The following is a 57,486-nucleotide window of genomic DNA, read 5'->3' as shown; positions in this document are numbered from 1 at the left end:
CAATGCTCAGCCAAGCCTATACGTCTGGAATGCAAAAGGTGAAGACATCTTGCGCAAGATCCAGCGTGCGCGAGAGGCGATGGCATCACAGTCCAAAGAGAACGTTTTTTCTGAGACAGCACACTAGACCGGGCCTCTCTCCTTTTCGCTGTATGCCCCCTTTGGGCGTGTCTTGTGCAACGGCGTTTCACTTCCCTTCCAAACACTTCACAAAATGAAAAACGCACCACCCCGCCAAGGCCCGCAACCAGCTTGGGCGGGAACCCTGTTTTCATCACAAAAAAAGTTCATTAAGGAGACCACGATTAATTTGGCACCTGCTTAATCATTCAATCCAGAATTCGTGATCTGTCTCCGAATTACCCACAGACGGTTATCGTGAACTCTAACAGATCGCCCTCGACTCGAAGTGTAGCGAGCACTTGGCGGATAACGGCGTTTGTTTCCATCACCGGCACTACCACTCCTTGCCCCTCTATCTGGGGCAAGGAAAAAATACACAACGGGACCTTATTTAACTGACTCAACGCTCAAACTGAGTGTCAGCGTGAACGCTATTTTTTTCTTGGATCGTCTGCAGGGTTGACGTAGTCAATCCCGTTTGGGCCGGGGCCCTCCACCTGAAGGATTACCTCTGCGCCTTTGCTTGCCCCAAAGTGCCTCACGTGACCCTCGCCATAAATGCTTCCGGCCGGAAATTCATGCAATTTTGTCGCATCGAATTTATCCCCATCGCCGTGATACCACGTACCGGAGATCACGGTGACTGTGCGCTCGTCGGGATGAGTATGGGCGGGTAAAATATAGTTCGGTGGGAGTTTTACTCGCACGATATATGGCCCAACTTTTGGGTCACCCTGGAGGACGGCGGTTTTTGCCCCCTTTGGCAAAGCAGGGTTATCGGCCCACTGGATGTCGTTTGGGGTAAACATAATGTAAGCGCTAGTCTCAGCCCAACCCGCTGATGACCCAAGGCAAGCAATCGTAAAGACAACAGATAACGCCGCGAGTTTGTTGTTCATCGTATTCTCCTCAGCGCGGTTTGAACGAGGCCAGGGATATTGAGCACGCAGGCATTGGCCTCCTAAGACTGCCTGCCTAACCGATAATAATAGTCCGAGAAAATGGAGGCAGACCACCATTTCCAGTCGCAGCCTATCCCCTACCCAGTCAATCGTTCTCCAATCCTGATAAACTCCCTTCTTTGCCTAACCTGCGAATTCTCCCTAGCCAAGCCCAGCCCACTCTTCACTTCTGTGCCCAGCTAAAACCGCAATCCAACAGACGCCCCAATGCCCCTAGATCTCGCCCCAACCACACCCCAATCCCTCTCCCGCCGCTTTTCCGTGGCGCCGATGATGGATTGGACTGATCGCCATTGCCGGTTCTTCCTGCGCCTGCTCTCCAGGCACGCCCTCCTCTACACAGAGATGGTCACCACTGGCGCGCTGCTCAACGGCGATCACGACCGTTTCCTGCGTCACAACGAGGCTGAACACCCGCTCGCCCTGCAATTAGGCGGTAGTGTCCCGGCGGATTTAGCGGCGTGCGCCCGTATGGCTCAGGAACACGGTTACGACGAGGTCAATCTCAACGTCGGCTGTCCGAGTGATCGGGTGCAGAACAATATGATTGGCGCGTGTTTGATGGCGCACCCGGCTCTGGTGGCGGATTGTGTGAAGGCGATGCGTGATGCGGTGTCGATTCCGGTGACGGTGAAGCATCGGATCGGGATTAATGGTCGCGACAGTTATGCCGAGTTGTGTGATTTCGTCGGTCAGGTGCGGGATGCCGGTTGCACGAGTTTTACTGTGCATGCGCGGATTGCGATTCTGGAGGGGTTGTCGCCGAAGGAGAACCGCGATATTCCGCCTTTGCGCTATGACGTGGCGGCGCAGTTGAAGGCGGATTTTCCGGAGCTGGAGATTATTCTCAACGGCGGGATCAAGACGCTGGCGGAGTGTCACGAGCATTTGCAGCGGTTCGACGGGGTGATGCTGGGGCGCGAGGCGTATCACAATCCTTATGTGATGGCTGAGGTGGATCAGCAGTTGTTCGGCAGTACGGCGCCGGTGATTACGCGGGCTGAGGCCTTGGCGCGGTTGCGGCCTTATATAGCCGAGCATCTGGCGACTGGCGGGTCGATGCACCATATCACTCGGCACGTGCTGGGGCTGGGCACTGGCTTTCCGGGGGCACGGCGGTTTCGGCAGTTGCTCTCGGTGGATATCCATAAGGCCAAGGAGCCTTTGGCGTTGCTGGATCAGGCGGCGCAGTTGCTCGAAGGTCGATAGATCCCAGCCGTGTTGAACCTGCTGGCTGATTTGGCATCGAATTTATCTGGATGACGCCCCGCTATTCAAACACCTGTTTTCAGGTTGTTGCGGCTTGGGGCCGTCGTTAAGCATAAGCACCCTTGAGTGGCTGTCAGCGCTCGGGTAATGTCATTAGACCCATAGGACAGAGCACGCCCATGACTTCCAAGCTGGATCAACTCAAGCAATTCACCACCGTTGTTGCCGATACTGGCGATTTTGAAGCTATCGCTCGCGTCAAACCGGTGGATGCCACCACTAACCCTTCACTGCTGCTCAAAGCTGCGGCCATTCCAGGTTATGCCGAGTTGCTGAACGCCTGTGTCAGCGACTGTAAAGGCGATGTCGGTTTGGCCAGTGATCGCTTTGGCGTGGCGGTTGGGCAAGAAATTCTGAAAGTGATTCCAGGGCGTATTTCCACTGAAGTGGATGCGCGTCTGTCGTTCGACACTGACGCCGTATTGAAGCGCGCGCACCGTCTGATCGAGCTGTATGACAAGGCGGGCATTGGCCGTGAACGCGTTCTGATCAAGGTTGCTTCTACTTGGGAAGGCATCCGCGCCGCCGAGCAACTGGAGCGCGAAGGCATCCAGACCAACCTGACCCTACTGTTCTCCTTCGCCCAAGCGGTTGCCTGTGCCGATGCCGGGGTGTTCTTGATCTCGCCGTTCGTAGGCCGGATTTACGACTGGTACAAAAAAGCCAACGGTAACGACTACACCGGCGCCGATGATCCGGGCGTGCAGTCGGTCACCCGCATCTACAACTACTACAAGGCCAATGACTACAAGACCGTGGTGATGGGCGCCAGCTTCCGCAACCTGAGCCAGATCGAGCAATTGGCCGGTTGTGATCGCCTGACCATCAGCCCTGACCTGTTGGAAAAACTGGCTGCAGACACTGGCAAACTCGAGCGCAAACTGGCGCCAGGCCATGCCGGCGAAGCCCGTCAGAGCCTGACCGAGAGCCAGTTCCGCTGGGCCTCGAACGAGGACGCGATGGCCACCGAGAAACTCGCGGAAGGTATTCGTCAGTTTGCCCGTGACCAGGAAAAACTCGAAGCGCTGCTGACTGCCAAGCTCTGATCGCCAAGCTCTAATCAGAATCGGGCACATGCAAAAAGGGCGGACCCTCGCGGGTTCGCCCTTTTTTATGCGCTAAAGCGTGATGCTATCAGTGACGCTCCAGGGCGTTCACCAAGTCGTGGAAAGCTTCGCGATTGGAGTCGTTCAGGCCCATGAGAATCTTGTGCGCTTCAAGCACTTTGATCCGCACCACTTCTTCCGACTGATCCTGGGATGGCAGGTCGGTCAGGCATTCCGGGCACGGGATCGGACGATCAACGATGTTGAACACCTGATCGAAGCCCATCGACTGCAAAAGCCGGGTGATGTCTTCGTGGGTGGTGACGACAGTCGGCAAGAGGCCGACCTTTTGCCGCGAGAGGATCGACAGTTTGGCCAGCAGGCCAAGTGTCGTGCTGTCGATGCTGCGGGTTTCGGTCAGATCGATCACGATCGCTGAAAAATTCAGCGCAGTGAAGATCCTCTCAATAGTCGCATCCAACGCCGAACAAAGGGTCAGGCGAACTTCACCGACGAACTTCAGGACGAAGGTGCCGTCCTGCTCGGCGAACTGGATTCTACCGGTACTCATTAAAGATTCCTGCTCAACACCAACAGGGCGATATCATCCGGCATCTCCCCTAGCGTGGCCAATCCAAAAACCTGCCGCAGACCATCCAGGCTGCCGCCCGCCGTTCTCACCCGTTCAGGTAAGGCGGCCTCTTTCTCTTTGAGTGTCTGTTCGGGCAAAAGGTCCAGAATGCCATCGGACATCAGCGTCAGGCTGAATACCGGCGGCAACTCCATTACGCGATCTTCGTAGGTGGCTTCATTGAACAAGCCCACCGGCAGACCACGCCCTTCCAGATAGCAAACACTGTTTGGGGTGTACAACACAGGCAATGGCAGGTGACCGCCAATGCTATAGGTCAACAAACCCGTCTCCTCGTCGATGACTCCACCGACCATCGTGACATGTTTGCCCAGCTTACAGCTGATCAGGCCACGGTTGATATGGCCAAGGACTTCCGAAGGCTTAAACTCCGGCAAAGTGCCATTGCGCTTGGACTCGAACAACAACCGCGTGGTCATGAATTTCAACAGCACCGTGACGAATGCCGAAGACGCGCCATGACCGGAAACGTCTGCCAGATAAAACGCTACCCGACGCTCGTCGACCCGAAAGTAGTCAACGAAATCACCGGAAAGGTACAAAGACGGAATGATTTGGTGCGCGAACTTAAACTCATCGATCGTCCAGGGACTGACCGGCAGCATGTTCATCTGCACCTGACGCCCAGCGTTCTGGTCTTCCTGGAGCAGGTTCAGGCTGGCTTCGAGCTCGCGGTTAGCGGTTTCCAGCTTCTCGCGGTAGCGCTGGTTTTCCAGCAGCAGACGCGCACGATCCAGGGCCCGGCGCACAGAGTGCTCGAGCACAGCCAGATCTTCCAGGGGTTTGATAAGGTAGTCCGCCGCACCGAGGCGCAAGGCCTCGACAGCGTCGTTCATGACGCCCGCGCCAGAGACAACGATCACTGGCGTTTGCGGAGCAAGGTCAGTCACCTGACGAATCAACTCGAGTCCGCCCATCTGCGGCATGCGCAGATCGCAGATCACCAAGTCGGGCTTTGCTTGCTCGAATACCTTAAGACCTTGCTGGCCATTGCTGGCCTGAAGGACGCTGAATCCACTGTCTTCCAAATAGGCCGCGAGGCTCGCGCGCACTACTTCGTCGTCATCGATTATCAGCAGCGTGGCACTGGTTTTTTGCATGTGGGCAAACGGCGCCAGAATTAGGTTGGCGTAGGTGAGCTGGGTGTTGACCGGGCTCACTCTACTGGATTCGCTTTCTAGCCTCTCTGAGTCGCAGCCTTTGGAGCTATTGCCCTACTCGCGCGTTAATCAGAGGTGCCCTTCTAAGGCGCAGACGGTACTCCCATCCGCGGGGCGTTTCAAGCTCATGCCGATGGTCGCTTGACGTCTTTTCTCCGCAAATCACCGGGAGTTATAAGAACAAGCAAAACCGGAACGGAATTGAAGGATAGAGCCCATGAATCAAAATGATCGTGACTATAGTGAAAAACGCGATTACATCCGCATGCGGGTGAATGCAGAGGTCACCCTGATCCACGCCGGCCAAGTGATTCCAGCCGTCTGCGTGGACCTTTCCAGCAGTGGCATGCAAGTCCAGGCTCAGCGTTCATTCAACGTGGGCGACAGGCTGAGCATACGGATTGACTCTGAACATACCGCCCTCAAAGGTCTGGAAGCCGACACCGAGGTAGTCTGGATTAAAGAACAGGACGGCGGCAGTCAGAAACTTGGGCTTACAATCCTGAACATGAATTAATCCGGGACAGAAACGCAGAAGGCGGCCAATTGGCCGCCTTCCTGGTTTGCAGAGTCAGGCTTAAAAGTCGTCTTCAACCTTGCCATCCTTGACTTTGAACTCGCGGTTCTGCAGATAGGCGTTGCGGATGAACACGTATTTGTCGCCACTGATCAGCTTCTCGGCCGACAGCAGGCTGGCGCGGGTATCGATCACATGCAGGCCGTATGCCATATTGCGCGCCGGAATGTCATTCATATAACGGTAGGGTTCGGTGTAGCTGTCCACGTACTTGGAGGGTGCATCACGCAGAGTACTCGGACCAAAGAACGGCAGCATCACGTATGGACCGCTGCCCACGCCCCAGTGGCCGAGGGTCTGACCGAAGTCTTCATCGTTGCGCTGCAGGCCCATTTTGGTGCCCAGATCGAAGAACCCGGCCACGCCGAGCGTGGTGTTCATCAACAAGCGCGCGGTGTCGACGCCAGCGGCGCGAGGCTTGGCCTGCAAGACGTCGTTGGCCAGGTTGCCAACGTCACCGATGTTGCGGAACATGTTGTGGATGCCGTCTTCGAGGAACTGCGGGGTGATTGCCTGATAGCCCTGCGCCAAGGGTTTCAAGGCATAGGTATCAAGCAGATCGTTGAACCGGAAAATCGGCCGATTGATGCTTTCCCAAGGGTCTTCTTCCCCGGCCTGAGCCACAAACGGAACCAACATGATGCTGGTACACACACACAATTGAACTAAACGACTGCTCCAGCGCATAGCAGAAACTCCTTGGTTTGTTCTGTCGCGGGCGCTATGCCCTGGCGGTAAGCGAGCTAGTATAAAGCGGAACCGCTCGATTAGGCAGCATCCCCCCAGAGGAGTCTTACAACAGACTCGGCTTTGTACTATTCCATTTACACAGTCGTCACTCAATTGTCATCGGCAACGATTAGCCTGCGATGCTATTTCAGGGACGTTGATATGCCGCACGCTGAAGCCTTACCCGTAGCTGCTCCTGCCCTGACCGCCGTGCTTTTCGGCCTCAGTGGCTGCCTGGTCGATTTCGGCGCCCGGACGCGCCAACACGGTGCCAATCAGCCCCCCCACGAACCCGCCAACGCCACTCCTGGCGCGCTGGATATTCTGCACAGCTTGCAACGCCAGGGTGTCCCCTGCGCTTGGCTGGATGAGCTGCCGCATGGGGTCAGCCATGCCCTCGCGGTATCGTTGCCGGATTGGATCAAACCCACCCACAATGCCGGAGCCGCTAGCCAATGGCCGGCCCCAAACGCCTGCTGGCAGGCACTGATGGCGCTGAATGTCAGTCGCCTGGATGGCTGCGTACTGGTCAGCGGTGAACCGCGCTTGCTGCAGTCCGGCCTCAACGCCGGGCTTTGGACTATCGGCTTGGCATCATGCGGCTCACTGTGCGGACTTGCGCCCAGCGAATGGCAGGCTTTGAGCCAGCAAGAGCGCGAGCACAAACGCGGCAAGGCAACGCTGCAACTGTTTGGCCTCGGTGTGCATTCGGTGATCGATCATTTGGGCGAACTCACGACCTGCCTCGCGGACATCGGCCTGCGGCGACTTAAGGGTGAAAAACCCTGATCGACCGATCTTGATCGAGATCATGCACGCGGCGATGGAGTGGATTACTCTAAGGTCTGGGTATGGACCTTTAGGCAACTGCCGCGGTCCATGCCTGTGCCTATCAATAGAGGGAGAACGCCATGCCTGCCCGCGAACTGCAAGAACAACTCAATACCCTGCGCGAGCAATTGGAGCAAAACCCACCGCTTTCGGAAGCAGAACGCGCCGATCTGCAATTGCTGATGCAACAGATCGAGCTTGAGCTCGAACTTGAGAAAAAAACTCAGGGCACCAACCTGGCCGATGGCGTAAACCTCGCCGTAGAACGCTTCGAAGTTGATCATCCCGCGATCGCCGGCACCTTGCGCAATATCGTGCTCGCGCTAGGCAACATGGGAATCTAGGCCCCCCAACATACAAAAGCCCCGCTCTTTAAAGCGGGGCTTTTTCATTTTTGCGGCAATGAACGCAGTCTAGCGAACACCGGCGAGTGGTTCCGTACACCCGCAAATTATCAGGTGTACGCAATACTCGTAGGAGCTGCCGAAGGTTCGGGCCGCGTACGGACGATCTTTTAGGGGCGCCGCATTTTTCAGGTCTTACTGGCGAACCAATCGGTGGTTGGGCAATACCACCGCCTCAGTGCTGCGGTACGGATTGATATCCAGACCGCCACGGCGCACATAACGGGCATAGACCGTGAGTTTCTCCGGCTTCAGCAGCCGTTGCAGGTCGAGAAAGATCCGTTCCACGCATTGTTCGTGAAAGTCCGCGTGCTGACGGAAGCTCACCAGATAGGCCAACAGGCTCGCGTGATCCAGCGCTGCACCGCGATACTCCACCGCAACGCTGCCCCAGTCTGGCTGACCGGTCACCGGGCAATTGGATTTGAGCAGATGGCTGTGCACGCTCTCCTCGATCACCTGCGAGTCGTCGCAACGCAGCAGTTCTGGGCGCGGCTGTTCGTAGTCGCTGACGCTGATATCCAGCTCGTCAATGCACACACCCGGTAATGCCACGACACCTTCGGCCTGAACTTCATTCAAGCTACGAATACGCACGCCCACCGGTTTGCCCGCAGCGGCCGAGAGATCAGCCTGCAAGGTCGCCTCGAGGCTTTGCATGTCAGCAAATGGCGTCTGATTCAGCGAGTTGAGGTACAACTTGAAGGACTTCGACTCGATGATGTTCGGTGAGTCTGCCGGAATGCTGAACTCGCCAATGGCCACTACGGGCTTGCCAGACGGCAGCAACCAGGACAGCTCGAAGCAATTCCAGAAGTCCACACCCTTATACGGCAGGGTGTCGGCGCTCAAGCCCAGCTCGGCCCATTTCGCCGCGCGCGGGATTGGAAACAGCAAAGACGGGGTGTAGGTAGAGATGTATTCACTGGACTTGCCCAGCGGCGAGTGTTCGGCTGCGGGATGCATGGCGGAAACCTGACTAAATTAACCCGACAAGTCTATCAGCCTTTGCTCCCGCCTTTGAGTGCGAAGCGCTTATTGGGTGACCGTAATCTTGCCGACCATCCCTGCCTGATAATGACCGGGTATGTTGCAGGCAAACTCAAGATTGCTCGCCTTGCTGAAGGTCCAGGTCAATTCGGCGGTTTTGCCCGGTTCTACCAATACACTGTTCGGGTCGTCATGCTTCATGCCCGATCCATGATCCATGCCGGCCATCGAACCGTGGCCCATCGCCGCGTGATCCATGGAGCCCGACGGCATTGACGTACTGTTCATCCCGGTCGGAGTCAGCATGCCGTTCTGCTGCATCTGAAGCATTTCCTGCTGGTGCTTGGCATGCATCGCTGCGTCGCCCAGGTTGAACTCGTGCAACAGTTGTCCTTTGTTGATCAGCACAAAGCGCACCGTCTCACCAGCCTTGATCTTCAGCGACGTGGGACTGAAAGACATATCGCCCATCACCACTTCGACAGTCCGCGTGGCTTTCGCCGCTGGCGCAGGTGCGCCGAAGGCATAGGTCTGTGCAGGCGCGGCCCAGACGGGGAAGCTCAGCACCAGCAGACAACCCGCCAGCACCAGTCGATTTCGCAAAAACCGATTTCCCAAAAACATAGTCACGCTCCAATAAGATGAGGTTCAGCCTGTGGGAAACTCTAACGCTGCACCGCTGCCAGCCAGCTGACTGCTAGATTACAACTTTGTCAGGTTGCGCCGCATCGCGGCCACCCACGGTATAAAGCTCCCGTCCGTTTGCCATGAGTCGCCCATGAAACTGCTAATTGTCGAAGACCAACCGAAAACCGGGCAGTATCTGCGCCAAGGGCTGAGTGAAGCCGGCTTTAACGCCGAATTAGTGGCTGACGGCACTACCGGCCAGCACCTCGCGCTGACCGGCGATTACGCGCTGTTGATCCTGGATGTGATGCTGCCCGGTCGCGACGGCTGGCAAATTCTGCAAGCGGTGCGCAGTGCCGGCCTGGACATGCCGGTGCTGTTTCTGACCGCCCGTGACGCCGTAGAAGACCGCGTGCATGGCCTTGAACTCGGCGCCGACGACTACCTGGTCAAACCCTTCGCCTTCTCCGAACTCCTCGCCCGCGTACGGAGTCTGTTACGCCGAGGTAGCGCCACGCCTCAAGAAACCAGCCTGCAACTGGCCGACTTACGCCTGGACTTGATCCGTCGTCGGGTCGAACGTAGCGGGCAGCGCATTGACCTCACCGCCAAGGAGTTCGCCCTGCTGGAGATGCTGTTGCGCCGCCAGGGCGAAGTACTGCCCAAATCGCTGATCGCCTCACAGGTGTGGGACATGAATTTCGACAGCGACACCAATGTCATTGAAGTGGCGATTCGCCGCTTGCGCCTGAAGATCGACGATGACTATCCGAACAAGTTGATTCATACCGTGCGCGGCATGGGTTACGTCCTTGAAGAGCGCCCGGCCTGATGCGCCGTCTTTCCCTGAGCAGCCGCCTGGCGTTACTGTTCGCCGCCTGCACCGCAGTGGTGTCGTTGCTGGCTGGCGTGCTCTTCAGTCGCGCCAGTGAAGGGCATTTCATCGAACTCGATCAGCAACAGCTCGACGGCAAACTGATTGCCCTGCGCAGTGCCTTGCAAGGTGCCGATGACGCGATCCGCTTTGCTGATCGCAAAGCCTCGTTGCAAGATGAACTCAGCCATCAACCGGACCTGGCGCTGCGAATCAGCGCAGCAGATGGCAGCGTCTGGTTCGACAGTTCACCTACCCTGCCCGCTGACCTGCCGACCGAGCCCGGCTTGCACAGTCTGCAAAGCGACGGTACCGCTTACCGGGTCTATGGCGCTGCGCTGGAGCCGGGCAAGCAGAACTCCCCACAGTTGACGTTGATGCTCGACATCACGCACCACCAACACTTCCTGCAACGCATGCAGCACTTGATCTGGCTGACGGTTGGCCTGTCGGCGCTCGCCACCGCGTTATTGGGTGCCTGGGCCGCTCGCAGCGGTTTGCGCCCGCTGCGGCGCATGAGTGAAGTCGCCGCCAGTGTTTCCGCCAGTTCGCTGACCAAGCGCCTGCCCCACGATCAGATGCCGGCCGAACTCGCCGAACTTGCCCATACTTTTAACGCCATGCTCGGGCGCCTGGACGATTCATTCCAGCGGCTTTCAGCGTTTTCTGCCGACATCGCCCATGAGCTGCGCACACCGCTGTCGAATTTACTGACCCACACTCAGGTCACCCTCACCCGCCCACGGGCGCTGGAGGACTATCGCGAGGCGTTGCACAGCAACCTGGAAGAACTGCAATGGATGGCGCAGCTGGTCAACGACATGCTGTATCTGGCCAAAGCCGATCATGGCTTGCTCATCCCGAAACGTGAGCCTTTGGAGCTAGGAGATGAGGCGGACCTGTTGCTGGAGTTTTTCGCGCCACTGGCGGAAGAAACGCAGGTCAGCATGACTCGTGAAGGCCATGGGAGTTTTTCCGGGGACCGCAGCATGCTGCGTCGCGCCCTCTCCAATTTGCTGGACAATGCGTTGCGTTTTACCCCGGCAGAGGGTGAAGTGAGGGTGCAGATTGTCGATACCGCAAAAGGCCTGAGCCTGAGTATCGAGAACAGCGGAAGCGGAATTGACCAGGCATTATTGCCACGTTTGTTCGATCGATTTTACCGGGCGGACCCGGCGCGCCGCGATGGCAGCAGTGAACATGCAGGATTGGGATTGGCGATCACCCATTCGATCATCCGCGCTCATAGCGGGCAGATTCGTTGCGAATCAGATAAGGGATGGACGCGGTTTGTGATTGAGTTACCAAAGGCAGATTGATACCGGCAGGACCGGCCTTATCGCGAGCAAGCTCGCTCCTACAGTGGTTCTGTGTCGTTCACATCATGGTGGCTCGACGCAGGTCTAATGTAGGAGCGAGCTTGCTCGCGATGACGGTTTAACTGCCTACGAATACCGCAACGCATCCGCCGGCTGGATCTTCGATGCGCGCCAGGCTGGATACACAGTCGCCAGAAAGCTCAGAACAAAACCTGCGCTGCAGATCAGTGCGACATCGAAGCCTTGCAGTTCGGACGGCAGGTTGCTGACGAAATACACATCGGAACTGAAAATGTGCTGGCCAGTGACCCGCTCCAGCCAACCCACCAACTCGCTCACATTCAGCGCCGCGATTACACCAAGAATGCCGCCGATCACGGTGCCGACGATCCCGATCACCGTGCCCTGAACCATGAAAATCGCCATGATCTGCCGAGGTGTCGCGCCGATGGTGCGCAGGATTGCAATGTCCGCGCCTTTGTCATTCACCACCATGATCAAGGTCGCAATGATGTTGAACGCAGCCACGGCGACGATCATCAACAACAGCAGACCGATCATGGTTTTTTCCATCTTCATCGCGCTGAACAGGCTGCCCTGGGTGTGGGTCCAGTCATCGGCCTTGAAGTTGGCGCCCAAGCCCGCAGCGATATCAGCCGACACCTGCGGTGCGGCATACAGATCTTTCACCGCCAAACGCACGCTTTGCACCTGATTCGGCTCCCAATGCTGTATTTGAGCGGCATCGGCGACATGAATCAATGCCATGGAACCATCCAGCTCGGCGCCGACCTTGAACACACCGACCACATTCAGACGCTGCATGCGCGGGGTAATGCCCCCCGGTGCGGAACTGATTTCCGGGACAATCAGAGTCAGTTTGTCGCCAACGTTCAAACGAAAGCGGCGTGCGGTGATTTCACCGAGCACCACCCCAAACTCACCCGGCTTGAGGGCATCCAGACGGCCCTGCACGATGTGCTGGGCGACGATAGAGACCTTGCCTTCCTGAGCCGGGTCGACGCCGCTGATCTGGATCGGCTGCATCAAACCCTTGTAGGACAGCATGCCTTCCATCTCGGTGAACGGCACCGCAGCCGTCACTTCAGGATTTTTCATGGCAGCAGCCGCTACCGGCTGCCAATCATCGATCGGGTTGACACCGACGATGGTCGCGTGGGGCACCATGCCGAGGATGCGCGAGCTCATTTCGCGCTGAAAACCGTTCATCACCGACAGCACTACGATCATCGCCAACACACCGAGGGCGAGGCCGATCATCGAGGTCATCGAGATAAACGAAACGAAGCGATTGCGGCGCTTGGCGCGGGTATAGCGCGTGCCGATAAAGATCGATAACGGTCTGAACATTCGCGGGGCACCGTAGAAAAAATAAAGGACCCGGCACCCGGCTAATCATCGCCGGGCACCGTGCTCTGCCGAATCAAATGGCGGACAGATTGCCTTCTTGCAAATGCAATACACGATCCATCTGCCGGGCCAGGTTCATGTCGTGGGTCACCACCAGGAACGCCGTACGCATCGAGGTGCTGAGCTCCAGCATCAAGTCCTGAATGCCTTGTGCAGTGTGCGAATCGAGGTTACCGGTCGGCTCGTCGAGCATCACCAGGCCTGGGTTGTTGACCAGCGCACGAGCGATGGCGACACGCTGGCGCTCGCCACCGGACAACTCCGCCGGTTTGTGCTCCAGGCGATGGCCCAACCCGACGCGCTCCAGCAAGGCCGTGGCACGCTGACGGGCCTCCGGGATCGCCGTGCGGCCGATCAACAGCGGCATGCAGACGTTTTCCAGCGCGGTGAATTCGGGCAGCAAATGGTGGAACTGATAAACGAAACCCAGCGAACGGTTGCGCAGCAGACCGCGGGCCTTTTCGTTGAGGGCCGAAAGCTCTTCACCGGCCAGCCAGACGCTACCTTCAGTCGGCGTATCGAGGCCACCCAGCAGGTTGAGCAAGGTACTTTTGCCCGAACCGGAAGTCCCGACAATCGCCACGCGCTCACCCGGATGCAACTCCAGTTGCAAGCCGGACAACACCACCACCGACTCCGGGCCTTCCTCGTAGGACTTGCCCAGGTTGCGGCAGCTCAAGATTGCTTTTTCACTCATGCCCAACTCACTCATAACGTAGCGCCTCCGCAGGCTGGGTGCGCGCGGCACGCCAGGCTGGATACAGGGTGGCGAGGAAACTCAGAACCAACGCGGCGGCGCAGACCATCAACACGTCTTCGGCCATCAGTTGCGACGGCAGGTAGTCGATGAAGTAAACGTCGGCGTTAAGGAATTTATGCCCGATCAGCCCTTCCAGACCGGAGATCGCGGCACTGACATTCAACGCGGCGAACATTCCGACCACGGCACCGATCAGCGTACCGACCACACCGATCACCGTGCCCTGGACCATGAAGATCGCCATGATCTGCCCCGGAGTGGAGCCGAGGGTGCGCAGAATCGCAATGTCGCCTTTCTTGTCATTCACCACCATCACCAGCGTGGAAATGATGTTGAAGGCAGCAACGGCGACGATCAGCAGCAACAGCAGGCCGATCATGGCTTTTTCCATGCGGATGGCCTGATACAGGTTGCCGTGGGTGCGGGTCCAGTCACGGGCGTAGTAATGGTTCTCGCCGAGCTGCTGGGCAATGTCCCACGCGGTGCGCGGCGCCTGGAACAGGTCGTCGAACTTCAAGCGCAGGCCCTGTACCTGATCCGGCTTCCAGCGATGCAGGCGCGCCAGATCGTCGAGGTTGGTAACGCCCAGGTAGCCGTCCAGCTCACCGGCGCCGACATGGAAGATGCCGACCACCGTGAAGCGTTTCATGCGCGGGAACATCCCGGCTGGCGTGACGGTCACTTCCGGGGCAACGAAGGTCAGCTTGTCGCCGATACCCGCGCCGAGCTTGGCTGCCGCCTTGTCACCGATGACGATGCCGAAGCTGCCAGGCGACAGGTCGTCCAGCTTGCCCTGCTGCATGAAGTTATCGATGATCGAGACTTGCCGCTCTTGGGCCGGGTCGATGCCATTGAGCAATACTTTCTGCACCTTGCCGTTGTTGGTCAGCAACCCCTGCATCTGGGTGAACGGCGCAACCGCCAGCACCTGCGGGTTCTGCTTGACCTTGGCGGCCAGGCTTTGCCAGTCGCTGATGGGCTCACCGGATTCGATGGTCGCGTGGGGCACCATGCCCAACACGCGGGTGCGCATCTCATGATCGAAGCCGTTCATCACCGATAACACGACGATCATCACGACTACGCCGAGGGCGAGTCCGATCATCGAGGTCAGGGAAATGAATGACACAAAATGATTGCGGCGTTTTGCACGGGTATAACGCGTGCCAATAAATACGAAGAGAGGTCTGAACATGTCGGGGCTTGTTCGGAGGAAAGAGGAACGTCCTTGTGGCGGGGGTCGATAACCAGCTTTACACTCAGACCACCGCCGCTACCATGGGTTCGCCATGTCGACATTAGATGAAGAAGATCGCCGCGAATACTACCGTATCGAGGACACGATCGCACTGGAAATTCGGCCCCTGTCTGCCTCCGAAGCCGCAGGCCAGGAAGTGTTGCAGGATGCGTCACCATTATTCAATTTGCTCAGCGAGCTGCACCTGAGCGAATTCGAGTCGCAACACCTGCTCAGGCAGATCAGCGAACGCGATCGAACCATGGCCAGCTACCTGAAGGTGCTGAACAAGCGTGTCGACCTGCTCGGCCAAGTCGTGGCGCAAACCGTGGTCGGCCATTTCGAGGAGCCACGGCGTGTGGTGCTGTCGGAAGGCGGCATCGAGTTCGAGCACCACCTCGCCTACCCGGCCGGCAGCCATCTGGCAATCAAACTCTTGCTGATGCCGCAAGCCTTGGGCCTGCTGTTGCGGGCCAAGGTCACTCACTGTGAGCCGGAAAGCTTTGGCACTTTCGAAATCGGCACCGAATTCGAATCCCTGACCGATGCACAACGCCAATTGCTGGCCCGCTATATCTTGCAGAAACAGGCGCAAGAACGACGCCTGGCACGCGAACAGAATGAATCGTCAGGCAATTAATTAAGGAAGAACCGTGACCCTTATCTACGGCCACCGCGGCGCCAAAGGCGAAGCACCGGAAAACACCCTGACCAGCTTTCAGCAATGCCTCAAGCACGGGGTTCGTCGCTGCGAGCTGGACCTGCATTTGTCCATGGACGGCGAGTTGATGGTGATTCACGACCCGACACTCAAGCGCACCACCGACCGACGCGGCAAAGTGGTCGAGCATTCGGCCGCCAACCTGGTGACCTACGACGCGCGCAAGGGCGGCCCGGGGTGGATCAAACCGTGCCCGATCCCGCGCCTGGAAGAGCTGTTCGAGAAATGCGACTTCGAGCATTGGCAGCTGGAAGTCAAAAGCGCTTCGCGAACCCGTGCAGTAACCACCGTGCTAGCCATTCGCGAGATGGCTCAGCGTTTCGGACTACTGGACAAGGTCACCATCACTTCGAGCTCGAGGGAAGTACTGAAAGCCGCGCTGGAACTGACACCCGACGTGTCACGTGGGCTGGTAGCCGAATATGCCTGGCTCGACCCACTGAAGGTCGCACAGAGTTATGGCTGTGAGATTCTGGCGTTGAACTGGACGCTGTGCACGCCCGAGCGTCTGGAGAAAGCCCAGCGCCAAGGTCTGCATGTGTCGGTATGGACAGTCAACGAACCCGCGCTGATGCGCAGGCTCGCCGACTTCGGCGTAGATAGCCTGATTACAGACTTTCCCGGTTTGGCCAGCGCCACTCTCGAGAATTGCTGAAATCGGTCTCCCCGGCCGGCTCAGGCCACCGGCCGGAGCCGCTTAAAAAAGCCGGTTGAGGCCGTCGTAAGCCGCGACCCGATAGGCTTCGGCCATGGTCGGGTAGTTGAACGTGGTGTTGACGAAGTACTTGAGACTGTTGGCCTCACCCTTCTGGTTCATGATCGCCTGTCCGATGTGGACGATCTCGGAAGCTTGATAGCCGAAACAGTGAACCCCGAGGATCTCCAGGGTTTCGCGGTGGAACAGGATCTTGAGCATGCCCTGGGGCTCACCGGCGATCTGCGCACGTGCCATGCTCTTGAAGAACGCCTTGCCGACTTCATAAGGCACTTTGGCCTGGGTCAACTCTTGCTCGTTCTTGCCAATCGAGCTGATCTCCGGAATGGTGTAGATACCGGTCGGCACGTCGTTGACGAAGCGCCAGCTGCCATTATCGACAATGCTGCCGGCTGCCGAACGCCCCTGGTCATGGGCGGCACTGGCCAGGCTCGGCCAGCCGATCACGTCGCCAGCAGCGTAGATGTTCGACACACCGGTGCGATAACTCTCGTTGACTTCGATCTGGCCACGGTTGTTGACCTTGACCCCGATGTTTTCCAGACCCAGCTGATCGGTGTTGCCGGTACGACCGTTGCACCAGAGCAAGGCATCGGCCTTGATCTTCTTGCCGGATTTGAGGTGCAGGATCACACCATTGTCCACGCCTTCGACCCGATCGTAATCTTCGTTGTGGCGAACAGTGATGTTGTTGTTACTGAAGTGGTAGCTCAGCGCCTGGGAAATCTCGGAGTCCAGGAAGCTCAGCAACTGGCCGCGGTTATCCACCAGCTCTACCAGCACACCCAGACCACTGAAAATCGATGCGTATTCGCAACCGATGACGCCAGCGCCGTAAACGATGAGTTTACGCGGTGTGTGGCCCAGACTCAGGATGGTGTCGCTATCGTAGATACGCGGGTGGTGGAAATCGATGTCGGCCGGGCGATAGGGACGCGACCCGGTGGCAATGATGATCTGCTTGGCCACCAGTTTCTCGACCACACCATTGGCGCATACCACTTCGACAGTCTGCTCATCGGCGAAGCTGCCGGTGCCGAAGAACAGGTCAACCCGATTGCGCGCGTAGTAGCCGGTGCGCGAAGCAACCTGCTTGGAGATCACTTTTTCCGCACTCTTGAGTACGTCAGGGAAAGAGAACCAGCGTGGCTCACCAATGGCCCGGAACATCGGGTTGGTGTTGAACTGCATGATCTGCCGTACCGAGTGACGCAAGGCCTTGGACGGGATAGTCCCCAGGTGGGTGCAGTTGCCGCCTACCTGACGACGGCTATCGACCATCGCCACCTTGCGCCCTGCTTTGGCGGCGTTCATTGCCGCACCTTCTCCAGCAGGGCCGGAACCCAGCACCACCACGTCGTAGTTGTAGACAGCCATGCGTACTCCTCAGAACAGGCCGAGACACCACTCTGGCGTCTCCGGCTAAATCATGTCGCGGCCGGCGGCATGAAGGAACAATTTGGGTCAGTTACGAATCCGGATACAGTCTATAGAAGCGTCAACGCCGCGCACATTAACCCTTGGTCGCGTCGTAGGCTACTTTTGCCTGCACTACAGCGCCAGTCGCACGCGTAGATAACGCCGCAATTACCGGGTTTTCTCGGCACTCATACGATCAAAAGCCTGACGGGTTCGTGTGACGAAGCCTGTATCGGTACGGATCACAAAAAATGCGCCGATGTCGTGTTTTTCTGCGTACTCCCAGCCGCGCTCTGGACCAAGAGTCAGCAGCAGCGTCGATAAGCCATCGGCCATTAACGTCGAAGGATGAATCACCGTGACCGACGCCAGGGTATGGGTGATCGGTGCGCCGGTTCGGGCATCGAAGGTGTGGGAATAGCGCCGCCCACCCTGCTCGAAGTAATTACGGTAGTCGCCCGAGGTAGAAACACCAAAACCGTCCACCGCGATCACCCGTTCAGCCACTTGTTGATCGTCCCGAGGCTCTTCCAGAGCAATCCGCCAAGGCGAGCCGTCGAGTTTTTTACCGACAGCCTTGAGTTCGCCTGTCGCTTCAGCAAGGTAGCTGTCGATGCCCATTGCTGTCAGCTTCACCACGATCTGGTCCACGGTATAACCCGCGGCGATGCTGTTGAAGTCGACCTCGACCGCAGCGTCCTTGCACAACTGGTCACCTTCGATTCGCAAATGAGCATGGCCTACCCGCTGCCGGACCTGAGCCAGCGCCTCAGCACTGGGGACTTTCTCCTCACGGGCTTGCGGGCCGAAACCCCATAGGTTCAGCAACGGCTCCACTGTCAGATCATACGAACCGTCGCTGTCGATCGAGAGCTGTTCGCCGACACGGACCAACTGCAGTATCGAGGCAGGCATAGGCTGGCAACTGTTCGCCGGCAAATCGTTGAAGCGCTCGATGTTCGAGTCACTGCGGTAGGTCGACATCTGCCGATCCACCTCGGCCAGAATCAGCTCGACCTGCTTCTGCACCTCGACCGGCCCGGGGATACCCGGATGGCGGATGTATTTGATCGAGTAAGTGCTGCCCATGGTCGGGCCACCAAAGCTTTCCATGGAATCGCCGTTACCGCAGCCCGATAAGGCGCCGACAAGCACCACGAAAACGCCCAATCGCCGGTTCAACAATTCGCGTACCCCCCAAAGAACTCCCTGACAGAACGCCAAGGCCAGCCATTATGCGACAAATGCCCCGACTTACACCGCCCCCCTGTAGGAGCCGGGCTTGCCCGCGATCGCGTTTTACCTGACGCACCGCCATCGCGGGCAAGCCCGGCTCCTACAGGTTTTAATTCGCTCAGGTCCGGGATTTGAACTAGCTAATGGCTAAAACGTTTAAGCAGCATGCTAACTATTGGTTGCCTACCGTTCTTGTTACACATATCTTTACAAAACTGTTCGCGGCACCGGCATAGACCAGACCCGGCAGTGAGGATGTTTCAAGACCAGGGATTTCAAACAAGACAGCCAAAGTGAGTAAGATTAAATGTCCTCGACTACGGGCAAAGGCAAAGCGATATTTCGCGTTGTCAGCGGCAACTTCCTAGAAATGTTCGACTTCATGGTCTACGGCTTCTATGCCACGGCCATCGCCAAAACCTTTTTCCCTGCCGACAGCGCTTTCGCTTCCTTGATGTTGTCGCTGGCCACCTTCGGTGCCGGCTTCCTGATGCGCCCACTGGGTGCAATCTTTCTCGGCGCCTACATTGACCGTCATGGTCGTCGCAAAGGTTTGATCATCACCCTCGCGCTGATGGCTGCCGGCACTGTGCTGATTGCCTGTGTACCGGGTTACGCCACTCTTGGCGTCGCCGCTCCACTGATCGTGCTGTTCGGTCGGCTGCTGCAAGGTTTCTCGGCGGGAGTGGAGTTGGGCGGTGTGTCGGTGTATCTGGCGGAAATCGCCACCCCGGGTCGCAAGGGCTTTTTTGTCAGTTGGCAATCCGCTAGCCAACAGGCAGCCGTGGTCTTCGCCGGCCTGCTTGGCGTGGGCCTGAACCACTGGCTGAGCCCGGAACAAATGGGTGATTGGGGCTGGCGCGTGCCGTTCCTGATCGGCTGCATGATCGTGCCGGTCATCTTCGTGATTCGCCGTTCGCTGGAAGAAACTCCGGAATTCCAGGCCCGCAAACATCGCCCGACCCTGAAGGACATTGTTCGCTCGATCAGTCAGAACTTTGGGCTGGTGCTGGGTGGTATGGCGCTGGTAGTGATGACCACTGTGTCGTTCTACCTGATCACCGCCTACACCCCGACCTTCGGCAAAGCCGAGCTGAATCTGTCAGACCTGGACGCGCTGCTGGTCACGGTCTGCATCGGCCTGTCGAACTTCTTCTGGCTGCCGGTCATGGGTGCAGTGTCTGACAAGGTTGGCCGCAAGCCATTGCTGCTGGCGGCAACCATTCTGGCACTGTTGACCGCTTACCCGGCGCTGTCCTGGCTGGTAGCCAACCCGAGCTTCAGCCATCTGCTGATCGTCGAGTTGTGGCTGTCATTCCTGTATGGCTCGTACAACGGCGCCATGGTGGTAGCCCTGACCGAAATCATGCCGGTTGAAGTGCGGACCACAGGCTTCTCCCTGGCCTATAGCCTGGCGACTGCGACCTTCGGCGGCTTCACTCCGGCGGCCTGTACTTACCTGATCCACGTACTGGACAACAAGGCTGCACCGGGCATCTGGCTCAGCGGCGCGGCGGTGCTTGGCCTGATCGCAACGCTGGTGCTGTTCCGTGGCAACCGGCATGAGTTGCGGACTGCGCAAGCAGCTGTAGTCGGCGGCACCCGCTAGATCGAATTCGCGAGCAAGCCCGCTCCCACATTAGGTTTGTGGTGTGCTCACTGTATTGTGAACACCACCGAACCTGTGGGAGCGGGCTTGCTCGCGAAGAGGCCGGCGAAAACACCACAATTCATCGGTTCGCCATTTTCACAGACTGACTCCACCCCCCGCCCAGCGCCTTGTACAAGTCCACCTGATTGATCTCCCGCGCCAGCTCCATCTGCGCCAGCTTCTGCTGTGCGTCGAACAACGAACGCTGCGCGTCCATCGTCGAAAAGTAGCTGTCCATCCCCGCCTCGAAACGCAATCGGGATTGTCGGTAGGCTGCTTGATAATCCGCCACCAGACGCTTCTGATAGTCAACCTGGGTGAGCATCTCCTGGCGGGCGTTGAGGGCATTGGCGGCTTCGCGGAAAGCGTTCTGCACCGTGGCTTCATACGCCGCCGTCTGCCCGTTGAACCGCGCATGGCTGGCGTCCACCTGCGCCTTTCGCGCACCGCCGTCGATCAGGGTCAACGACCCCGCCAGAGCCACCGACCAGAACTCGGCCGGCGCACTCAACAATCGCGAAAAGTCACCGGTCAGGCCGCCCACCGCCGACGTCAGCGAAAAGGTCGGGAAATAAGCGCTGCGGGCTGCGCCGATGTCCGCATTGGTAGCTCGCAACAAGGCTTCGGCGGCCATGATGTCGGGCCGCCGCGCAATCAGTGACGACGGCAACCCGGCGGGCACATCGGCGGTTGCCAACTGCTCACCCAGCACGCCAGTGGGCAACAACCCAACCGGCACCGGCTGCCCGACCAACACCTGCAGCGCATTCATGTCCTGCGCCACCTGCATGCGGTACGTGTTGATCTGAACCGCCGCCGTGTTGGTCTGCGCATCCGCCTGGTGAACATCGATTTGAGCACTGGAGCCCAGGTTGTAGCTCTTGCGCAACAACTCACCGTAGTGGTCCTGGGACTTGTAGGTGTTTTGTGCGAGGTCGAGCAGATTCTGATTGGCCTTGAGGCTAAGCCAGGTGCTGGCCACTTCACCGATCAACGCCAGGCGAGCCGTTTGATAGTCCGCCTCGGTCGCCTCGAAGCGTGCGCCTGCGGCGTTTCGCTGACTGCGGATGCGCCCGAACAGGTCCAACTCGTAAGACGTGAAGCCACCGCCGGCCTGAAAGGTGTTGGCCGTGCTGCCTGAACTGACGCCGCCTCCCTGCGTCCTGACCTGTGACGGAAACTTGCTGCGGCCGGCGTAGGTGTTGAGTCCGATGGAAGGAAACAGCCCGGATTCGGCACCGGCGTACCCTGCCCTCGCCTCCTCGACGCCCGCCTCGAACTGACGCAGGCTGCGATTGTTCTTCAAGGACAGGTCGATCAACTGGCGCAGTCGGTCATCGAGCACGAAGCCGTGCCAATCCTTGTCGAACGCCTGCTTGGCGCTGCAACAGTCACTGGCCGAACTGGCTGGCCATTGCTGATCGATCGGCGCCTCCGGTTTCTCGTATTTGGGTTCCAGAGAACAACCGCCGAGCAATAACAGCGACATGAAACATGAGGTGGATAAGCGTCTGTTCATGAGGCGCACCTACAAACGTTGGCCGAGCAAGGCTCGTAACGGAGTGAGAAGGAAAGCCCAAAGACCTGAGCGGGTGGTGCTGATTTGCGGCAGTGGTTGCTGACGCGAACGGAGGCTGATCGGGCGTAATCCAGGCAGTGAGCTGTAGGACGGCGCCTTGGCCGGTCGCCGCGAACGCGGTGCCGTGCGCTTTTCGCCGAGCAACGAGCGCCGCAACAAGGTGCCGAAAGCCAAGCCTGGCTCAGCCTTGCCGACCACGTTGATCGGCGCCTCACTGAACAGCCGCGCGATCAGCCGGCGCCGAAGCGTTTCGTCAAGATCGATGAACTTCAAGCCCAAACGGTCCTCGCCGTGATGGCGCATGACCTCAATATCCAGCCAGCCGAGCTTATTGATCCACACCTGCCCCCGCAGCCCGGGCTTGATCAATGACGCAACGGCACAGGAAATGGAGGCGCCACTCAGCGAAATATCCACCAGTTGGCACGCCAGGGTTTTGCCGGCGAAGCGCAACCCACTGGGTTTATCGAAAGGAAAGCGCTCTTCGCCGTGCAAGCGCGGCCGGTCAACACACGCCACCAGGGTGGCCAGGTTGTAGATCAGCGCGACCACCGTCCAGCACAGGTTGAACAGCATATTGCCGTCGAACGCAGCCGCGTTGCTGATGGTGATGTAAGCGCCTATTTGCGAGAACAGTGTCAGCGCAAAAAAGAACCCGAACAACTTCCAGTGGACCGTTGTGCGTGAACGATCCAGGCCCTTTGCCGTGACCTTGAAGGGTCGCCCGAACGGCCGGACCATGGCGCTGATGATCGTCGCCGTCACCGCCAGTGAGGCGACGATTTGGGTGACTTCGGTAAAAATCGGCAAGGTACGCCGATCAGTGACCCACGTCCCGTAGCCCCAGAATGCAATCAACGCCGGCATGCCGAAGGCCATGAAATCCGCCGGATGGGCGTAGAACCCGGCAATACCGAAATACCAATACAACACCGGCGACACCAGCATCATCAGGATGAATGGTTTGGAGAACCAGTGCATCAAGCCATGCACGAAGTGCAACCGTTCATTGAGTGAGTAGCCACTACCGCGCAAGGGACCCTCCTTGAGCAGCGCGACCTGGATCGTCCCCAGGCACCAGCGCCCACGCTGATTGATGTACTCGGTCAACCCCTCGGCGGACAAACCGATCGACAGTCGCTCATTCAACCAGCGGGTGACGTAGCCTTTTTGCTGCAGACGGCAGCTGGTGTAGATGTCTTCGCAGACCGAGCCCGTCGGAAAGCCACCCATTTCAGTGATCAAATCACGCCGCACGACAAACGAAGTGCCCACGCAAAACGCGGTATCCCAACCATCCTTGGCCGGCTGGTAGACGTCGAAGAACACTCGCTGCTCATCGACCCAGCAGTTGGATGAACCGAGGTTGTGCTGAATCGGATCGGGGTTGTAGTAGAACTGCGGCGTCTGCACCAGGCCGACCTTGGGATCTTCGAACAATCCCAGGGTGCGCATCAGGATCGGCTGCTGCGGGGCGAAGTCGGCGTCGAGCACCAGTATGTACGGCGCATTGCTGCTGGCCGCCGACAGACGCAGGCCGTTGTTCAGGTTACCGGCCTTGGCGTGGGAATTGTCGGGACGTCGGGCGTATTGCACACCGACCTCGGCGCAATAGTCGCGCAACCAGTCGCGGCGGGTATCGTCGAGCACCCAGATGGTCACGTTGGGGTAGTCGATCGCCTGGGCGGCGATGATGGTTTTTTCCAGGATCTCTAGGCCTTCGTTGTAGGTGGCGATAAACACATCCACCGCCGGCACCGAGCGGCCCTGGGCACGCAAGCGTTGCTCCCCGGCATCGGCACTGGCGTGGTGATCCGAGCGACAGAGCAGGACGATGATCGAAAATAGCGTGTAGCCGATCGCCAGCATTTCGAAAAACAGGAACGCGTAAGCCCAGACCGAGGCAAACCCGGCGTGTCCATCGGGCAAGGTGTCGCGAATCCGCCAGGCCACGTAATTGATCAACAACAGCGCGGTCAAAGCTCCGAAACCGGCACGTGCCATCCATTGATCACGGTGCGTCAGGCAGGTGAACAGAATCACCGCGACCACGGTCCAGAAATTGATTTGCACAAGTTGCAGCGAGTCCAGTGCCTGCATGTCAGTCAGCCTCTTGAAAACCAGTAAAGGGGTTGATGCCGGTAGCAGCGATCGCGGCCCATGCTGTAGCGCCCAAGTGAGGCAAGTGGTAATAGAAAAAGTCGTTGGTTGTTGAGTCCGGGCCGATCGCCAACCCGGTACTGATACGCGGTGCGGGTGTTGCAAACAGCCAGCCATTACCGGCCTGTTGGGCCAGCAACACATTCCACAGCGGCTGCGCCTTTTCCTTCATACCGCTCAAGCTCGCCACGGCGGCGGTTTGCGCGGTGCCCTCGGTCCATAAACCGTCCGGGTCGCGGTTGAAGCCATACCCGGCACCCGAGCGGTGCGCCTGATCGATAAACGTGAAGACACGCCGCCAGTCCGCAGGAGGATCACTCAAGGCGATCAAGGGCCAGATCTGCGCGTCCAGTCCTGAACGCTGGCGATCCGAGGTTCGTCCATCCTTCCCGGTGCCAATCAGAAAGCGCCCTTCCCCGGCGTCCCACTGACTCGATACGAATTGCCGGGCAATCTGCGCCTGGTGCGCCGAGCCCGGGTCGGGCGCAACCGTGTTGAGTGCCGACCAGGCCGCTGCAAGGTCGACGTTATGTTCGGTGGACTTCCAGGTCTGCTGGATCTGCTTGGGGAAATACCCGTAGTAACCGCCGCTGAAACCCGCGGGGGCCTGTCCGTCATAAGTGTTTTTTCCGGACCACTGCAACACCCTGCGAGCGGCCTCCAGGTAGGAGGAGTCACCGCTCTGGCGCAACGCCTCCAACAACGCCAACGCGGCCCAGGCCTGATTGCCGGTGGCACTGCTGACCTGATAGGCGTCCTGATTCCAGGCATTGCGCTCGAGACTCCAATAACCCGGCAGGCGCATCGACGACGAACCCACCGGGCCCGCCGCATAGGCGTTGCGCAAGCGTCCATCCTGATATTCCGGGTCGTGGGTCGTGGCGAAGGCCAGCGCATCGGCAATCCGTCGCGCCGACTCGGCTTTACCACAGGCAAACAAGGCAATGCTGGCCAAGGCGTTGTCGTAGGTGAACGCAACCCCACGCAACGCCTGGATTGGCGCCGGCTGACCGTCCAGCGGCGGGTAACTGGCCAGCAACACCGGCCCCGCCGCTTGCGATTGCACCGCGTGATCCAGCGCTGCACACGTCATCGCCGCCAGCTGCGGCCTGGCCGGCGTCGCCAGCGCAGATCCGCCGCTGCTCATCAGCATCAAACCAATCAGACCCGGCAGCCACGGCCATTGCACAACGTTGCGCGGACTCATCAGTGAGACACCTCGGCGCTGGCCCACAGCCCTGGATTGCAGGTCATGGCGCGCTGGCTGTCGGTGAGGTCATCGGCAAAAGTACCGACAACGTACACCGAGTTCTGCTCGGCATACGGGAAAGGAACGCTGTAGCTGTTAGGGCGAATATCCTTAGTGCTGGATAACAACTGCACGACATTGGCCTTGAGCGGTTCGTCCAGGCCATGGATTCTCACCGTCAGGACACTGTCGTGATCAATCTTGCTGGCCATGCGTTCGGGAAACACTGCGACGACATAGCTTTCTTTACAGTTGGTGGCGCGCAGCAAGGTCGACCCGGCTTGCACCACCGTCCCTTGGGGCGCCAACAGCTCTTGAACCGTGCCGGACGAATACGCCGTGACCTCATAGCCAGCCGTCAACTTGACCCGATTCTGTTCGGTTTCGATCAGGTGGTTGAGATTGTCGAGTTCGCGTTGATAGGTCTCGCGATTGCGGGCTTGATTTTCCAGGCTCAGTTTCAGAGTGGTTATCTGCGCATCGAGGTCGAACATGCGCAACTGATCAGGGTCAAGGTAGACCTGCTTATTGGCGGCATTGACATCACTGTCATTGATTCGCAGCTGTGAACGGACAGACTCTGCCGAGCCTTGTAACGAAGCCAACTTGGCTTTCGAGGAGGCGACGACCGCGCCACTGACCGCCCCTTGAGTGAACAACTCGAGGTTGCGATCGAGGGTTTCCTGTGCGTCCGTCAAGCGGGCGCTGGCGGCACTGCTCTCGGCCTTCAGCGCACGTTGTGCATAGAGCTGACGGGTATGAAACGCCGATTGATAGCGCTGACTGGTCTTCTCCAGCTCGTCGTAATACTGCTGGTCGTGCTCGGCCTGGCTGGCCGATGACGATAGTTCCTGCTCCAGGGTCAAACGCCGGGTTTGCAGGGTCAGCAACGTCTCCTGGTTAGCCCGCGGGTTTTCAACCACCGCAATTTTCTGGCCTTGGGTAAAGGTCGAGCCGGGTTTAACCTCAAGCGAATTCACCACCCCCTCGATGGGTGTCGTCAGCAGAATGACTGGCGCATTCAAAATTGCCCGTGTCGCCGATGTCGACACCAGCGGCATCAGCAACGTCGAGAGCAACAGCCAGATGATAAATACCAGGACACCCAAGCCCACCAGACGCGGCAACAGGGACCATGAAAAAAACCTTGAGCGTTCTTCTGCCATGTTTAATTCTCTCAATAAGCCATGAATACACGGCTATATGTCAGCACTGCGCAGCCGTCATGCCCGATTAGAACGCAACCGCAAAACACATTAAGCAGGATCAACGAAAGCGGATCATCAACTCCCCGGACAGCAACAAAGCCAGCACGGTTTATTTAGATTCAGTGTGATGTGAGCAGGAATAAGTTCCCTGTTTTTTTGGAGTATTAGTTGCCATCATGACGCACATTAAAACGTCACCATCTTTAAAATAGCACTGCCAAAGTTGTGCCAAAGTTGTGAAATCACCGTGAATACTTGCCCGGCAATACAGGCAATTTGCTGCCACCCAACCCCGGCCGGTGCCGGCGCTGCCAGGGGGAGACACTAATTTCAGCACCCATCGCTGTCAAGCATCGAAGCATTCAATAAAATGGCGTCAATTATTGAACACAGCCTGTATTGGATCCACATAAAGCAAGTAACAACACCCTCCCATTGCAACCGCTTATTTTATTTGAGGATTTTTTTATTATTGAATTTTTATAGCTATGGCATGTCGATCTTTACAGTGTTCTGATCTGGCACACATCAAGAATAAAACGATATAACTACACTGCACTGACCGGACATAGCAAATGACGCATGAACACTTCCAATTTAATAGATGATGTCTAATTGCTCCTTATAATGAACCGCTGCACATGAGAACGCCCCGACAAGTCGGGGCGCTTTCATGTGCAGCCAGGGCTTAGCGCGGGAACGCTGACGGGCTCACATCGACCGCCACTCAATCCTCCGCCAGCGAACAACAATCCAGTTCACTCAGGATTCGATGCGCCAGGCGCACCCGGGGTTCGTTGGGGTAGCTCTTGTTGGCCAGCACCACAATGCCAAACTTCTTCTCGGGGACGAAGGCCACATAAGCAGAGAACCCGCCGGTCGAACCCGTCTTGTTGACCCAGACCGCCTCCTGCGGTGTCAGTGGCGGATTCAATGCCGTGACGACATGACTGTCGTAAATCATCTTGTCGGCGTTGCCTTCAACCAGTGCACTCAGTTGCACCGGGTAGTCGTACTGCTCCCAGATCAGGTCTTGAGTCATCGGACCTACCTGGAAATAGCCCTTGCGCGTCTCCATCAGGGCGCGACCGAGTTTTGCCTCTACCTTCGCGACGCCCAGGTTGGCCTCGACAAAGCGAATCAGGTCCGTGGAGCTGGTTTTTACCGAGTAGGCCTCGTCACCCAGTACACCTGGATTCAACCGGACCGGGACATCCTGCTTGTTGTAACCCTGAGCATAGAGCGACAGCTTGCTCGCCGGGATGTTGATGAAGCTGTTGGGCATTCCGAGTGCCGGGAAGAGTCGCTGTTCCAGCGCCACCGCGAACGGCATCTTCATGCTGATTGCGGTAATCATGCCCAACGCCCCGATACTGGGGTTGGCATAGGTTCGTTGAGCACCCGGCGCATACGTCGGCTGCCACGCCTTGAAGTAGTCCATCAGCTGTTGGTTGTTCTGTACCTGATCAGGCACCTGCAAGGGGAAGCCGCCTGCGGTATGGGTCGCCAGATTGATCAGCGTCGCTTTATCGAACGGGCTACCCGCGAGCTCAGGCAGGTACTTGCCGGGGTGGTCAGTGAGAGAAAGCTGACCGTTGGCCTCGGCGTAGGTCGCCAGGGTGACCGTGAAGGTTTTACTGATGGAGCCGATTTCAAACAGCGTATCGCTCGTGACCTTCTGTTGTGTTTCCTTTGAGGCCACGCCGAAGTTGTAGAACTGCTGCTTGCCATTAGCGGTCACCGCAATGGCCAGGCCGGGAATGTTGTACTGCTGCATGACCGCTTGGGCGGCATCTTGCACGATGCTGTCGATATCCGACCGCTGGGCATTCGCCATGGCGAGGTTACCGAAAGAGACGGTGCTGGCCAGCAATAGCAATGCTGCGCAAGGCTTTGCGATAAAACGCATACAAGTGGTCCTCAGGTCTTTTTGATCGCGGGCAAACCTATCACTTTGATGCGACGGCTCCGGAAGCGATTTATCACAAAATATTTCGCCGACTCCGTAGGCCAGCCAGGCAAACCACACAAACAAAAACGCCCCGACAAGTCGGGGCGTTTTCATGTGCGGCTGCTTAGCGCGGGAACGCTGGCGGGTTTACACCAGCCATGTCTTCCATCACGCGGACTACCTGGCAGCTGTAACCGAATTCGTTGTCGTACCAAACGTACAGAACAACGCGGTTGTCTTGGCAGATGGTCGCTTCAGCATCCACAACGCCTGCGTGGCGCGAGCCAACGAAGTCGGTGGAAACCACTTCCTGTGAGTTGACGAAGTCGATTTGCTTATGCAGATCGGAGTGCAGCGCCATGTAGCGCAGGTACTCGTTCATCTCTTCACGGGTGGCGGCTTTCTCAAGGTTCAGGTTGAGAATGGCCATCGACACGTTTGGCGTTGGAACGCGGATCGCGTTACCGGTCAACTTGCCAGCCAGCTCAGGCAGCGCCTTGGCAGCGGCAGTGGCAGCACCGGTCTCGGTGATAACCATGTTCAACGCGGCGCTACGACCACGGCGATCGCCTTTGTGGAAGTTATCGATCAGGTTCTGGTCGTTGGTGTACGAGTGAACCGTTTCAACGTGACCGTTGATGATCCCGAACTTGTCGTTGACTGCCTTGAGCACCGGCACGATGGCGTTGGTGGTGCAGGAAGCCGCGGAAACGATCTTGTCGTCAGCAGTGATTTCGCCATGGTTGATACCGTGCACGATGTTCTTCAGCTTGCCTTTGCCAGGAGCGGTCAGAACAACGCGGTCGATACCCGGGCAAGACAAATGCTGACCCAGACCCTCGGCGTCACGCCATACACCCGTGTTGTCCACCAGCAGCGCGTTATTGATGCCGTACTGGGTGTAATCCACTTCAGTCGGGTTCTTCGCGTAAATCACCTGGATCAGGTTGCCGTTGGCGGTGATGGTGTTGTTGGCTTCATCAATAGTGATGGTGCCATCGAACGGACCATGAACCGAGTCACGACGCAGCAAGCTTGCACGTTTGACCAGATCATTATCGGCGCCCTTGCGGACAACGATGGCACGCAGACGCAAGCCGTCGCCACCACCGGTTTTTTCGATCAGGATGCGCGCCAGCAGACGGCCGATACGACCGAAGCCGTACAGCACAACGTCAGTGCCTTTACGTGCAGAAGCGCTTTGTTGACCAACCACATCGGCCAATTCGTCACGGACGAACTGCTCAGCAGTACGACCATTGCCTTCGGCCTTGAACTTGACGGCCAGCTTGCCCAGGTCTACCGAAGCGGCGCCGAGCTTGAGCTCGCTCATCGCTTTGAGCAGCGGGAAAGTTTCGTGGACGGACAATTCGCTGTCGTCGGACTGGCGATGGCGAGCAAAGCGGTGGGCTTTGAGTATCGCAATGACTGAACGGTTGATCAGGCTGCGGCCATAGATCGAACTCACCACATTATTATTGCGGTAGAGCTGACCGATAAGCGGAATCATCGCCTCAGCGAGCGCTTCACGATCGATCCATTCACCAAGACACTGGTCGGGCTTCTGAGTCACGGGAACCTTCCACATGTAGGGGCAGAAAAAAGGGGCTACATTATGCCGCCGACTGCACTGCGGATCAATGCGCGCCTGTCATGACGTGGTTTTCGCCCTTTGTTTCGTAGTCTGCAACTGACAGCCGGCACCTTCGCCCGCTACAATCGTTGACTTTGTCGCAACGCTTGGAGCTCAACCTTCCGTGCCCGTTCTGCGTCTACCGCTACTCCCTGCCGCTGCAGGTAAACAGCACTGGGGCAACTTGCCCGGTGCCGCCCTGAGCCTGGCCATTGCCGAGGCTGCCAGCGCTGCCAAGCGCTTCACCCTGCTGCTGACCGCCGACAGCCAAAGTGCCGAACGGCTGGAACAGGAGCTGAGTTTCTTCGCGCCTGATTTGCCGGTCCTGCATTTCCCGGACTGGGAAACCCTGCCGTACGATCTGTTTTCGCCCCATCAGGACATCATTTCCCAGCGCATCGCCAGCCTTTATCGGTTGCCGGAACTGAGTCATGGCGTTTTGGTAGTGCCGATCACCACGGCCCTACATCGTCTGGCGCCGACCAAATTCCTGCTCGGCAGTAGCCTGGTGCTGGACATCGGCCAGAAGCTCGATGTCGAGCAGATGCGTACGCGACTGGAAGCCAGTGGCTACCGCTGCGTCGATACGGTGTACGAGCATGGCGAGTTCGCGGTACGCGGCGCGCTGATCGACTTGTTCCCGATGGGCAGCAAACTGCCCTATCGCATCGACTTGTTCGATGACGAAATCGAAACCCTGCGCACCTTCGACCCGGATAACCAGCGCTCCATCGACAAGGTCGAATCGGTGCGGCTGCTGCCGGCTCGAGAGTTTCCGCTGCAAAAGGACGCCGTCACCCGCTTCAAGGCGCGCTTCCGTGAGCGTTTCGATGTCGACTTCCGTCGCTGCCCGATCTTCCAGGACCTGAGCAGTGGCATTACCCCGGCCGGGATCGAGTACTACCTGCCGCTGTTCTTCGACGAAACCTCGACCCTGTTCGACTACCTGCCCCAGGACACCCAGGTATTTTCCCTGCCAGGCATCGAACAGGCCGCCGAGAACTTCTGGAACGATGTGCGCAACCGTTATGAAGAGCGCCGCGTCGACCCCTCTCGTCCATTGCTGCCACCGGCCGAGCTGTTCTTGCCGGTAGAAGACTGCTTTGCGCGCCTGAAAAACTGGCCGCGAGTCGTCGCCAGCCAGCAAGACATAGACACCGGTGTCGGCCGCGAGCGCTTCCCGGCCAAGCCATTGCCGAACCTGGCCATCGAAGCCAAAGCCAATCAGCCGTTGGCGGCGCTGGCCAGTTTCCTCGATGAGTTTCCCGGCCGCGTACTGTTTACCGCCGAATCTGCCGGTCGCCGCGAAGTCCTGCTGGAACTGCTTGAACGCCTGAAGCTACGCCCGAAAAGCGTCGACAACTGGCCGGATTTTGTTGCCAGCAAACATCGTTTGGCGATCACCATCGCACCGTTGGACGAAGGCTTGGTGCTGGATGACCCTTCACTGGCACTGATTGCTGAAAGCCCGCTGTTCGGTCAGCGCGTGATGCAGCGTCGTCGCCGCGAAAAACGCGCCGATGGCAACAACGACGCCGTAATCAAGAACCTCACGGAGCTGCGCGAAGGTGCGCCGGTGGTGCATATCGATCACGGCGTCGGCCGCTACCTCGGCCTCGCGACGCTGGAAATCGACAATCAGGCTGCAGAATTCCTCACTCTCGCCTACGCCGAAGGGGCCAAGCTCTACGTGCCGGTGGCCAACCTGCATTTGATCGCCCGTTACACCGGCAGCGACGATGCCCTGGCCCCGCTGCACCGTTTGGGCTCGGAAACCTGGCAAAAAGCCAAACGCAAAGCCGCCGAGCAAGTACGCGACGTGGCCGCAGAACTGCTCGACATCTATGCCCGCCGCGCGGCTCGCGAGGGTTACGCCTTCGCCGACCCGAAAGCCGATTACGTCACCTTCAGTGCCGGCTTCCCGTTCGAAGAAACCCCGGACCAGCAAACCACCATCGACGCGGTACGCGCCGATATGCTCGCGCCCAAACCCATGGATCGCCTGGTCTGCGGCGACGTGGGCTTCGGCAAGACCGAAGTGGCGATGCGCGCGGCATTCATCGCCGTGCATGGTGGCCGTCAAGTAGCGATTCTGGTGCCGACCACCCTGCTCGCTCAGCAGCACTACAACAGCTTCCGCGACCGCTTTGCCGACTGGCCGGTGTCAGTGGAAGTGATGAGCCGCTTCAAGTCGACCAAGGAAATCAACGCGGCAGTCGCTGATCTGGCAGAGGGCAAGATCGACATCGTCATCGGCACCCACAAACTGCTCCAGGACGATGTAAAAATCAAAAACCTCGGCTTGGTGATCATCGACGAAGAACACCGCTTCGGTGTACGTCAGAAAGAACAGCTCAAGGCGTTGCGCAGTGAAATCGACATCCTCACCCTGACCGCCACGCCGATTCCGCGCACGCTGAACATGGCGGTGTCGGGCATGCGCGACCTGTCGATCATCGCCACGCCGCCGGCCCGTCGTCTGTCGGTGCGCACCTTCGTCATGGAGCAGAACAAGAGCACGGTCAAAGAAGCCCTGCTCCGCGAACTGCTGCGTGGCGGCCAGGTCTATTACCTGCACAACGACGTGAAGACCATCGAGAAATGCGCCGCCGATCTCGCCGAACTGGTGCCGGAGGCACGGATCGGCATCGGCCACGGGCAGATGCGTGAACGCGAACTCGAACAAGTGATGAGTGACTTCTATCACAAGCGCTTCAACGTATTGATCGCCTCGACCATCATCGAGACCGGGATCGACGTGCCGAGTGCCAACACCATTATCATCGAGCGTGCCGACAAATTCGGTCTGGCTCAATTGCATCAACTACGCGGCCGGGTTGGTCGTAGTCACCACCAGGCTTACGCTTATCTGCTGACACCGCCACGTCAGCAAATCACCCCGGACGCGGAAAAACGCCTGGAGGCCATCGCCAACACCCAGGACCTCGGCGCAGGCTTTGTGCTTGCCACCAACGACCTGGAAATTCGTGGGGCCGGCGAACTGCTCGGTGACGGTCAGAGCGGTCAGATTCAAGCCGTTGGCTTCACCCTGTATATGGAGATGCTTGAGCGCGCGGTAAAAGCCATTCGCAAGGGCGAGCAACCGAACCTCGATCAACCGTTGGGTGGCGGCCCGGAAATCAATCTGCGTTTGCCGGCGTTGATTCCCGAAGACTATCTACCCGACGTCCATGCGCGACTGATTCTCTACAAGCGCATCGCTTCGGCCACCGACGAGGAAGGCCTGAAAGATCTGCAAGTGGAAATGATCGACCGCTTCGGCCTGCTGCCGGAACCGACCAAGAATCTGGTGCGTTTGACCCTGCTGAAACTGCAGGCCGAACAGCTCGGCATCAAAAAGGTCGACGGCGGTCCGCAAGGCGGTCGTATCGAGTTCGAGTCGCAAACCCCGGTCGACCCGCTGGTATTGATCAAGCTGATCCAGGGCCAGCCCAACCGCTACAAATTCGAAGGCGCTACGATGTTCAAATTCATGGTGCCGATGGAGCGCCCGGAAGAGCGCTTCAATACAGTGGAGGCGCTGTTCGAGCGCCTCATTCCGAAAACTGCTTGAAGGACGCCGCATGCGCCTGTTTCGCTCACTGACCTTGCTTCTGACACTGGTCGCACCCACGGCGTTTGCCGACAACCTGTATCAGGTTGAAATGATCCTGGTCCGCCAGAATGCAGTGCCAGCCATTGTCAGCCGTACTGCACCGGAAGACTGGGCCGCCGGTGCCCAGCGCATCACACAGCAAGACGAACGCACGCCAAGCCTCAACAGCGAAGCGGCCAAGCTCGCTGCCAGCAGTGATTACACGGTGCTGCTGCACAAAGCCTGGGAACAAAAGCTGGGTTATGAGCCGAGTAAAATCGCAATCAGCGCGGGCAAGGAACAATATGGCCAATTCCCGATCGAGGGTACGCTCAACCTGAAACTGGGGCGCTTCACTGACGTCGACGCGGAGTTCTGGATCAATCAGATCGACAGCAACGGCCTGGTCACTGCCAGCGAACAACTTAAGCAGGAAAGCCACACCAAGAACGGCCAACTCAACTTTCTCGATAACGGACACTTGGGCCTGCTGATCAAGATCACGTCGCTTTCGGCGCCTGCTGTACAGCAAGCTCCTCTTGAAATTCCGGACTGACTGAAGTCCCTATGCCCCCGACCCTGACCAAACCTCTGGCACCTTCCTGGGTCAGTCGATTCAAAGAACAAAGTCTGGAACGTGGCCGCCGCTACGCCCTGGAAAAGCGCGTCAGAATCGTCCAGACCGGCGACAGTATGATCACCGCCAGTTGCGAAGGCTCGGGTGGCAACGTTTACCGTCAGACTATTCGACTGCGCGAGTCAGCCAAAGGCACGTTGCTGATGGTCGATGCCACCTGCTCTTGCCCGGTGCGCAGCAACTGTAAACATTGCGCGGCGGTGTTGCTGCAAGTGCAGGAAACGCTCGCTTACCCGGCTGCCGCGAAAGATGCCGAACTGCTGGAAAAGCTTCAAGCCGTTCTGGAAAACCGTAGCCCAGCCGCTTTGCCACAACTGTTGGTGGATAACGTGCAACCGGTTCCGCGCCTGTGGCTGGCGAGTATTGAGTTCAGCGCGTTCGAACCGCGCAACGGCAAAATGCAGCGCTACATCCAGCATCGCGCGGCCCTCTCTTTCAGCTATCTGGATGAATACGTCAGCGGGCAGAAGAATGCTGACATCCTGATTCGCCAGGAGCAGCAAACACTGCGGATCAAACGCCATCCCGACGTCGAAAACACCTACCGTGAACAGCTTCGAGCCCTCGGCTTCAAGATCGCTACCCGACAAAGCAAGGCACTGCCAGAAAGCGCCGGCGAGCTGTTTGAGATGGTCAACGACAGCGCCTGGCTGACCTTCACCCTGAATGAGTTGCCAACGCTGCGCGCCCAAGGCTGGGAGCTGCAGATCGACGAAGACTTCGGCTTTGATCTGACGACCGTCGATGACTGGTACGCCACGGTCGAAGAAGCACCTGAGCGGGACTGGTTTGACCTGGAGCTGGGGATTATCGTCAATGGCGAACGGCTGAGCCTGCTGCCGATCCTGCTCAATTTGATGCGTTCACACACCGAATTGCTCAACCCGGAACGGCTCGCAAAACGCCGCGACGACGAGCTAATCCTGGTGAACATCCCCAACCGGCCCAACTCCGAGTATGGTCCGTTGCAGGTTGCCCTGCCGTTCGGCCGTTTGAAGCCGGTGCTGGCGACCCTTGGCGAGTTCTATTTACAAGAACCCGGCACCACCACGCTGCGTTTGAGCAGCGCCGATGCAACACGCCTGAACCCACTGGAAGATTTACCGCTGCTTTGGGAAGGCGGCGAACACATCCGCACCTTCGCCCAGCGTCTGCGGGATATCAAAGACTACTCAACCACCGCACCTGAAGGCCTGAACGCAACGCTACGGCCTTATCAGCTGGAAGGTTTGAGCTGGATGCAGTCACTGCGGCAACTGGAAGTCGGCGGGATCCTCGCGGACGACATGGGATTGGGCAAAACCCTGCAAACCCTCGCCCATGTGCTGAGCGAGAAGAACGCGGGGCGCCTGGACCGGCCGTGCATGGTGGTGATGCCCACCAGCCTGATCCCCAACTGGCTTGATGAGGCGGCGCACTTCACACCGCAACTCAAAGTGCTGGCGCTGTACGGTGCCGGGCGCAAAAAATATTTCGACGAGTTGACGGATTACGACCTGATCCTGACTACCTATGCGCTGCTGCCCAAGGATGTCGAGCGTCTCGCCGCCCTGCCACTGCACGTTCTGGTCCTCGATGAAGCGCAATACATCAAGAACCCCAACAGCAAGGCAGCCCATGCCGCACGCGAGCTCAATGCCCGGCAACGCCTGTGCTTGAGCGGCACGCCGCTGGAAAATCATTTAGGTGAACTGTGGTCGCTGTTTCACTTCCTGTTGCCTGGCTGGCTCGGTGACGTGAAGACCTTCAATCGCGACTACCGTGTGCCGATCGAAAAGCGCGCCAGCGAAGTACGGCTGCAGCATCTCAATGGCCGGATCAAACCCTTTCTGTTGCGCCGGACCAAAGAACAGGTCGCCACCGAACTGCCACCGAAAACCGAGATTATTCACTGGGTCGAACTCAACGAGGCGCAGCGCGACGTTTATGAAACCATGCGCCTGGCCATGGACAAGAAAGTCCGCGACGAGATTACCCGCAAAGGCGTTGCCCGCAGTCAGATCATCATTCTTGAGGCGCTGCTCAAGCTGCGGCAGGTCTGCTGTGATTTACGACTGGTCAATGATGCCCCACCGGCGCGCGGCAGCTCTTCGGGAAAACTCGACAGCCTGATGGAAATGCTCGAGGAGCTTTTTGAAGAAGGACGGAGAATTCTGCTGTTCTCCCAATTCACCTCGATGCTGGCCCTGATCGAAGTAGAACTGAAACGCCGCGGTGTCGCCTATGCGCTGTTAACCGGACAAACCCGGGATCGACGCACGCCCGTGAAGGAGTTCCAGAGTGGCAAGCTGCAAATCTTCCTGATCAGCCTGAAAGCCGGTGGTGTGGGCTTGAACCTGACCGAGGCCGACACCGTCATCCACTACGATCCGTGGTGGAACCCGGCCACCGAAAACCAGGCCACCGACCGTGCTTATCGCATCGGTCAGGAGAAACCGGTATTCGTCTACAAGATGATCGCTCGCGGAACCGTCGAAGAGAAGATTCAGCATCTACAAAAGGAAAAATCCGACCTGGCGGCGGGTGTACTGGATGGGCGCAAGACCGGGGATTGGAAGCTGCAGAGCGATGATATTGAAGCGTTGTTTGCGCCGTTGCCAGATAAGAAAGCCGGACGGTAGAACGCACATTTCCAAGACACACACCACGTGCGTAGCAGTTGCCGCCAGGCTACGCCCGGCCGCGTAGCGGCCGTAAACCCCGCCAGCCCGGTTTATCTGCATTACCCGCGCGCAGAGGTTTTACGACCGCTGCGCGGCCGAACGCAGGCTTCGCCAGCGGCTACAGAGAGTACGTCTTAAACGTTGGCTGCCAGCACCCGCGCCAAGGTCGATTTAACCTTGCCCATGCCGTCATGCAGCGCCTGCTCGATCTCGGCCATGGTGATCACCGCGGTGGACTTGCCCGCTGCCGGATTCACTACCAATGCCAGACAGGCGTAAGCCAGATCCAGCTCGCGAGCCAAAGCGGCTTCCGGCATGCCGGTCATGCCAACGATATCGCAACCGTCACGCTCCAGACGGGCGATCTCGGCCACGGTCTCCAGACGCGGCCCTTGGGTGCAGGCATACACGCCATGACTGCTGTAGGCACAACCCTCAGCAGCCAGCGCGGCAATCAGTTGCTCACGCAGTGGCTCACTGTAGGGATAGCTGAAGTCGATGTGAGTGACCTGTTCCAGATCATCGGCAAAGTAGGTGTGATCACGGCCGCTGGTGTAGTCGATCAACTGGTGCGGCACACAGAAATGTCCGGCGCCCATCGCCGCATGAATCCCGCCCACAGCGTTGACCGCCAGAATCGCCTCGGCACCCGCTTGTTTCAGCGCCCAGAGGTTGGCCCGGTAGTTCACCTGATGCGGTGGGAAACGGTGAGGATGGCCGTGGCGCGCCAGAAACAGCACTTCACGCCCCGCGTATTCGCCGAACTGGATGTCAGCCGAAGGTGCCCCGTACGGCGTATCCAGCGGCAACGATTGGCGAATGCTCAAGCCTTCGAGTTGAGTGAGACCAGTGCCACCGATAATCGCGTAAACCGTCATTGCAAAAATCCTTAATCAATCAGTTGAGCGTCTTTGAGCGCGCCAAGGGCCGCCAACCAGCGTGGGTCCTGGCGGTATTCGGTACTTGCGAACGCTTTGCCGCGCATCCGCGCAATACGCGCTGACGGCGTGACCTTCAATCGTTGGGCAGCACTCAAGGCCAGCTCGGCAGCCGCACGATCGTTACACACCAGGCCCATGTCGCAACCGGCCGACAGCGCCGCCTCGATTCGACTCGCAGCATCGCCCACCACATGAGCACCGGCCATGGACAAGTCGTCGCTGAAAATGACGCCGTCAAATTGCAATTCGCCACGCAGAATGTCCTGCAACCAACGGCGAGAGAAACCAGCAGGTTGGGAATCGACCTGAGGGTAGATGACATGGGCGGGCATCACCGCCGCCAGCTGCTTGCTCAAACGGGCAAACGGCACCAGATCATTCGCGCGAATGTCTTCGAGGCTGCGCTCGTCAGTCGGGATGGCCACATGGGAATCAGCCTCTGCCCAGCCGTGACCGGGAAAGTGCTTGCCGGTGGCAGCCATACCGGCACTGTTCATACCGCGAATGAACGCACCCGCCAGTAAAGCGGCACGCTGCGGGTCACCTTCAAATGAACGACTGCCAACAACGGCACTGCGCTGATAGTCCAGGTCCAGTACCGGGGCGAAGCTCAAGTCGAGGCCGACGGCCAACACTTCAGTCGCCATGATCCAGCCACACTGCTCGGCCAGATACTCGGCATTGGGGTTATCGGCAATTGCCCGCATCGCCGGCAAACGCACAAAACCCTGGCGCAACCGCTGCACCCGACCGCCCTCCTGGTCTACCGCCAGCAGCAGGTCCGGACGAACTGCACGGATCGACGCACTCAGCTCACGCACCTGGCGCGGATGTTCGATATTGCGCGCAAAAATGATCAAACCGCCCACTTCGGGTTGACGCAACAATTGGCGATCTTCAGCCGTCAGCCAGGTACCGGCGACGTCCACCATCAAGGAGCCTTGCAGGCCAGATGTCATAGAAATTCCTTAATAACAGGATGCGCGCACGGCACGTCGACGACGAGCCCGGTTCGGCGCAGACGCACGACCGGATCGCCATCGGCAAAGCCTGGCAAAAGAGGGTCGGCGAAAGGGATATGGAGCGGATCTAAAACTGAAGTCGGCATGGGCGGCTAGCTTAGCGGATGTAAGCAGCTGCGCCCACCCGTGCGCGGTTAAACCTTGGCTACCGAGGGGGTCGATTTACTACGCGGCCTTAGCTGTGCGGTGGCCATGCCAGCATCGGTGACACCCGTTTCGGCGCGCATCCCGGCCGCAAGAAACGGCACCATCAAACGCATCACCTGCTCAATCGACGTATTGACCCCAAAATCGGTCTCGGCAATCGCCCGCAGGGCTTTGATACCCGACATGCTAAACGCTGCCGCACCCAGCATGAAGTGCACACGCCAGAACAACTCGATAGGTGGAATACGCGGCGCAGCATCGTTGACCAGCATCATGTAGCGGCGGAACACCTTGCCATACATGTCTTCCAGATAGCGACGCAAATGCCCCTGGCTCTGACTGAAGGCCAGCCCCAGCAAGCGCATGAAAATAGAGAGATCGTTGCCACTGCGTGGCTGCACCACAAGCGCCTGCTCGACGAGGATTTCCAGCAGTTCTTCCAGGCTCGGTTTGCTATCGGGCTTGGACTGACGTCGCTCAAGCTCGCGGTCAAGACTGATGCAGAAGGGACCGAGGAAACGCGAAAAAACCGCCTGAATCAGCGCCTTTTTTGAACCGAAATGATAATTCACCGCAGCCAGATTAACCCCGGCCTTGCTGGTGATCAGCCGCAATGAGGTTTCGGCAAACCCTTTTTCCGCGAACAACTGCTCGGCAGCATCAAGAATACGTTCAACGGTTTCCGACTGTGCCATGACTACTCCGCCTGACAAACACTTGTTTGAAACATACGTTTCAGCCTTTGCCTTGTCAAGCCTGCCTGTCCGTTTTCCGGCCGGTCAGTCACCTATTTAATCACACAAGACTGACTGTGTAGTCAGTTCTGTAACTCATGGCTCGATCACCTGCAACCCGACCGTCCAGCGGGCTGAATAAAAAGGAGGATTGCCAAGAATCACCCACTGTATATAATCCCAGTCACTGTATAAAAAGACAGAGCGATCGACATGCTAAAACTGACGCCACGCCAAGCTGAGATTCTGGCTTTTATCAAACGCTGCCTCGAAGACAACGGCTACCCGCCAACCCGTGCGGAAATCGCTCAGGAACTGGGTTTCAAATCACCCAACGCCGCTGAAGAACACCTCAAGGCGCTGGCCCGCAAGGGCGCGATCGAGATGACGCCAGGCGCTTCTCGCGGGATTCGTATTCCCGGCTTCGAAACCAAGGGAGGCGATGACTTTTCCCTGCCGATCATTGGCCGGGTCGCCGCCGGCGCACCGATTCTCGCTCAGCAGCACATCGAAGAATCCTGCAACATAAACCCGGCCTTCTTCCATCCTCGCGCCGACTACCTGTTGCGCGTACACGGCATGAGCATGAAAGACGTCGGCATTTTCGACGGCGACTTGCTCGCGGTTCATACCACTCGCGAAGCCCGTAATGGTCAGATCGTGGTCGCACGGATCGGCGATGAAGTCACCGTGAAGCGCTTCAAGCGTGAAGGCAGCAAAGTCTGGCTTATGGCCGAAAACCCTGAGTTCGCCCCTATCGAAGTGAACCTGAAAGATCAGGATCTGGTGATCGAAGGCTTGAGTGTCGGCGTCATTCGCCGCTAAAGGAGGCTTTATGCAGTTCCCTCACACACCACAGCATGCACAACTGCCACTGTTCGAGGCATTTATGGCCCAGCCACTCGCCCCGATCCTCAAAGATGTGGTTGAGTCGCCCTGGAGCGCCGAGCCCGAAGCTTTCAGTGAACTGTCGTTACGCGGTGCGGCCGGGAACTGCCTGAACCTGTTGGCCCCCATCCTCAGAGAACTGAGCCAGGATCAGGACGCTCGCTGGCTGACCCTGATCGCCCCGCCATCGAGCCTGACCCAGACCTGGCTACGGGATGCAGGACTGAACCGCGAGCGGATTTTGCTACTGCAACCGCGCGGCACACAGAGCGCTCAGCAACTGACGTGCGAAGCATTGCGCCTGGGCCGCAGTCATACCGTTGTCAGCTGGCTCAACCCACTGAGCTCCAACGCACGGGCACAGCTGATCAGCGCGGCCCGCACAGGGAACGCGCAAAGTCTGAACATTCGCTTGGGTTGATCAACAGGACTGTAACGACATCTGAATAACATGGGTTTCTCAAGAATAGAGAAGCCGATTTGATGCGACGAATTGCACCAAGAAAACCGACAGACGGACTCAGTGGAGAATCCGTGGCCCGTCTTCTTTCTCAAAATCGCCTTCAGCCAGACGCCCAGCCATCTGCACACCAACGCTCAACATGGCCTTGGCTACTTCAACGTGCTGACCTTGCAGAAACGCTTTGGCATCTTCGGAAAAGTCCAAAGTAACCAGAGAACCCTCGTCCTCAGCCCTGCGCAGCTCAATACGGCCGTCAGGCAACTCAACAATTTCTAGAAAGGACGTTGGCATAAAGGTCTGTTCTCCACGAAAGGCCGGCATTGTAGCAGCTGGCGAAGCCTGCGTCCGGCAGCGCAGCAGTCGTAAAATCATGCGCTGCGGTGTTTCAGGTATATCCCGGATGTAGGATTTGCGACTGCTGCGCTGCCGGACGCAGGCTTCGACAGCGGCTACAGATCGCCTCAGCTTTCGTTAAGCCCATCTCGAAAACGAATCGCCAACGCTTTCAGATTCTGACGCCAGCTCTCCAGCTCTTCCCGACTCAACTCTGGCTCTACTTCTTCATCAAGGTTGATCGCAACGATCAACGGCTGCGTCACATCACCCTTGGGTTTATGCGGCACTCGTGGCGGCTGAAACATCGCAGCATAAGCGGCCAACAACTTCGCCAGCCAGGTTTCAGGGTTTTGCGCCAACTCCACCAGCTCAGCCAGCTCAGGGATGGCGAGGGTCTCAAGCACTTCGCGAGTCAGCAGCAATTCCGCTCGCGGCGCATTGGCCTGAGGCAGGCGGTAGAAGCCGGCGATCTCATGGCAAAGCCCAAGCAATGCACCGTACAGGTGAAACAACACTGATTCGCGCCCTGCCTGAACCAGCGCCTGGGAGTTAATCGCCCGCCCCTCTTCGGATCTAGCCAGCGCTTCCAACGAAAGACCGGCGAAATAAATTTTCTGATTGGTACGGGTATAAAGTTCGTGGGCCATGACGGCAGTCTCCACAACGAAGTAATTGCTTCACGCAGGTCGGACAGTGTCGTGGATCACCTCCGCTTCCCGCAAGCCCAAAACAAAAAGGCCACATGAAAACCCGAGGGTTCACATGCGGCCTTTTCAGTACAGCGCCTTTTAAGACTTGGCTGATGGACGCTTGTCTTCAACCGTCCACTTGCCACCGTCGTAATACGCCTTCCAGCCAGTCGGCTTACCGTCGACTTCTGTCTGCACGTATTGCTCTTTGGTCTTGCGGCTGTAACGGATCACTGACGGGAGGCCATCCGGGTCCTTCTTCGGCGCTTCGCAGAGGAAGTGATACTTCGGATCAATCTCGTCCTTGTGCGGCACGATCTCAATCACCAGCGGAGCACGGGTCTCGCGATTTTTAGGGAACTGGCTGGCCGCCAGGAACAGACCGGAAGCACCGTCACGCAGGATATAAGTGTCGTTGACCTTCTCGCACTTGAGTTCCGGCATTTTCACCGGATCCATCTTCGGCGGCGCTGCGTCACCGCTTTTCAGCAGTTTTCGGGTGTTCTTACAGGTCGCATTGGTGCAACCAAAGAACTTGCCGAAACGGCCGGTCTTGAGCTGCATCTCGCTGCCGCACTTATCGCATTCCAGACTCGGGCCTTCGTAGCCCTTGATACGGTAGCTGCCTTCTTCGATCTCATAGCCTGCGCAATCCGGGTTGTTACCGCAGATATGCAGTTTGCGCTTCTCATCGAGCAGGTAGGCATCCATCGCCGTGCTGCAGATCGGGCAGCGATGCTTGCCGCGCAACACCAGCGATTCCGATTCACCTTCGTCATCGGCGGCGATTTCATCGCCCGGCACCAGGTTGACAGTGGCCTTGCAGCGCTCTTTCGGCGGCAGGCTGTAGCCCGAGCAACCGAGGAAAACGCCAGTCGATGCAGTACGAATCTGCATCGGACGACCGCAGACCACACACGGAATATCCGTCATGACCGGCTGGTTCGCGCGCATGCCACCTTCAGCGCTTTCGGCTACTTCGAGCTTTTTCTTGAAGTCGCCGTAGAACTCGTCGAGCACGTTTTTCCAGTCGCGTTCGCCCTGGGCGACGTCATCGAGGTTCTCTTCCATGCCGGCGGTGAAGCCGTAGTCCATCAGGTTGGAGAAGCTCTCGGACAAACGCTCGGTGACGATATCGCCCATCTTTTCAGAGTAAAAACGACGGTTGTGCAGCGCGACGTAGCCGCGGTCCTGGATCGTCGAAATAATCGCGGCATAAGTCGAAGGACGACCAATACCGCGCTTTTCCATTTCCTTGACCAGGCTTGCTTCAGAGTAACGGGCTGGCGGCTTGGTGAAGTGCTGGCTCGGGTCGAGCTTGATCAGCTTCATCACGTCGCCCTGAGCCATGTCCGGCAACACATCATCGTCGCCAGGCTTGGCCATTTGCGGCATGACACGGGTGTAGCCGTCGAACTTGAGGATCCGGCCCTTGGCCCGTAGCTCGAAGGTCCCAGCAGCGACACTGACGGTGGTCGACAGGTATTGCGCCGGCAGCATCTGGCAAGCGACAAACTGGCGCCAGATCAGCTCGTAGAGACGCTCAGCGTCACGCTCCATACCCACCAGCTTGCTTGGGTCGGTATTCACGTCGGAAGGACGAATGGCTTCGTGAGCCTCTTGCGCGCCTTCCTTGCTGCTGTAGACGTTTGGCGCGGCCGGCAGGTATTTGCTGCCGAATTCGCCTTCAATATAGGTACGCGCCATTTCCACGGCATCAGCCGAGAGATTGGTCGAGTCGGTACGCATATAAGTGATGTAGCCTGCTTCGTACAGACGCTGAGCCATCATCATGGTTTTCTTCACACCGAAGCCCAGACGGTTACTACCGGCCTGTTGCAGGGTGGAAGTAATGAACGGTGCCGACGGCTTGCTGCTGGTCGGTTTATCTTCGCGCTTGACGATGGTGTAACTGGAAGCCTTGAGCTTTTCCAGTGCAGCCATAGCGTGGGTTTCATTGAGCGGCTTGAAGGCTTCGCCGTTTTCACGGGCCACTTCAAAACGAACGTTGGCGCCCTTGGTAGTACCGAGGTCCGCATGGACTTCCCAATACTCTTCCGGGTTGAACGCACGAATTTCACGCTCACGCTCAACGACCAGCTTCACCGCAACCGATTGCACACGACCGGCGGACAAACCACGAGCGATCTTCTGCCACAGCAGAGGCGAGACCATGTAACCCACCACGCGGTCAAGGAAACGACGCGCTTGTTGGGCGTTGACCCGATCGATGTCCAGCTCGCCTGGTTTGGAGAAGGCTTCCTGAATCGCCTTCTTGGTGATTTCGTTGAACACCACGCGCTTGTAGCGGCTGTCGTCACCACCGATGGCTTCGCGCAGGTGCCAGGCAATGGCTTCCCCCTCGCGATCCAAGTCGGTTGCGAGATAGATGGTGTCAGCATCTTTGGCGAGCCGGCGCAGCTCTTCGATGACCTTTTCCTTTCCAGGGAGAATCTCGTACTTGGCTTTCCAGCCATGATCGGGATCGACACCCATGCGCGAGACCAGCTGCTTGCGCGCCTTCTCTTTCGGAGAGAGCGCAGGCACTTCACCTGCGGCGGCCTTGCCACGCTTGGCAGCAGGTTCTTTGCTGGCGCTAGCCGAACCGCTGGTGGGCAGGTCTCGGATATGGCCGATACTCGACTTCACCACGTATTGGTTGCCCAGATACTTGTTGATGGTCTTGGCCTTAGCCGGGGATTCCACAATGACCAGCGATTTGCCCATGGATCAGAAAATTCCTGAATTCTAGAAGTGAAAGGCGGTTGGCGCCTGACGCGGCACCGCTATATATAGTGGCAACAAGGTGAGGTCAAGCGCAGGGTTCTACGCGCACTCAGCTTATGGCCTGGAAAAAAGGCTTGGTTCGGCCTGAATCAAAGCAAAGCGTGGCACCTGCTCGCCGTCAACTTCGACCGACTCCAGGAACATGCTCAAGGGACGGACCCAAAAGCCGTAATCGCCATACAGTGCTTGGTAAAACACCACTTCTTCTTCGGTTTCCGAATGCCGCGCGATACTAAAAACGCGGTACTGCGGCCCCTTGTAATGCTGATAGAGCCCGGGTTCTAACGTCATGTGCTGGCCCTCTTACAAATCGTATAAAAATAAAAACAAAAAACTTCAGAAAAACAAAAACCGGGGCACATGGCCCCGGCTTCCATCAACGAAACGCTTAAACGCGTTCGAAGACGGTGGCAATGCCCTGGCCGAGGCCAATGCACATGGTAGCTACCCCGAAGGTGCCGCCATTTTGCTTCATCACATTGAGCAAGGTGCCGGAGATACGCGCACCGGAACAACCGAATGGATGGCCCAGAGCAATTGCGCCGCCGTGCAGGTTAACCTTCTCGTTCATCTTGTCGAGCACTTTCAAATCTTTCAGCACTGGCAGGGCCTGTGCAGCAAAAGCTTCGTTGAGTTCGAAGAAGTCGATATCAGCAATACCCAGACCCGCACGCTTCAGTGCTTTCTGTGTTGCCGGTACTGGACCATAGCCCATGATCGCCGGGTCCACACCTGCTACTGCCATCGAGCGGATTACCGCCATCGGCTGGATGCCCAGGTCCTGAGCACGCTGCGCCGACATCACGATCATGCACGAAGCACCATCGGTGATCTGCGAAGAAGTACCCGCTGTCACGGTGCCGCCCTTAGGGTTGAACGCTGGCTTCAACGCCGCCAGGCTTTCCAGGGTGGTTTCCGGACGGATGGTTTCGTCGTAGTCGAACAGTTTCAGGAAACCGTTCTCGTCATAGCCCTGCATCGGGATGATTTCGTCTTTGAACTTGCCTTCCAGAGTCGCTTTGTGGGCGAGCTGGTGAGAACGCACGCCAAAGGCATCCTGCGCTTCACGGGTGATGCCGTGCATCTTGCCCAGCATTTCTGCGGTCAGACCCATCATGCCCGAGGCTTTCGCCGCGTACAGCGACATGTGCGGGTTCGGATCGACACCGTGCATCATGCTCACGTGGCCCATGTGCTCGACGCCGCCGACCACGAACACGTCACCGTTGCCGGTCATGATCGCTTGGGCTGCGGTGTGCAGCGCGCTCATCGACGAGCCACACAGACGGCTGACGGTCTGGCCGGCAGCGGTATGAGGGATCTGCGTCATCAGGGACGCCATGCGGGCGATGTTCCAGCCCTGCTCCAGGGTCTGGTTGACGCAGCCCCAGATCACATCTTCGACTTCAGCCGGATCAACCTTGACGTTACGTTCCAGCAGTTTGCTGATCAGGTGTGCCGACATATCTTCAGCACGGGTGTTGCGGTGCATGCCGCCCTTGGAGCGGCCCATCGGGGTGCGACCGAAGTCGACAATCACGACGTCTCTAGGATTCAAGCTCATATATTCACTCTCGCTCTAGTAGGGGGCGCTTAACCAAAGAAGCGCTGGCCGTTTTGGGCCATTTCACGCAGCTTCGCGGTCGGGTGGTACAGCGCGCCCAGATCAGCGTACTGGTCAGCCAGGGCAACGAACTCTGCAACACCGATGGAATCGATGTAACGCAGCGCACCGCCACGGAATGGAGGGAAACCAATACCGTAAACCAGACCCATGTCGGCTTCGGCAGCGGTTTCGACGATGCCGTCTTCCAGGCAACGCACGGTTTCCAGGCAAAGCGGGATCATCATCCAGTTGATGATGTCTTCGTCGGTCACTTCACGCTGCTCGAAGACGATAGGCTTGAGCACTTCCAGCACCGACGGATCGGCGACTTTCTTCTGCTTGCCGCGCTTGTCGGTCTCGTAGGCGTAGAAGCCTTTGCCGTTCTTCTGGCCCAGGCGCTTGGCTTCGTATAGCACGTCAACGGCCGAACGACGGTCGTCTTTCATGCGGTCAGGGAAGCCTTCAGCCATCACGTCACGACCGTGGTGGCCAGTGTCGATGCCGACCACGTCCATCAGGTACGCAGGGCCCATCGGCCAGCCGAATTTCTCCATGATCTTGTCGATACGGACGAAATCCACACCGGCGCTGACCAGCTTGGCGAAACCGCCGAAGTAGGGGAACAGAACGCGGTTGACCAGGAAGCCCGGGCAGTCATTGACGACGATCGGGTTCTTGCCCATTTTCTTGGCATAGGCAACGGTGGTGGCAACTGCCAGCTCGCTGGACTTCTCGCCACGAATCACTTCCACCAACGGCATCATGTGCACCGGGTTGAAGAAGTGCATACCGACGAAATTTTCCGGACGCTTGAGGGCTTTGGCCAACAGGCTAATGGAAATGGTCGAGGTGTTCGACGCGAGGATGGTGTCCTCTTTGACGTTACCTTCGACTTCGGCCAGAACAGCTTGCTTGACCTTAGGGTTCTCGACCACAGCCTCGACCACCAGGTCGACGTTGCCGAAATCACCGTAGGACAGGGTCGGACGAATGCCGTTAAGCACTTCAGCCATCTTCGCTGCGGTCATGCGACCTTTATCAACGCGGCTCACCAGCAGCTTGGCGGCTTCCGCCAGACCCTGCTCGATACCATGCTCGTTGATGTCTTTCATCAGGATCGGCGTACCTTTGGAAGCCGATTGATAAGCGATACCGCCACCCATGATGCCAGCGCCGAGTACGGCAGCCTGCTTCACGTCTTTGGCGACTTCGTCGTAGGCCTTGGCCTTTTTCTTCAGTTCCTGATCGTTCAGGAACAAACCGATCAAGCTCTGCGCCGCAGAGGTCTTGGCCAGTTTCACGAAACCGGCAGCTTCGATTTCCAGTGCCTTGTCGCGACCGAAGTTCGCAGCTTTCTGGATGGTCTTGATCGCCTCAACCGGTGCCGGGTAGTTCGGGCCCGCTTGACCGGCCACGAAACCTTTAGCGGTTTCGAAAGACATCATTTGTTCGATCGCGTTGAGCTTGAGCTTTTCCAACTTCGGCTGGCGCTTGGCCTTGTGATCGAACTCGCCGGAAATAGCGCGCTTGATCAGTTCCAGTGCAGCTTCCTGCAGCTTCTCTGGAACAACCACAGCGTCGACGGCGCCGACTTTCAGCGCGTCATCTGCACGGTTTTCTTTACCCGAGGCAATCCACTCGATGGCGTTGTCGGCACCGATGATTCGCGGCAGACGCACGGTACCGCCGAAGCCTGGGTAGATGCCCAGCTTGACTTCCGGCAGCCCGATTTTGGCGGTAGTGGCCATGACGCGGTAATCCGCTGCCAGGCACATTTCCAGACCGCCGCCCAACGCGATGCCGTTGATCGCGGCTACGGTCGGAACATTCAGGTCTTCGAAATCGCTGAAAATTTTGTTGGCTTCGAGGTTGCCTGCAACAAGCTCTGCATCAGGCAGCTTGAAGCTCTCGACGAATTCGGTGATGTCGGCACCGACGATGAACACGTCCTTGCCACTGCTGACGATCACACCCTTGACCGAAGCATCTGCCTTGATGGTGTCTACGGCCTGACGCAGTTCGTTCAGGGTTAGACGGTTGAACTTGTTGACGGACTCACCCTTGAGGTCGAATTTCAATTCGACGATGCCACTTTCAAGAGCCTTAACCGTGATGGCTTTACCTTCGTAAATCATCAACTGATCTCCACGATATGGAAGCTGAACAGTACACGTCGGACGCTAACTTCTGGCTCGGCACTGACGTTACCGTCGATGCTAGCGCCAATCCGCCAGGCACACCCGCCAACGCGATAGTCGGGATTCTGTAGGAGCTGTCTGTAATACAAACGCTCAATTCATACGCCCGTTTGATTCGGGTACGCCACCTTCACGGAATTTCAGACAATTGTCAATCGCCCAAAATGCTGGTTTAAACGCGACTTTGCAGTCATACCGGCGCCGCAGAGGTCATCAACATGCCAACGCATGTTTAATCATTCATAGAGTCAATAATTAGAAAAGTCGCCCTAACCCGCATCGCTCTTCGCTTTCTCAAGCTAAGCTGGCGAGTACCACACAGAAAAACGTGAACGCTTTGAGCGAATGCCAAGCGTAGGATCAGCGCCACGTAACACATCCCGTAGCGATTTACTGAATTACCGGCCTGCCTAGCCAACTCCAGCCCGATGATGTCGGGCTTTTTATTGCCTGCGATGCACACGAATCACACAAATCCCCCGTAGGAGCTGCGTCGTAATTCAGGTCATTTTTCAAGCCAGTGCTTTGAGTACAGCTGCAATGTCCTGCAAAACACTCGCGTCGCCCTTTTCGCCCCAATACAACGCAATCATTTGCTTGTCTGCTTCGATCTTGAACACGTTGGCTGGTAATTTTTTGAAATGCTCCAGCAATGCCTCATCCTCACACACTTCCCGCCATTGATTGAGCCAAACGCCCGGTGCTGACTGCCAATAGACCCAGCACGCCGCTTTAGCGCTGCGTCGTGGTCGATGGTATTGGCCGCAAGGGCTTGGCGGCTCTTGCTCCAGCCAGTGCGGCCACTCCTGAGGCGCCAGCTGCATGGCCAGGCCAATACGCCGCGCCTCCATGCGCAGGGCCATCCGCCCGCTCTGATTGCGAGAAGGTCGCAACCAGGCCAAAGGGCTCAAAACCAGCGCAAGGATTGACACCACTATCCAGACCGTCATATGTGTACTCCCGATTCTTGAGGAGCGGATTGGGCCACACTGAAACCAATCCGCTTGAAACCAGCCATACTTACCGTTATTGCAATCCTCCGGAGCGCTTTCCATGCCCTACGAACACATCCTGGTCGCTGTTGACCTCACTGAAGAATGCGACCCCGTCATCAAGCGCGCTCGTGAACTGTCCGTCAGCAATGGCGCCAGACTCTCGCTGGTGCATATCGTTGAGCCGATGGCGATGGCTTTTGGTGGCGACGTCCCTATGGACCTTTCGCAATTGCAGCAACAACAGTTCGATCAGGCCAAAGAGCGCCTCGACCGGTTAATCCTGAAGTACCCGGAGGCCACCAGGGCCAACTGCCACCTGACCTATGGCCAGCCGCGCCAGGAGATCCATCATCTGGCCAAGGAGCAAGGTTGCGACCTGATTGTCGTCGGCAGCCACGGTCGACATGGTTTGGCGCTACTGCTTGGCTCCACCGCCAATGACGTCCTGCATGGCGCGCCATGTGATGTGCTAGCGGTGCGACTGGTCAAAAGCTGAACCCGCGCCCCTGTAGGGGAAACCGTGTTTCATACAAAAAGCCCGGCGCTCACATAGGTGAGGCCGGGCTTTTTATACCTCTAGCAGATCAATCAGGCATCCAGCTCGGCCCAACGTTCGACCAACACTTCAAGCTCAGCCTGCAATTGCTCAAGCTGAGCGATTACCGCGGCTGTCTGTGCGGCAGGACGCTGATAGAACTCCGCATTCGCCATTTCAGCCTCAACACCCGCGATCTTCTGCTCTTTCGCTTCAATATCGCCTGGCAAGGCTTCCAGTTCGCGCTGGAGCTTGTAGCTAAGCTTTTTCTTGGCCGCTGGCGCTTCTTGAGCGGGAGCCGCCGCAGCGGTGACAGCGGAGTTCAGCTCGGCTTTGCCTGATTTGTTCTCGGTCACGCCCAGCAGACGCGGCGAGCCGCCCTGACGCAGCCAGTCCTGATAACCGCCCACGTATTCACGAACCTTGCCTTCACCTTCGAAGACCAGGGTACTGGTGACCACGTTGTCGAGGAATGCCCGGTCGTGACTGACCATCAACACAGTGCCTTTGAAGGTCAACAGGACCTCCTCCAGCAGCTCGAGGGTTTCCACGTCCAGATCGTTGGTCGGTTCGTCGAGTACCAGCAAGTTCGACGGCTTGCTGAACAGCTTGGCCAGCAACAGACGGGCACGCTCACCACCAGACAGCGCCTTGACCGGCGTGCGGGCACGCTGCGGGCTGAACAGGAAGTCGCCGAGGTAGCTCAGGACGTGGCGGCTCTGGCCGTCGATGTCGATAAAGTCGCGACCTTCGGCGACGTTGTCGATCACAGTCTTTTCCAGATCCAGCTGATGACGCAACTGGTCGAAGTAGGCCACGTCAATCCGAGTGCCCTCTTCGATCTTGCCGCTGGTTGGCTGCAAGCCGCTGAGCATCAGTTTCAGCAAGGTGGTCTTGCCGGTACCGTTGGCGCCCAGCAAACCGATACGGTCGCCGCGCTGCAGGACCATGGAGAAGTCCTTGATCAGGAACGGGCCGCCCGGGTGAGCGAAGCTGACGTTCTCAAGGACCATGACTTGCTTGCCGGACTTGTCGGCCGTGTCCAGCAGGATGTTGGCCTTGCCGGTGCGCTCACGACGCTCGCTACGCTCTACACGCAGGGCTTTCAAAGCGCGGACGCGGCCTTCGTTACGAGTGCGACGGGCTTTGATGCCCTGACGAATCCAGACTTCTTCCTGGGCCAGGCGCTTGTCAAACAAGTTGTTGGCGGTCTCTTCGGCGGCCAGGGTGGCTTCCTTGTGGACCAGGAAGCTGGCGTAGTCGCCGTTCCAGTCGATCAGGCCGCCGCGGTCCAGCTCGAGGATCCGGGTCGCCAGGTTTTGCAGGAAGGAACGGTCGTGCGTGATGAACAGCACGGCGCCCTGGAAATCCTTCAGCGCCTCTTCGAGCCAGGCAATCGCACCGATGTCCAGGTGGTTGGTTGGTTCGTCGAGCAGCAGCAGATCCGGTTCGGACACCAGCGCCTGAGCCAGCAGGACGCGACGACGCCAGCCGCCGGACAATTCGGCGAGGGTCTTGTCGGCCGGCAATTGCAGACGGCTCAAGGTGCTGTCGACCAATTGCTGCAAACGCCAGCCGTCACGAGCTTCGAGGTCGTGCTGGACGTGCATCAATTTGTCCAGGTCGGCGTCGGTAACGATGTTCTGACTCAGGTGGTGATACTGCGCGAGCAACTCGCCAACACCGTCCAGGCCCTCGGCAACCACGTCGAACACGGTCCGCTCGTCGGCCAGCGGCAATTCTTGCGGCAATTCACCGATTTTTAGCCCTGGCGCGCGCCAGACGGAGCCCTCATCGGGCCTCTGGTCACCTTTGACCAGCTTCATCATGCTGGATTTGCCAGTGCCATTGCGGCCGATGATGCACACCCGCTCACCACGGGCGATCTGCCAGGACACCTTGTCCAACAACGGCATAGCGCCGAAAGCAAGGGACACATCGCTGAATTTGAGCAGGGTCATGAGCTTCTCCAAAAACTGGGCGCGTATTCTACCTGACTTGAAGCCTTAGGCGGCCGGCAATTTCACCTTCACAGCCGCCTGAACAACATTTACCCCGAACTTGCACCGACGGGCCGGCAAAGCTTTCGCCGGCTGCTGGCAAAAGGCTAAGCTACGGATAATCAGTGCTGGCATCGTCAGCACTTGTCACGTTTTCTCTGCCCGGACGTCTCATGCGCAGTCGCCTTTTCTGTTTTTTATCTTGCTTGCTTCTCTCTGCCACTGCCGTTCAATCCGTTCCGGCTGCAGACTTGTCTCAACAACGCCAGTATTACGATGAAGCCAAGCGTGCCTTGGCCAAGGGTGATTCAGGCCCGTATTTCCGTTACAGCCAAGCGCTCAGCGATTACCCGCTGGAGCCCTACCTGGCCTACGACGAACTGACCGCCCGACTGAAAACCGCCAGCAACGCCGAAATCGAGAAATTCCTCGCCGAACACGGTGACCTGCCGCAAGCCAACTGGATGAAACTGCGCTGGCTGCGCTGGCTGGCCGAGCGCGGAGACTGGCAACCCTTCGTCAAATACTACGACCCCAAGCTCAACTTCACCGAGCTGGACTGCCTGTTCGGCCAATATCAGCTGGGCCACAATTTCAAAGCCGAAGGCTATGCCAACACTGAAAAACTCTGGCTGACCGGCAAATCCCAACCCGCCGCTTGCGACGCGCTGTTCGCTCAGTGGGCCGCCGAAGGTCAATTGACCGAACAAAAACGCTGGCAACGCGCCAAGCTGGCCGCCGACGCCCGCAACTACCCGCTGGCCAACAGCCTGGTTAATAGCATGACCACCCTCGCCCCCCAAGGCAGGTTGCTGGTCGAGGTTGCACAGAGGCCGGAATTGCTCGGCCAGCCATCACGCTTCACGCCAGTCGATGAAGCCATGTCCGACGTAGTCGGTCTGGGTCTGCGCCGCCTGGCGCGTCAGGATCCGGACAAAGCCATGGCCCTGCTCGACGGCTATGCCAGCAGCATGCACTTCTCCCGTGACGAAAAAGTGGCAATCGCCCGGGAAATCGGCCTGACCCTGGCCCGCCGCTTCGACAGCCGCGCCCTCGATGTGATGACCAAGTATGACCCGGAGCTGCGTGACAACACCGTTTCCGAATGGCGCCTGCGCCTGCTGCTACGCCTGGCGCGCTGGGACGACGCTTATCAGTTGACCCGCAGACTGCCGCAGGACCTGGCCACCACCAACCGCTGGCGTTACTGGCAGGCCCGCAGCCTGGAACTGGCTCAACCGCAGAATCCGCAAGCGCTGGCCCTCTATAAGAGCCTCGCTCATGAGCGTGACTTCTACGGCTTCCTCGCCGCCGACCGCGCGCAGTCGCCGTATTCGCTGATCAACAAGCCCTTGGTGCTCAGCCAGGCGACTATCAACAAGGTTCGCAACACCCCGGGCGTGCGTCGAGCTCTGGAGTTCCATGCCCGTGGACAGATCGTCGACGGTCGCCGTGAGTGGTACCACGTCAGCCGTCACTTCAACCGTGACGAAATGGTCGCCCAGGCCAAACTGGCCTACGACTTGAAATGGTACTTCCCGGCGATCCGCACCATCAGTCAGGCACAGTATTGGGACGACCTGGACATCCGTTTCCCAATGGCCCACCGCGACACCCTGGTGCGCGAAGCCAAGATCCGCGGCCTGCATTCAAGCTGGGTGTTCGCTATCACTCGCCAGGAAAGCGCGTTCATGGACGACGCCCGCTCCGGTGTCGGCGCCAGCGGCTTGATGCAACTGATGCCCGGCACCGCCAGGGAAACCGCGCGCAAATTCAGCATTCCTCTGTCCTCGCCGCAGCAAGTGCTCGACCCGGACAAGAACATCCAGCTCGGCGCGGCCTACCTGAGCCAGGTCCACAGCCAGTTCAACGGCAACCGCGTACTCGCTTCCGCCGCCTACAACGCTGGCCCCGCCCGCGTGCGGCAATGGCTCAGAGGCGCCGATCACCTGAGCTTCGATGTCTGGGTTGAAAGTATCCCCCTCGACGAAACCCGCCAGTACGTGCAAAACGTCCTGTCCTACTCGGTGATCTACGGCCAGAAACTCAACTCGCCGCAACCACTGGTGGACTGGCATGAGCGGTATTTTGATGATCAATGACCGGTAATGCCGGTTATGTAGGAGCTGGCGAAGCCTGCGATCTTTTCTGCGGACTGCAAAGATCAAAAGATCAAAAGATCAAAAGATCAAAAGATCGCAGCCTGCGACAGCTCCTACGGTCGAGCGTCGAAAAGATCGTAGCCTTCGGCAGCGCCTACAAACTGCAACGCCGCCAACCTTGCGTACAGCGCATTGCTGGCGATCAACTCCTGATGGGTGCCGACCGCCACCAGTTTTCCTTGATCCATCACGGCAATACGATCGGCGTTTTTCACGGTGGCCAAGCGGTGGGCGATGACCAGGGTGGTGCGGTTTTTCATCAGGCTCGGCAGGGCTTGCTGAATCAGGTGTTCGCTCTGAGCGTCGAGGGCGCTGGTCGCTTCGTCAAGCAGCAGGATCGGCGCGTCGACCAGCAGCGCCCGGGCGATCGCCAGGCGTTGGCGCTGTCCACCGGAGAGACCCAGGCCGCCATCGCCAAGGTGGGTCTGGTAGCCGTGGGGCATGTCCTCGATGAAATCGTGGGCGTAGGCAATCTTTGCCGCTTCTTGCACCTGGGACAGAGTCGCCGATGGATTGCCGTAGCGGATGTTCTCTTCGATGCTGCCAAAAAACAGCGCAGGGTTTTGCGAAACCAACGCGAAGCAGCGGCGCAGGTCCATGGGGTCAATCTGAGTCAGCGGGTGCCCATCAAGCAGGATGCACCCCTGCGCCGGGTCGTAGAAACGCAGCAGCAGATCGTACACCGTTGATTTTCCGGCACCCGAAGGCCCGACCAGCGCCAGGGTTTCGCCGGCCTTGATGGTCAGATTAAGTCCGTCGATGGCATAGCTTTCCGGCCGCGACGGATAGGAGAAACGCAGGTCCTGCAAAACCAGATGACCTTCGACACGCTCCGGCAGCTGGACCAGCCCGGTGACGGGTGCCTGGATGATGTTCTCCGAGCGCAGCAACTCGGCAATCCGTTCAGCCGCACCCGCCGCCCGCTGCAGCTCACCGATCACTTCGCTCAAGGTGCCAAAGGCGCCGCCGACGATCAGGCTATAGAAAACGAAGGCCGCCAGTTCACCCGCGGAGATACGCCCGGCGATCACATCCATGCCACCGACCCAGAGCATCACCCCAACGGCACCGAGCACCAGCACGATCACCAGGGTAATCAGCCAGGCACGCTGGACGATGCGTTTACGCGCAGTGTCGAACGCCTCTTCGACAGTCTCCGCGAAGCGCTGTTCATCCTGCACCTGGTGGTTGTAAGCCTGCACGGTCTTGATCTGGCCCAGCGACTCGGACACGTAGCTACCGATATCGGCGATGCGGTCCTGACTCAAGCGAGACAGACTGCGCACCCGGCGACCGAAGATCAGGATCGGCGCCAATACCAGCGGCAAGGCAACCACCACGATGCTGGTGAGTTTGGGGTTGGTGATAAACAGCAGCACGATGCCACCAATGACCATCAAGGCATTGCGCAGAAACAGCGACAGCGACGAGCCGATCACTGATTGCAGCAGCGTGGTGTCAGCGGTCAACCGCGACTGGATTTCCGAGCTGCGGTTGTCCTCATAGAAACCCGGGTGCAGGTAGATCAAATGGTTGAACACCTGCCGACGAATATCCGCCACGCATCGCTCGCCGATCCACGACACCAGATAAAACCGCGCAAAGGTGCCAGCCGCCAGCCCCACCACCAACAACAGAAACAAGCCAATGGATTGGTTGAGCAGGTGCAGCGATTGGGTCATGAAGCCTTGATCTACCATGAGGCGAATGCCCTGCCCCATGGACAAGGTGATGCCGGCGGTGACGATCAGGGCCAGCAAGGCGCCAAACGCCTGTCTGCGGTATGGCGCGATGAAATGAATGGCCAGGCGGATCGCGCGGCGATGACGGGAAGAGAGCATGAAGATCATCCGATAGCACAACCAGTAGGGATAAACGCAACCAAGCCTACACCGACCAATCCATCGCAACTCTGTAAATCATAATGAGTCAGGTTAAATATGACTGCTGACAATAGAGCCTAGATGTTATTGGTCTAAAGTCTGGCTGGAAGTTACAGGATATTTCTGGTGGACTGGTGATGCCGCTTGTCGATCCTGTAGGGAGTTGTCACAGCTTGGTCACCTCGCGGTTTTAGAATAGGTACACAACCTGATGAGGAGACAGGCCATGTCCTTGCAAAACAGCAGCGAAGACAAAATTCAAGTGATCCGCACCCAGCCAGACCAGTCTCTGGGTTGCTCAATCATCGACGCTCAAGGACGCGAAGTACCGATCACTGAAGACATGATCCAGAGCGCTTGCCGCGAACTGGAGCAGCGATTGGTCAAGCCTGTGAAGCAAGACTGATACATAGCCTCACGTCCTCTTGACCCGGCCTTGATGCCGGGTTTTTTCTGGGCACTTTTTGGGGCCGCTGCGCGACCCATCGCGGGCAAGCCTCGCTCCTACAAAAACACCGAAATCCTGTAGGAGCCGAGCTTGCTCGCGATGGGGTCAATCCGCTTCCTAGTGTCCTGAGCGGTTAATTCAATAACTTATTCTTTATCGCCCCCAGCTTTGCTTTGTTTACAGAGCTGATGATTGATTCAGCCGTCTTATTCCACCTGAAGGGCTTGGCTGAAAGGTCATTGTG

General features: G+C 58.1%; 47 protein-coding genes and 1 pseudogene. 19 read left to right on the top strand and 29 right to left on the bottom strand.

Annotation, left to right across the window (positions count from 1 at the left end; all coding sequences use genetic code 11):
- Window positions 1–127: pseudogene (locus ACZYSM_RS24005) on the top strand (IS630 family transposase); the annotation flags it as partial.
- A 427-nt stretch (window positions 128–554) separates the two neighbouring features.
- Here ACZYSM_RS24005 and ACZYSM_RS24000 read toward each other — a convergent pair.
- Window positions 555–1,022: a cupin domain-containing protein gene (locus ACZYSM_RS24000; protein ID WP_489075294.1), complete on the bottom strand. Its 468-nt coding sequence runs from the start codon at window positions 1,020–1,022 to the stop codon at window positions 555–557.
- 270 nt (window positions 1,023–1,292) lie between these two features.
- On the opposite strand from ACZYSM_RS24000, the gene dusA reads away from it, so the two are divergent.
- Together dusA and tal are read left to right on the top strand one after the other, a co-directional pair.
- Window positions 1,293–2,294: a tRNA dihydrouridine(20/20a) synthase DusA gene (gene dusA / locus ACZYSM_RS23995; protein WP_489075292.1), complete on the top strand. Its 1,002-nt coding sequence runs from the start codon at window positions 1,293–1,295 to the stop codon at window positions 2,292–2,294.
- Between the two features lie 179 nt (window positions 2,295–2,473).
- Window positions 2,474–3,400, top strand: coding sequence for a transaldolase (tal, locus tag ACZYSM_RS23990; RefSeq protein ID WP_489075290.1), 927 nt, complete (start codon window positions 2,474–2,476; stop codon window positions 3,398–3,400).
- 88 nt (window positions 3,401–3,488) lie between these two features.
- Here the strand turns inward: tal and rssC are convergent, their stop codons facing one another.
- Window positions 3,489–3,971 carry an anti-sigma factor antagonist RssC gene (rssC, locus tag ACZYSM_RS23985; RefSeq protein WP_068587814.1) on the bottom strand — a complete coding sequence of 161 codons (483 nt, stop codon included), beginning with the start codon at window positions 3,969–3,971 and terminating at the stop codon, window positions 3,489–3,491.
- A complete protein-coding gene (gene rssB, locus ACZYSM_RS23980; protein WP_489075300.1) occupies window positions 3,971–5,152 on the bottom strand; it encodes a two-component system response regulator RssB in 1,182 nt (393 codons plus the stop codon). The genes rssC and rssB overlap by 1 nt, the downstream gene beginning before the upstream one ends.
- Window positions 5,153–5,429: 277 nt before the next feature.
- Between rssB and ACZYSM_RS23975 the strand changes: the two genes are divergently transcribed.
- Window positions 5,430–5,729 carry a PilZ domain-containing protein gene (locus ACZYSM_RS23975; RefSeq protein WP_489075287.1) on the top strand — a complete coding sequence of 100 codons (300 nt, stop codon included), beginning with the start codon at window positions 5,430–5,432 and terminating at the stop codon, window positions 5,727–5,729.
- 60 nt (window positions 5,730–5,789) lie between these two features.
- Here the strand turns inward: ACZYSM_RS23975 and ACZYSM_RS23970 are convergent, their stop codons facing one another.
- Window positions 5,790–6,476, bottom strand: a complete 687-nt coding sequence (locus ACZYSM_RS23970) for an MlaA family lipoprotein (RefSeq protein WP_489075285.1) — start codon at window positions 6,474–6,476, stop codon at window positions 5,790–5,792.
- Window positions 6,477–6,680: 204 nt separating this feature from the next.
- On the opposite strand from ACZYSM_RS23970, the gene pcrP reads away from it, so the two are divergent.
- The gene (gene pcrP, locus ACZYSM_RS23965) at window positions 6,681–7,307 is read left to right on the top strand and encodes an HAD superfamily inactivated hydrolase PcrP (RefSeq protein ID WP_489075283.1); all 627 of its coding nucleotides are present in this window, start codon (window positions 6,681–6,683) and stop codon (window positions 7,305–7,307) included.
- Between the two features lie 122 nt (window positions 7,308–7,429).
- The gene (locus ACZYSM_RS23960; RefSeq protein WP_489075281.1) at window positions 7,430–7,693 is read left to right on the top strand and encodes a DUF4404 family protein; all 264 of its coding nucleotides are present in this window, start codon (window positions 7,430–7,432) and stop codon (window positions 7,691–7,693) included.
- A gap of 195 nt (window positions 7,694–7,888) precedes the next feature.
- Here the strand turns inward: ACZYSM_RS23960 and queF are convergent, their stop codons facing one another.
- Both queF and copI read right to left on the bottom strand, forming a co-directional pair.
- A complete protein-coding gene (gene queF / locus ACZYSM_RS23955) occupies window positions 7,889–8,719 on the bottom strand; it encodes an NADPH-dependent 7-cyano-7-deazaguanine reductase QueF (protein ID WP_489075279.1) in 831 nt (276 codons plus the stop codon).
- A gap of 69 nt (window positions 8,720–8,788) precedes the next feature.
- Entirely contained in the window at window positions 8,789–9,367 is a 579-nt protein-coding gene (gene copI / locus ACZYSM_RS23950) for a copper-resistant cuproprotein CopI (RefSeq protein ID WP_489075277.1), read from the bottom strand.
- A 154-nt stretch (window positions 9,368–9,521) separates the two neighbouring features.
- Here copI and ACZYSM_RS23945 point away from each other — a divergent pair, with 154 nt between their 5' ends.
- Both ACZYSM_RS23945 and ACZYSM_RS23940 read left to right on the top strand, forming a co-directional pair.
- Window positions 9,522–10,202, top strand: coding sequence for a heavy metal response regulator transcription factor (locus ACZYSM_RS23945; protein WP_489075275.1), 681 nt, complete (start codon window positions 9,522–9,524; stop codon window positions 10,200–10,202).
- Window positions 10,202–11,563, top strand: a complete 1,362-nt coding sequence (locus ACZYSM_RS23940; RefSeq protein WP_489075273.1) for a heavy metal sensor histidine kinase — start codon at window positions 10,202–10,204, stop codon at window positions 11,561–11,563. Before ACZYSM_RS23945 ends, ACZYSM_RS23940 begins: the two co-directional genes overlap by 1 nt.
- 126 nt (window positions 11,564–11,689) lie before the next feature.
- Here ACZYSM_RS23940 and ACZYSM_RS23935 read toward each other — a convergent pair whose 3' ends face one another.
- The 3 genes from ACZYSM_RS23935 to ACZYSM_RS23925 all read right to left on the bottom strand — a co-directional run bounded on the left by ACZYSM_RS23935 (window position 11,690) and on the right by ACZYSM_RS23925 (window position 14,949).
- A complete protein-coding gene (locus ACZYSM_RS23935; RefSeq protein WP_489075271.1) occupies window positions 11,690–12,934 on the bottom strand; it encodes a lipoprotein-releasing ABC transporter permease subunit in 1,245 nt (414 codons plus the stop codon).
- Window positions 12,935–13,007: 73 nt separating this feature from the next.
- Window positions 13,008–13,691, bottom strand: coding sequence for a lipoprotein-releasing ABC transporter ATP-binding protein LolD (lolD, locus tag ACZYSM_RS23930; RefSeq protein WP_489075269.1), 684 nt, complete (start codon window positions 13,689–13,691; stop codon window positions 13,008–13,010).
- A 7-nt stretch (window positions 13,692–13,698) separates the two neighbouring features.
- On the bottom strand, window positions 13,699–14,949 hold the full coding sequence (locus tag ACZYSM_RS23925) for a lipoprotein-releasing ABC transporter permease subunit (protein WP_489075267.1): 1,251 nt from the start codon (window positions 14,947–14,949) through the stop codon (window positions 13,699–13,701).
- Window positions 14,950–15,043: 94 nt separating this feature from the next.
- Here ACZYSM_RS23925 and ACZYSM_RS23920 point away from each other — a divergent pair, with 94 nt between their 5' ends.
- Entirely contained in the window at window positions 15,044–15,631 is a 588-nt protein-coding gene (locus ACZYSM_RS23920; protein WP_489075265.1) for a PilZ domain-containing protein, read from the top strand.
- Between the two features lie 13 nt (window positions 15,632–15,644).
- Complete coding sequence (locus tag ACZYSM_RS23915) at window positions 15,645–16,367, top strand: glycerophosphodiester phosphodiesterase (RefSeq protein WP_489075263.1); 723 nt, start codon at window positions 15,645–15,647, stop codon at window positions 16,365–16,367.
- A 42-nt stretch (window positions 16,368–16,409) separates the two neighbouring features.
- On the opposite strand, the gene sthA is transcribed toward ACZYSM_RS23915, so the two are convergent.
- Together sthA and ACZYSM_RS23905 are read right to left on the bottom strand one after the other, a co-directional pair.
- Entirely contained in the window at window positions 16,410–17,804 is a 1,395-nt protein-coding gene (gene sthA, locus ACZYSM_RS23910; protein ID WP_489075261.1) for a Si-specific NAD(P)(+) transhydrogenase, read from the bottom strand.
- 210 nt (window positions 17,805–18,014) lie between these two features.
- Complete coding sequence (locus tag ACZYSM_RS23905) at window positions 18,015–18,959, bottom strand: FAD:protein FMN transferase (protein ID WP_489075259.1); 945 nt, start codon at window positions 18,957–18,959, stop codon at window positions 18,015–18,017.
- Window positions 18,960–19,389: 430 nt separating this feature from the next.
- Between ACZYSM_RS23905 and ACZYSM_RS23900 the strand changes: the two genes are divergently transcribed.
- Window positions 19,390–20,691, top strand: a complete 1,302-nt coding sequence (locus ACZYSM_RS23900) for an MFS transporter (protein ID WP_489075257.1) — start codon at window positions 19,390–19,392, stop codon at window positions 20,689–20,691.
- Window positions 20,692–20,812: 121 nt separating this feature from the next.
- Here ACZYSM_RS23900 and ACZYSM_RS23895 read toward each other — a convergent pair whose 3' ends face one another.
- From ACZYSM_RS23895 to ACZYSM_RS23870, 6 genes are all read right to left on the bottom strand, one after another.
- Complete coding sequence (locus ACZYSM_RS23895) at window positions 20,813–22,252, bottom strand: efflux transporter outer membrane subunit (protein ID WP_489075255.1); 1,440 nt, start codon at window positions 22,250–22,252, stop codon at window positions 20,813–20,815.
- Between the two features lie 9 nt (window positions 22,253–22,261).
- Window positions 22,262–24,412 carry a glycosyltransferase family 2 protein gene (locus ACZYSM_RS23890; protein WP_489075252.1) on the bottom strand — a complete coding sequence of 717 codons (2,151 nt, stop codon included), beginning with the start codon at window positions 24,410–24,412 and terminating at the stop codon, window positions 22,262–22,264.
- Window position 24,413: 1 nt separating this feature from the next.
- Window positions 24,414–25,679 (bottom strand): hypothetical protein, encoded by a 1,266-nt coding sequence (locus tag ACZYSM_RS23885; protein WP_489075250.1) that lies wholly within the window; start codon window positions 25,677–25,679, stop codon window positions 24,414–24,416.
- Window positions 25,679–26,887: an HlyD family secretion protein gene (locus ACZYSM_RS23880; RefSeq protein WP_489075248.1), complete on the bottom strand. Its 1,209-nt coding sequence runs from the start codon at window positions 26,885–26,887 to the stop codon at window positions 25,679–25,681. Before ACZYSM_RS23880 ends, ACZYSM_RS23885 begins: the two co-directional genes overlap by 1 nt.
- Window positions 26,888–27,656: 769 nt before the next feature.
- Window positions 27,657–28,838, bottom strand: coding sequence for a class C beta-lactamase (gene ampC, locus ACZYSM_RS23875; RefSeq protein WP_489075246.1), 1,182 nt, complete (start codon window positions 28,836–28,838; stop codon window positions 27,657–27,659).
- 166 nt (window positions 28,839–29,004) lie between these two features.
- Entirely contained in the window at window positions 29,005–30,468 is a 1,464-nt protein-coding gene (locus tag ACZYSM_RS23870) for a glyceraldehyde-3-phosphate dehydrogenase (RefSeq protein WP_489075244.1), read from the bottom strand.
- A gap of 169 nt (window positions 30,469–30,637) precedes the next feature.
- Between ACZYSM_RS23870 and mfd the strand changes: the two genes are divergently transcribed.
- Genes mfd through ACZYSM_RS23855 form a run of 3 tightly spaced genes read left to right on the top strand, consistent with a single transcriptional unit; the run spans window position 30,638 to window position 37,366 of the window.
- Window positions 30,638–34,087: a transcription-repair coupling factor gene (mfd, locus tag ACZYSM_RS23865; RefSeq protein WP_489075242.1), complete on the top strand. Its 3,450-nt coding sequence runs from the start codon at window positions 30,638–30,640 to the stop codon at window positions 34,085–34,087.
- A gap of 10 nt (window positions 34,088–34,097) precedes the next feature.
- Window positions 34,098–34,664: a CsiV family protein gene (locus ACZYSM_RS23860; RefSeq protein WP_489075240.1), complete on the top strand. Its 567-nt coding sequence runs from the start codon at window positions 34,098–34,100 to the stop codon at window positions 34,662–34,664.
- Between the two features lie 11 nt (window positions 34,665–34,675).
- Window positions 34,676–37,366 (top strand): SNF2-related protein, encoded by a 2,691-nt coding sequence (locus ACZYSM_RS23855; protein WP_489075238.1) that lies wholly within the window; start codon window positions 34,676–34,678, stop codon window positions 37,364–37,366.
- Window positions 37,367–37,542: 176 nt separating this feature from the next.
- Here ACZYSM_RS23855 and ACZYSM_RS23850 read toward each other — a convergent pair whose 3' ends face one another.
- The 3 genes from ACZYSM_RS23850 to ACZYSM_RS23840 all read right to left on the bottom strand — a co-directional run bounded on the left by ACZYSM_RS23850 (window position 37,543) and on the right by ACZYSM_RS23840 (window position 40,213).
- Window positions 37,543–38,286: an S-methyl-5'-thioinosine phosphorylase gene (locus ACZYSM_RS23850; protein WP_489075236.1), complete on the bottom strand. Its 744-nt coding sequence runs from the start codon at window positions 38,284–38,286 to the stop codon at window positions 37,543–37,545.
- Between the two features lie 11 nt (window positions 38,287–38,297).
- On the bottom strand, window positions 38,298–39,296 hold the full coding sequence (nagZ, locus tag ACZYSM_RS23845) for a beta-N-acetylhexosaminidase (RefSeq protein ID WP_489075298.1): 999 nt from the start codon (window positions 39,294–39,296) through the stop codon (window positions 38,298–38,300).
- A gap of 209 nt (window positions 39,297–39,505) precedes the next feature.
- Window positions 39,506–40,213, bottom strand: a complete 708-nt coding sequence (locus ACZYSM_RS23840; protein ID WP_489075234.1) for a TetR/AcrR family transcriptional regulator — start codon at window positions 40,211–40,213, stop codon at window positions 39,506–39,508.
- Between the two features lie 252 nt (window positions 40,214–40,465).
- Here ACZYSM_RS23840 and lexA point away from each other — a divergent pair, with 252 nt between their 5' ends.
- Both lexA and sulA read left to right on the top strand, forming a co-directional pair.
- Complete coding sequence (gene lexA / locus ACZYSM_RS23835; protein ID WP_489075231.1) at window positions 40,466–41,077, top strand: transcriptional repressor LexA; 612 nt, start codon at window positions 40,466–40,468, stop codon at window positions 41,075–41,077.
- A gap of 10 nt (window positions 41,078–41,087) precedes the next feature.
- Window positions 41,088–41,561, top strand: coding sequence for an SOS-induced cell division inhibitor SulA (sulA, locus tag ACZYSM_RS23830; RefSeq protein WP_489075229.1), 474 nt, complete (start codon window positions 41,088–41,090; stop codon window positions 41,559–41,561).
- Between the two features lie 99 nt (window positions 41,562–41,660).
- Here sulA and ACZYSM_RS23825 read toward each other — a convergent pair whose 3' ends face one another.
- The 7 genes from ACZYSM_RS23825 to ACZYSM_RS23795 form a co-directional block, all read right to left on the bottom strand.
- Complete coding sequence (locus ACZYSM_RS23825; protein WP_489075296.1) at window positions 41,661–41,894, bottom strand: hypothetical protein; 234 nt, start codon at window positions 41,892–41,894, stop codon at window positions 41,661–41,663.
- A 170-nt stretch (window positions 41,895–42,064) separates the two neighbouring features.
- A complete protein-coding gene (locus ACZYSM_RS23820) occupies window positions 42,065–42,586 on the bottom strand; it encodes a DUF6586 family protein (protein ID WP_489075227.1) in 522 nt (173 codons plus the stop codon).
- A 141-nt stretch (window positions 42,587–42,727) separates the two neighbouring features.
- Window positions 42,728–45,355 (bottom strand): type I DNA topoisomerase, encoded by a 2,628-nt coding sequence (gene topA, locus ACZYSM_RS23815; RefSeq protein WP_489075225.1) that lies wholly within the window; start codon window positions 45,353–45,355, stop codon window positions 42,728–42,730.
- Window positions 45,356–45,469: 114 nt separating this feature from the next.
- Window positions 45,470–45,706, bottom strand: coding sequence for a DUF1653 domain-containing protein (locus ACZYSM_RS23810; protein ID WP_489075223.1), 237 nt, complete (start codon window positions 45,704–45,706; stop codon window positions 45,470–45,472).
- Between the two features lie 97 nt (window positions 45,707–45,803).
- The gene (gene fadA / locus ACZYSM_RS23805; RefSeq protein ID WP_489075221.1) at window positions 45,804–46,979 is read right to left on the bottom strand and encodes an acetyl-CoA C-acyltransferase FadA; all 1,176 of its coding nucleotides are present in this window, start codon (window positions 46,977–46,979) and stop codon (window positions 45,804–45,806) included.
- 29 nt (window positions 46,980–47,008) lie between these two features.
- Window positions 47,009–49,156, bottom strand: a complete 2,148-nt coding sequence (gene fadB / locus ACZYSM_RS23800) for a fatty acid oxidation complex subunit alpha FadB (RefSeq protein WP_489075219.1) — start codon at window positions 49,154–49,156, stop codon at window positions 47,009–47,011.
- 575 nt (window positions 49,157–49,731) lie between these two features.
- On the bottom strand, window positions 49,732–50,169 hold the full coding sequence (locus ACZYSM_RS23795; RefSeq protein ID WP_489075217.1) for a hypothetical protein: 438 nt from the start codon (window positions 50,167–50,169) through the stop codon (window positions 49,732–49,734).
- Between the two features lie 103 nt (window positions 50,170–50,272).
- Between ACZYSM_RS23795 and ACZYSM_RS23790 the strand changes: the two genes are divergently transcribed.
- Window positions 50,273–50,710, top strand: a complete 438-nt coding sequence (locus ACZYSM_RS23790; protein WP_489075215.1) for a universal stress protein — start codon at window positions 50,273–50,275, stop codon at window positions 50,708–50,710.
- A gap of 92 nt (window positions 50,711–50,802) precedes the next feature.
- Here the strand turns inward: ACZYSM_RS23790 and ACZYSM_RS23785 are convergent, their stop codons facing one another.
- A complete protein-coding gene (locus ACZYSM_RS23785) occupies window positions 50,803–52,710 on the bottom strand; it encodes an ATP-binding cassette domain-containing protein (RefSeq protein WP_489075213.1) in 1,908 nt (635 codons plus the stop codon).
- 212 nt (window positions 52,711–52,922) lie between these two features.
- Here ACZYSM_RS23785 and ACZYSM_RS23780 point away from each other — a divergent pair, with 212 nt between their 5' ends.
- Window positions 52,923–54,851, top strand: coding sequence for a transglycosylase SLT domain-containing protein (locus tag ACZYSM_RS23780; protein ID WP_489075211.1), 1,929 nt, complete (start codon window positions 52,923–52,925; stop codon window positions 54,849–54,851).
- A 113-nt stretch (window positions 54,852–54,964) separates the two neighbouring features.
- Here the strand turns inward: ACZYSM_RS23780 and ACZYSM_RS23775 are convergent, their stop codons facing one another.
- A complete protein-coding gene (locus ACZYSM_RS23775) occupies window positions 54,965–56,761 on the bottom strand; it encodes an ABC transporter transmembrane domain-containing protein (protein WP_489075209.1) in 1,797 nt (598 codons plus the stop codon).
- A 259-nt stretch (window positions 56,762–57,020) separates the two neighbouring features.
- Here ACZYSM_RS23775 and ACZYSM_RS23770 point away from each other — a divergent pair, with 259 nt between their 5' ends.
- Entirely contained in the window at window positions 57,021–57,200 is a 180-nt protein-coding gene (locus ACZYSM_RS23770) for a PA1571 family protein (protein WP_489075207.1), read from the top strand.
- Window positions 57,201–57,486 lie beyond the last annotated feature (286 nt).

Source organism: Pseudomonas sp. F220, from assembly GCF_057813935.1.
Note: the sequence above shows the minus strand (reverse complement) of the source record. Positions and strands in the feature narration are given on the sequence as shown.

Excerpts from the sequence above, each read along its gene's own strand:
- ACZYSM_RS23905 (WP_489075259.1), bottom strand. The coding sequence starts at position 18,959 with ATGGAAAGCTTTGGTGGCCCGACCATGGGCAGCACTTACTCGATCAAA.
- ACZYSM_RS23850 (WP_489075236.1), bottom strand. The coding sequence starts at position 38,286 with ATGACGGTTTACGCGATTATCGGTGGCACTGGTCTCACTCAACTCGAA.
- ACZYSM_RS23870 (WP_489075244.1), bottom strand. The coding sequence starts at position 30,468 with ATGTGGAAGGTTCCCGTGACTCAGAAGCCCGACCAGTGTCTTGGTGAA.
- copI (WP_489075277.1), bottom strand. The coding sequence starts at position 9,367 with ATGTTTTTGGGAAATCGGTTTTTGCGAAATCGACTGGTGCTGGCGGGT.
- ACZYSM_RS23895 (WP_489075255.1), bottom strand. The coding sequence starts at position 22,252 with ATGAACAGACGCTTATCCACCTCATGTTTCATGTCGCTGTTATTGCTC.
- fadA (WP_489075221.1), bottom strand. The coding sequence starts at position 46,979 with ATGAGCTTGAATCCTAGAGACGTCGTGATTGTCGACTTCGGTCGCACC.
- ACZYSM_RS23825 (WP_489075296.1), bottom strand. The coding sequence starts at position 41,894 with ATGCCAACGTCCTTTCTAGAAATTGTTGAGTTGCCTGACGGCCGTATT.
- topA (WP_489075225.1), bottom strand. The coding sequence starts at position 45,355 with ATGGGCAAATCGCTGGTCATTGTGGAATCCCCGGCTAAGGCCAAGACC.
- ACZYSM_RS23885 (WP_489075250.1), bottom strand. The coding sequence starts at position 25,679 with ATGAGTCCGCGCAACGTTGTGCAATGGCCGTGGCTGCCGGGTCTGATT.
- ACZYSM_RS23880 (WP_489075248.1), bottom strand. The coding sequence starts at position 26,887 with ATGGCAGAAGAACGCTCAAGGTTTTTTTCATGGTCCCTGTTGCCGCGT.
- ACZYSM_RS24000 (WP_489075294.1), bottom strand. The coding sequence starts at position 1,022 with ATGAACAACAAACTCGCGGCGTTATCTGTTGTCTTTACGATTGCTTGC.
- rssB (WP_489075300.1), bottom strand. The coding sequence starts at position 5,152 with ATGCAAAAAACCAGTGCCACGCTGCTGATAATCGATGACGACGAAGTA.
- ACZYSM_RS23810 (WP_489075223.1), bottom strand. The coding sequence starts at position 45,706 with ATGACGTTAGAACCCGGGCTCTATCAGCATTACAAGGGGCCGCAGTAC.
- ACZYSM_RS23795 (WP_489075217.1), bottom strand. The coding sequence starts at position 50,169 with ATGACGGTCTGGATAGTGGTGTCAATCCTTGCGCTGGTTTTGAGCCCT.
- ACZYSM_RS23945 (WP_489075275.1), top strand. The coding sequence starts at position 9,522 with ATGAAACTGCTAATTGTCGAAGACCAACCGAAAACCGGGCAGTATCTG.
- ACZYSM_RS23975 (WP_489075287.1), top strand. The coding sequence starts at position 5,430 with ATGAATCAAAATGATCGTGACTATAGTGAAAAACGCGATTACATCCGC.
- tal (WP_489075290.1), top strand. The coding sequence starts at position 2,474 with ATGACTTCCAAGCTGGATCAACTCAAGCAATTCACCACCGTTGTTGCC.
- ACZYSM_RS23970 (WP_489075285.1), bottom strand. The coding sequence starts at position 6,476 with ATGCGCTGGAGCAGTCGTTTAGTTCAATTGTGTGTGTGTACCAGCATC.
- ACZYSM_RS23900 (WP_489075257.1), top strand. The coding sequence starts at position 19,390 with ATGTCCTCGACTACGGGCAAAGGCAAAGCGATATTTCGCGTTGTCAGC.
- ACZYSM_RS23820 (WP_489075227.1), bottom strand. The coding sequence starts at position 42,586 with ATGGCCCACGAACTTTATACCCGTACCAATCAGAAAATTTATTTCGCC.
- lolD (WP_489075269.1), bottom strand. The coding sequence starts at position 13,691 with ATGAGTGAAAAAGCAATCTTGAGCTGCCGCAACCTGGGCAAGTCCTAC.
- ACZYSM_RS23785 (WP_489075213.1), bottom strand. The coding sequence starts at position 52,710 with ATGACCCTGCTCAAATTCAGCGATGTGTCCCTTGCTTTCGGCGCTATG.
- ACZYSM_RS23775 (WP_489075209.1), bottom strand. The coding sequence starts at position 56,761 with ATGATCTTCATGCTCTCTTCCCGTCATCGCCGCGCGATCCGCCTGGCC.
- ACZYSM_RS23860 (WP_489075240.1), top strand. The coding sequence starts at position 34,098 with ATGCGCCTGTTTCGCTCACTGACCTTGCTTCTGACACTGGTCGCACCC.
- sthA (WP_489075261.1), bottom strand. The coding sequence starts at position 17,804 with ATGGCTGTCTACAACTACGACGTGGTGGTGCTGGGTTCCGGCCCTGCT.
- ACZYSM_RS23960 (WP_489075281.1), top strand. The coding sequence starts at position 7,430 with ATGCCTGCCCGCGAACTGCAAGAACAACTCAATACCCTGCGCGAGCAA.
- ACZYSM_RS23780 (WP_489075211.1), top strand. The coding sequence starts at position 52,923 with ATGCGCAGTCGCCTTTTCTGTTTTTTATCTTGCTTGCTTCTCTCTGCC.
- ACZYSM_RS23890 (WP_489075252.1), bottom strand. The coding sequence starts at position 24,412 with ATGCAGGCACTGGACTCGCTGCAACTTGTGCAAATCAATTTCTGGACC.
- ACZYSM_RS23935 (WP_489075271.1), bottom strand. The coding sequence starts at position 12,934 with ATGTTCAGACCGTTATCGATCTTTATCGGCACGCGCTATACCCGCGCC.
- ACZYSM_RS23790 (WP_489075215.1), top strand. The coding sequence starts at position 50,273 with ATGCCCTACGAACACATCCTGGTCGCTGTTGACCTCACTGAAGAATGC.
- ACZYSM_RS23920 (WP_489075265.1), top strand. The coding sequence starts at position 15,044 with ATGTCGACATTAGATGAAGAAGATCGCCGCGAATACTACCGTATCGAG.
- lexA (WP_489075231.1), top strand. The coding sequence starts at position 40,466 with ATGCTAAAACTGACGCCACGCCAAGCTGAGATTCTGGCTTTTATCAAA.
- ACZYSM_RS23925 (WP_489075267.1), bottom strand. The coding sequence starts at position 14,949 with ATGTTCAGACCTCTCTTCGTATTTATTGGCACGCGTTATACCCGTGCA.
- ACZYSM_RS23770 (WP_489075207.1), top strand. The coding sequence starts at position 57,021 with ATGTCCTTGCAAAACAGCAGCGAAGACAAAATTCAAGTGATCCGCACC.
- ACZYSM_RS23940 (WP_489075273.1), top strand. The coding sequence starts at position 10,202 with ATGCGCCGTCTTTCCCTGAGCAGCCGCCTGGCGTTACTGTTCGCCGCC.
- pcrP (WP_489075283.1), top strand. The coding sequence starts at position 6,681 with ATGCCGCACGCTGAAGCCTTACCCGTAGCTGCTCCTGCCCTGACCGCC.
- sulA (WP_489075229.1), top strand. The coding sequence starts at position 41,088 with ATGCAGTTCCCTCACACACCACAGCATGCACAACTGCCACTGTTCGAG.
- queF (WP_489075279.1), bottom strand. The coding sequence starts at position 8,719 with ATGCATCCCGCAGCCGAACACTCGCCGCTGGGCAAGTCCAGTGAATAC.
- ACZYSM_RS23855 (WP_489075238.1), top strand. The coding sequence starts at position 34,676 with ATGCCCCCGACCCTGACCAAACCTCTGGCACCTTCCTGGGTCAGTCGA.
- fadB (WP_489075219.1), bottom strand. The coding sequence starts at position 49,156 with ATGATTTACGAAGGTAAAGCCATCACGGTTAAGGCTCTTGAAAGTGGC.
- rssC (WP_068587814.1), bottom strand. The coding sequence starts at position 3,971 with ATGAGTACCGGTAGAATCCAGTTCGCCGAGCAGGACGGCACCTTCGTC.
- ACZYSM_RS23840 (WP_489075234.1), bottom strand. The coding sequence starts at position 40,213 with ATGGCACAGTCGGAAACCGTTGAACGTATTCTTGATGCTGCCGAGCAG.
- ampC (WP_489075246.1), bottom strand. The coding sequence starts at position 28,838 with ATGCGTTTTATCGCAAAGCCTTGCGCAGCATTGCTATTGCTGGCCAGC.
- dusA (WP_489075292.1), top strand. The coding sequence starts at position 1,293 with ATGCCCCTAGATCTCGCCCCAACCACACCCCAATCCCTCTCCCGCCGC.